The organism is Pseudarthrobacter sp. J1763, assembly GCF_050490295.1.
Taxonomy (GTDB): domain Bacteria; phylum Actinomycetota; class Actinomycetes; order Actinomycetales; family Micrococcaceae; genus JBNPEO01.
Genome location: NZ_JBNPEN010000014.1, coordinates 1,817 through 58,451 on the forward strand (window position 1 = coordinate 1,817; position 56,635 = coordinate 58,451).

General features: G+C 58.7%; 54 protein-coding genes (1 of these 54 only partly in view). 18 read left to right on the forward strand and 36 right to left on the reverse strand.

Annotated elements, in window-relative coordinates; genetic code table 11:
- Nucleotides 1-166: 166 nt before the first annotated feature.
- The 3 genes from rpsN to rpmB are packed head-to-tail and all read right to left on the reverse strand — an operon-like array spanning nt 167 to nt 881.
- Nucleotides 167-472, reverse strand: a complete 306-nt coding sequence (rpsN, locus tag ACQQCD_RS12130; RefSeq protein ID WP_430268639.1) for a 30S ribosomal protein S14 — start codon at nt 470-472, stop codon at nt 167-169.
- A 5-nt stretch (nt 473-477) separates the two neighbouring features.
- The gene (rpmG, locus tag ACQQCD_RS12135) at nt 478-645 is read right to left on the reverse strand and encodes a 50S ribosomal protein L33 (protein ID WP_003798558.1); all 168 of its coding nucleotides are present in this window, start codon (nt 643-645) and stop codon (nt 478-480) included.
- Nucleotides 645-881: a 50S ribosomal protein L28 gene (gene rpmB / locus ACQQCD_RS12140; RefSeq protein ID WP_026556179.1), complete on the reverse strand. Its 237-nt coding sequence runs from the start codon at nt 879-881 to the stop codon at nt 645-647. Before rpmB ends, rpmG begins: the two co-directional genes overlap by 1 nt.
- A gap of 448 nt (nt 882-1,329) precedes the next feature.
- Here rpmB and ACQQCD_RS12145 point away from each other — a divergent pair, with 448 nt between their 5' ends.
- Genes ACQQCD_RS12145 through ACQQCD_RS12155 form a run of 3 tightly spaced genes read left to right on the forward strand, consistent with a single transcriptional unit; the run spans nt 1,330 to nt 4,127 of the window.
- The gene (locus ACQQCD_RS12145; protein ID WP_430268640.1) at nt 1,330-2,736 is read left to right on the forward strand and encodes a ferredoxin reductase family protein; all 1,407 of its coding nucleotides are present in this window, start codon (nt 1,330-1,332) and stop codon (nt 2,734-2,736) included.
- The gene (locus ACQQCD_RS12150; protein WP_430268641.1) at nt 2,733-3,275 is read left to right on the forward strand and encodes an FMN-binding protein; all 543 of its coding nucleotides are present in this window, start codon (nt 2,733-2,735) and stop codon (nt 3,273-3,275) included. Before ACQQCD_RS12145 ends, ACQQCD_RS12150 begins: the two co-directional genes overlap by 4 nt.
- A 3-nt stretch (nt 3,276-3,278) precedes the next feature.
- Nucleotides 3,279-4,127, forward strand: a complete 849-nt coding sequence (locus tag ACQQCD_RS12155; protein WP_430268642.1) for an FAD:protein FMN transferase — start codon at nt 3,279-3,281, stop codon at nt 4,125-4,127.
- Nucleotides 4,128-4,155: 28 nt separating this feature from the next.
- On the opposite strand, the gene ACQQCD_RS12160 is transcribed toward ACQQCD_RS12155, so the two are convergent.
- The 9 genes from ACQQCD_RS12160 to ACQQCD_RS12200 all read right to left on the reverse strand — a co-directional run bounded on the left by ACQQCD_RS12160 (nt 4,156) and on the right by ACQQCD_RS12200 (nt 12,474).
- Nucleotides 4,156-4,977: an SGNH/GDSL hydrolase family protein gene (locus tag ACQQCD_RS12160; RefSeq protein WP_430268695.1), complete on the reverse strand. Its 822-nt coding sequence runs from the start codon at nt 4,975-4,977 to the stop codon at nt 4,156-4,158.
- A gap of 78 nt (nt 4,978-5,055) precedes the next feature.
- Nucleotides 5,056-5,544 carry a MarR family winged helix-turn-helix transcriptional regulator gene (locus tag ACQQCD_RS12165; RefSeq protein ID WP_430268643.1) on the reverse strand — a complete coding sequence of 163 codons (489 nt, stop codon included), beginning with the start codon at nt 5,542-5,544 and terminating at the stop codon, nt 5,056-5,058.
- 31 nt (nt 5,545-5,575) lie between these two features.
- On the reverse strand, nt 5,576-6,367 hold the full coding sequence (locus ACQQCD_RS12170; protein WP_430268696.1) for an SGNH/GDSL hydrolase family protein: 792 nt from the start codon (nt 6,365-6,367) through the stop codon (nt 5,576-5,578).
- A 35-nt stretch (nt 6,368-6,402) separates the two neighbouring features.
- A complete protein-coding gene (locus ACQQCD_RS12175; protein WP_430268644.1) occupies nt 6,403-7,278 on the reverse strand; it encodes an SGNH/GDSL hydrolase family protein in 876 nt (291 codons plus the stop codon).
- An 86-nt stretch (nt 7,279-7,364) separates the two neighbouring features.
- Nucleotides 7,365-8,429, reverse strand: a complete 1,065-nt coding sequence (locus ACQQCD_RS12180; protein ID WP_430268645.1) for a siderophore-interacting protein — start codon at nt 8,427-8,429, stop codon at nt 7,365-7,367.
- Nucleotides 8,426-9,268: an ABC transporter ATP-binding protein gene (locus ACQQCD_RS12185; RefSeq protein WP_430268646.1), complete on the reverse strand. Its 843-nt coding sequence runs from the start codon at nt 9,266-9,268 to the stop codon at nt 8,426-8,428. Before ACQQCD_RS12185 ends, ACQQCD_RS12180 begins: the two co-directional genes overlap by 4 nt.
- Complete coding sequence (locus ACQQCD_RS12190) at nt 9,268-10,305, reverse strand: FecCD family ABC transporter permease (protein WP_430268647.1); 1,038 nt, start codon at nt 10,303-10,305, stop codon at nt 9,268-9,270. Before ACQQCD_RS12190 ends, ACQQCD_RS12185 begins: the two co-directional genes overlap by 1 nt.
- Nucleotides 10,302-11,333 (reverse strand): FecCD family ABC transporter permease, encoded by a 1,032-nt coding sequence (locus ACQQCD_RS12195; protein ID WP_430268697.1) that lies wholly within the window; start codon nt 11,331-11,333, stop codon nt 10,302-10,304. Before ACQQCD_RS12195 ends, ACQQCD_RS12190 begins: the two co-directional genes overlap by 4 nt.
- Before the next feature lie 64 nt (nt 11,334-11,397).
- Nucleotides 11,398-12,474: an iron-siderophore ABC transporter substrate-binding protein gene (locus ACQQCD_RS12200; protein WP_430268648.1), complete on the reverse strand. Its 1,077-nt coding sequence runs from the start codon at nt 12,472-12,474 to the stop codon at nt 11,398-11,400.
- Between the two features lie 379 nt (nt 12,475-12,853).
- Between ACQQCD_RS12200 and ACQQCD_RS12205 the strand changes: the two genes are divergently transcribed.
- The gene (locus tag ACQQCD_RS12205) at nt 12,854-13,348 is read left to right on the forward strand and encodes an FBP domain-containing protein (protein WP_430268649.1); all 495 of its coding nucleotides are present in this window, start codon (nt 12,854-12,856) and stop codon (nt 13,346-13,348) included.
- A gap of 9 nt (nt 13,349-13,357) precedes the next feature.
- Here the strand turns inward: ACQQCD_RS12205 and ACQQCD_RS12210 are convergent, their stop codons facing one another.
- Genes ACQQCD_RS12210 through ACQQCD_RS12220 form a run of 3 tightly spaced genes read right to left on the reverse strand, consistent with a single transcriptional unit; the run spans nt 13,358 to nt 19,150 of the window.
- The gene (locus ACQQCD_RS12210; protein WP_430268650.1) at nt 13,358-16,795 is read right to left on the reverse strand and encodes an ATP-binding protein; all 3,438 of its coding nucleotides are present in this window, start codon (nt 16,793-16,795) and stop codon (nt 13,358-13,360) included.
- Entirely contained in the window at nt 16,792-17,673 is an 882-nt protein-coding gene (locus tag ACQQCD_RS12215; RefSeq protein ID WP_430268651.1) for a DUF4194 domain-containing protein, read from the reverse strand. Before ACQQCD_RS12215 ends, ACQQCD_RS12210 begins: the two co-directional genes overlap by 4 nt.
- The gene (locus ACQQCD_RS12220) at nt 17,666-19,150 is read right to left on the reverse strand and encodes a DUF3375 family protein (RefSeq protein ID WP_430268652.1); all 1,485 of its coding nucleotides are present in this window, start codon (nt 19,148-19,150) and stop codon (nt 17,666-17,668) included. Before ACQQCD_RS12220 ends, ACQQCD_RS12215 begins: the two co-directional genes overlap by 8 nt.
- Before the next feature lie 256 nt (nt 19,151-19,406).
- Between ACQQCD_RS12220 and ACQQCD_RS12225 the strand changes: the two genes are divergently transcribed.
- Nucleotides 19,407-20,099, forward strand: coding sequence for a hypothetical protein (locus ACQQCD_RS12225; RefSeq protein WP_430268653.1), 693 nt, complete (start codon nt 19,407-19,409; stop codon nt 20,097-20,099).
- Complete coding sequence (locus ACQQCD_RS12230; RefSeq protein ID WP_430268654.1) at nt 20,096-20,473, forward strand: RNA-binding S4 domain-containing protein; 378 nt, start codon at nt 20,096-20,098, stop codon at nt 20,471-20,473. The genes ACQQCD_RS12225 and ACQQCD_RS12230 overlap by 4 nt, the downstream gene beginning before the upstream one ends.
- A 260-nt stretch (nt 20,474-20,733) precedes the next feature.
- Here the strand turns inward: ACQQCD_RS12230 and ACQQCD_RS12235 are convergent, their stop codons facing one another.
- Genes ACQQCD_RS12235 through ACQQCD_RS12245 form a run of 3 tightly spaced genes read right to left on the reverse strand, consistent with a single transcriptional unit; the run spans nt 20,734 to nt 23,517 of the window.
- Entirely contained in the window at nt 20,734-21,681 is a 948-nt protein-coding gene (locus tag ACQQCD_RS12235) for a hypothetical protein (protein ID WP_430268655.1), read from the reverse strand.
- 42 nt (nt 21,682-21,723) lie between these two features.
- Nucleotides 21,724-22,224: a DUF456 domain-containing protein gene (locus tag ACQQCD_RS12240; RefSeq protein ID WP_430268656.1), complete on the reverse strand. Its 501-nt coding sequence runs from the start codon at nt 22,222-22,224 to the stop codon at nt 21,724-21,726.
- A 24-nt stretch (nt 22,225-22,248) separates the two neighbouring features.
- The gene (locus tag ACQQCD_RS12245) at nt 22,249-23,517 is read right to left on the reverse strand and encodes an MFS transporter (RefSeq protein WP_430268657.1); all 1,269 of its coding nucleotides are present in this window, start codon (nt 23,515-23,517) and stop codon (nt 22,249-22,251) included.
- A 167-nt stretch (nt 23,518-23,684) separates the two neighbouring features.
- Here ACQQCD_RS12245 and rraA point away from each other — a divergent pair, with 167 nt between their 5' ends.
- From rraA to ACQQCD_RS12260, 3 genes are all read left to right on the forward strand, one after another.
- Nucleotides 23,685-24,173 carry a ribonuclease E activity regulator RraA gene (gene rraA, locus ACQQCD_RS12250; RefSeq protein ID WP_430268658.1) on the forward strand — a complete coding sequence of 163 codons (489 nt, stop codon included), beginning with the start codon at nt 23,685-23,687 and terminating at the stop codon, nt 24,171-24,173.
- A 170-nt stretch (nt 24,174-24,343) separates the two neighbouring features.
- Nucleotides 24,344-26,020 carry an MDR family MFS transporter gene (locus ACQQCD_RS12255; RefSeq protein WP_430268659.1) on the forward strand — a complete coding sequence of 559 codons (1,677 nt, stop codon included), beginning with the start codon at nt 24,344-24,346 and terminating at the stop codon, nt 26,018-26,020.
- 205 nt (nt 26,021-26,225) lie between these two features.
- Nucleotides 26,226-27,692 carry a sugar porter family MFS transporter gene (locus ACQQCD_RS12260; protein WP_430268660.1) on the forward strand — a complete coding sequence of 489 codons (1,467 nt, stop codon included), beginning with the start codon at nt 26,226-26,228 and terminating at the stop codon, nt 27,690-27,692.
- A gap of 67 nt (nt 27,693-27,759) precedes the next feature.
- On the opposite strand, the gene ACQQCD_RS12265 is transcribed toward ACQQCD_RS12260, so the two are convergent.
- The 5 genes from ACQQCD_RS12265 to ACQQCD_RS12285 form a co-directional block, all read right to left on the reverse strand.
- Nucleotides 27,760-28,986: an MFS transporter gene (locus tag ACQQCD_RS12265; RefSeq protein ID WP_430268661.1), complete on the reverse strand. Its 1,227-nt coding sequence runs from the start codon at nt 28,984-28,986 to the stop codon at nt 27,760-27,762.
- Between the two features lie 42 nt (nt 28,987-29,028).
- Entirely contained in the window at nt 29,029-29,481 is a 453-nt protein-coding gene (locus ACQQCD_RS12270) for a MarR family winged helix-turn-helix transcriptional regulator (RefSeq protein ID WP_430268662.1), read from the reverse strand.
- Nucleotides 29,482-29,611: 130 nt separating this feature from the next.
- A complete protein-coding gene (locus ACQQCD_RS12275; RefSeq protein ID WP_430268663.1) occupies nt 29,612-30,775 on the reverse strand; it encodes a mannitol-1-phosphate 5-dehydrogenase in 1,164 nt (387 codons plus the stop codon).
- Complete coding sequence (locus tag ACQQCD_RS12280) at nt 30,775-32,838, reverse strand: PTS mannitol transporter subunit IICBA (protein WP_430268664.1); 2,064 nt, start codon at nt 32,836-32,838, stop codon at nt 30,775-30,777. The genes ACQQCD_RS12275 and ACQQCD_RS12280 overlap by 1 nt, the downstream gene beginning before the upstream one ends.
- A 62-nt stretch (nt 32,839-32,900) precedes the next feature.
- A complete protein-coding gene (locus ACQQCD_RS12285; protein ID WP_430268665.1) occupies nt 32,901-33,623 on the reverse strand; it encodes a TetR family transcriptional regulator in 723 nt (240 codons plus the stop codon).
- A 114-nt stretch (nt 33,624-33,737) separates the two neighbouring features.
- Here ACQQCD_RS12285 and ptsP point away from each other — a divergent pair, with 114 nt between their 5' ends.
- From ptsP to ACQQCD_RS12305, 4 genes are all read left to right on the forward strand, one after another.
- Nucleotides 33,738-35,423 carry a phosphoenolpyruvate--protein phosphotransferase gene (gene ptsP / locus ACQQCD_RS12290; protein WP_430268698.1) on the forward strand — a complete coding sequence of 562 codons (1,686 nt, stop codon included), beginning with the start codon at nt 33,738-33,740 and terminating at the stop codon, nt 35,421-35,423.
- A gap of 63 nt (nt 35,424-35,486) precedes the next feature.
- Nucleotides 35,487-35,765 carry an HPr family phosphocarrier protein gene (locus ACQQCD_RS12295; RefSeq protein ID WP_430268666.1) on the forward strand — a complete coding sequence of 93 codons (279 nt, stop codon included), beginning with the start codon at nt 35,487-35,489 and terminating at the stop codon, nt 35,763-35,765.
- A 4-nt stretch (nt 35,766-35,769) separates the two neighbouring features.
- Complete coding sequence (locus ACQQCD_RS12300; RefSeq protein WP_430268667.1) at nt 35,770-36,168, forward strand: helix-turn-helix domain-containing protein; 399 nt, start codon at nt 35,770-35,772, stop codon at nt 36,166-36,168.
- A gap of 9 nt (nt 36,169-36,177) precedes the next feature.
- On the forward strand, nt 36,178-36,453 hold the full coding sequence (locus tag ACQQCD_RS12305) for a hypothetical protein (RefSeq protein WP_430268668.1): 276 nt from the start codon (nt 36,178-36,180) through the stop codon (nt 36,451-36,453).
- 14 nt (nt 36,454-36,467) lie between these two features.
- On the opposite strand, the gene ACQQCD_RS12310 is transcribed toward ACQQCD_RS12305, so the two are convergent.
- On the reverse strand, nt 36,468-37,715 hold the full coding sequence (locus tag ACQQCD_RS12310) for a PucR family transcriptional regulator (RefSeq protein WP_430268699.1): 1,248 nt from the start codon (nt 37,713-37,715) through the stop codon (nt 36,468-36,470).
- A gap of 205 nt (nt 37,716-37,920) precedes the next feature.
- On the opposite strand from ACQQCD_RS12310, the gene ald reads away from it, so the two are divergent.
- Nucleotides 37,921-39,039 carry an alanine dehydrogenase gene (gene ald / locus ACQQCD_RS12315; protein ID WP_430268669.1) on the forward strand — a complete coding sequence of 373 codons (1,119 nt, stop codon included), beginning with the start codon at nt 37,921-37,923 and terminating at the stop codon, nt 39,037-39,039.
- 57 nt (nt 39,040-39,096) lie between these two features.
- On the opposite strand, the gene ACQQCD_RS12320 is transcribed toward ald, so the two are convergent.
- The 6 genes from ACQQCD_RS12320 to ACQQCD_RS12345 form a co-directional block, all read right to left on the reverse strand.
- Nucleotides 39,097-40,197: a Gfo/Idh/MocA family oxidoreductase gene (locus ACQQCD_RS12320; protein WP_430268670.1), complete on the reverse strand. Its 1,101-nt coding sequence runs from the start codon at nt 40,195-40,197 to the stop codon at nt 39,097-39,099.
- A gap of 138 nt (nt 40,198-40,335) precedes the next feature.
- On the reverse strand, nt 40,336-42,048 hold the full coding sequence (locus ACQQCD_RS12325; RefSeq protein ID WP_430268671.1) for an ABC transporter family substrate-binding protein: 1,713 nt from the start codon (nt 42,046-42,048) through the stop codon (nt 40,336-40,338).
- Between the two features lie 42 nt (nt 42,049-42,090).
- Nucleotides 42,091-44,280 carry a dipeptide ABC transporter ATP-binding protein gene (locus ACQQCD_RS12330; RefSeq protein WP_430268672.1) on the reverse strand — a complete coding sequence of 730 codons (2,190 nt, stop codon included), beginning with the start codon at nt 44,278-44,280 and terminating at the stop codon, nt 42,091-42,093.
- Nucleotides 44,277-45,236: an ABC transporter permease gene (locus ACQQCD_RS12335; protein ID WP_430268673.1), complete on the reverse strand. Its 960-nt coding sequence runs from the start codon at nt 45,234-45,236 to the stop codon at nt 44,277-44,279. Before ACQQCD_RS12335 ends, ACQQCD_RS12330 begins: the two co-directional genes overlap by 4 nt.
- 2 nt (nt 45,237-45,238) lie before the next feature.
- Nucleotides 45,239-46,222 carry an ABC transporter permease gene (locus tag ACQQCD_RS12340; RefSeq protein ID WP_430268674.1) on the reverse strand — a complete coding sequence of 328 codons (984 nt, stop codon included), beginning with the start codon at nt 46,220-46,222 and terminating at the stop codon, nt 45,239-45,241.
- Between the two features lie 289 nt (nt 46,223-46,511).
- Nucleotides 46,512-47,120, reverse strand: coding sequence for a TetR/AcrR family transcriptional regulator (locus tag ACQQCD_RS12345; RefSeq protein WP_430268675.1), 609 nt, complete (start codon nt 47,118-47,120; stop codon nt 46,512-46,514).
- A gap of 113 nt (nt 47,121-47,233) precedes the next feature.
- Between ACQQCD_RS12345 and ACQQCD_RS12350 the strand changes: the two genes are divergently transcribed.
- The 3 genes from ACQQCD_RS12350 (at nt 47,234) to ACQQCD_RS12360 (ending at nt 49,751) form a co-directional block, all read left to right on the forward strand.
- Complete coding sequence (locus ACQQCD_RS12350) at nt 47,234-47,806, forward strand: NAD(P)H-dependent oxidoreductase (RefSeq protein WP_430268676.1); 573 nt, start codon at nt 47,234-47,236, stop codon at nt 47,804-47,806.
- A gap of 148 nt (nt 47,807-47,954) precedes the next feature.
- Nucleotides 47,955-49,247, forward strand: a complete 1,293-nt coding sequence (locus tag ACQQCD_RS12355; protein ID WP_430268677.1) for a PLP-dependent aminotransferase family protein — start codon at nt 47,955-47,957, stop codon at nt 49,245-49,247.
- 75 nt (nt 49,248-49,322) lie between these two features.
- Nucleotides 49,323-49,751 carry a universal stress protein gene (locus tag ACQQCD_RS12360; RefSeq protein WP_430268678.1) on the forward strand — a complete coding sequence of 143 codons (429 nt, stop codon included), beginning with the start codon at nt 49,323-49,325 and terminating at the stop codon, nt 49,749-49,751.
- A gap of 109 nt (nt 49,752-49,860) precedes the next feature.
- Here the strand turns inward: ACQQCD_RS12360 and ACQQCD_RS12365 are convergent, their stop codons facing one another.
- From ACQQCD_RS12365 to hisC, 4 genes are all read right to left on the reverse strand, one after another.
- Nucleotides 49,861-51,369 carry a dihydrolipoamide acetyltransferase family protein gene (locus ACQQCD_RS12365; protein ID WP_430268679.1) on the reverse strand — a complete coding sequence of 503 codons (1,509 nt, stop codon included), beginning with the start codon at nt 51,367-51,369 and terminating at the stop codon, nt 49,861-49,863.
- A gap of 67 nt (nt 51,370-51,436) precedes the next feature.
- The gene (locus ACQQCD_RS12370; RefSeq protein WP_430268680.1) at nt 51,437-52,417 is read right to left on the reverse strand and encodes an alpha-ketoacid dehydrogenase subunit beta; all 981 of its coding nucleotides are present in this window, start codon (nt 52,415-52,417) and stop codon (nt 51,437-51,439) included.
- The gene (gene pdhA, locus ACQQCD_RS12375) at nt 52,414-53,643 is read right to left on the reverse strand and encodes a pyruvate dehydrogenase (acetyl-transferring) E1 component subunit alpha (RefSeq protein WP_430268681.1); all 1,230 of its coding nucleotides are present in this window, start codon (nt 53,641-53,643) and stop codon (nt 52,414-52,416) included. Before pdhA ends, ACQQCD_RS12370 begins: the two co-directional genes overlap by 4 nt.
- A 141-nt stretch (nt 53,644-53,784) precedes the next feature.
- Entirely contained in the window at nt 53,785-54,921 is a 1,137-nt protein-coding gene (gene hisC, locus ACQQCD_RS12380) for a histidinol-phosphate transaminase (RefSeq protein WP_430268682.1), read from the reverse strand.
- A 72-nt stretch (nt 54,922-54,993) separates the two neighbouring features.
- Here hisC and ACQQCD_RS12385 point away from each other — a divergent pair, with 72 nt between their 5' ends.
- Entirely contained in the window at nt 54,994-55,428 is a 435-nt protein-coding gene (locus ACQQCD_RS12385) for a phage holin family protein (protein ID WP_430268683.1), read from the forward strand.
- A 3-nt stretch (nt 55,429-55,431) separates the two neighbouring features.
- Here ACQQCD_RS12385 and map read toward each other — a convergent pair whose 3' ends face one another.
- Both map and ACQQCD_RS12395 read right to left on the reverse strand, forming a co-directional pair.
- Nucleotides 55,432-56,202 carry a type I methionyl aminopeptidase gene (gene map / locus ACQQCD_RS12390; protein WP_430268684.1) on the reverse strand — a complete coding sequence of 257 codons (771 nt, stop codon included), beginning with the start codon at nt 56,200-56,202 and terminating at the stop codon, nt 55,432-55,434.
- Nucleotides 56,203-56,275: 73 nt separating this feature from the next.
- On the reverse strand, nt 56,276-56,635 hold the 3' portion of the coding sequence (locus tag ACQQCD_RS12395) for a hypothetical protein (protein ID WP_430268685.1). 1,194 nt of this gene lie beyond the right edge of the window; 360 of the gene's 1,554 nt are visible here — the last part of the coding sequence; the start codon falls outside the window, past its right edge; the stop codon is at nt 56,276-56,278.

Genomic DNA, 56,635 nt, shown 5'->3' on the forward strand with positions numbered 1-56,635 from the left:
CCAAAAGCGCGTTAGCTACATCACAATGGCATTTGGCCCCGCAAACGCTGGGAACTAGCAATATTTTCCAGCGAAATGATGAATCTGAACGATGAATATCAATACAACAGTGGGTACAAAAAAGGCCGGCAACCAATTGGTTGCCGGCCTTTTCTAAACTACGGAATTACCAAGAGGACTTGGTGATACCCGGAAGTTCGCCACGGTGAGCCATGTCGCGGAAGCGAACACGGGAGATACCGAACTTCTGGAAGGTACCGCGCGGGCGGCCATCGATGATGTCGCGGTTACGCAGACGTACCGGTGACGCGTTGCGAGGCAGCTTCTGCAGGCCCAAGCGAGCCTCTTCGCGTGCCTCGTCGGTAGCGTTCGGGTTAACCAGGGTCTTCTTCAGTTCGAGGCGCTTTGCAGCGTAGCGCTCGACAATGACTTTGCGCTGCTCGTTACGAGCAATCTTGGACTTCTTAGCCATGTGGTTTAGCGCTCCTCTCGGAATTCAACGTGCTGGCGGATCTTGGGATCGTACTTCTTCAGAACCAAACGGTCTGGGTCGTTACGACGGTTTTTGCGGGTTACGTAGGTGTAACCGGTGCCCGCGGTGGACTTCAGCTTAATGATGGGACGTACGTCCTTATCCTTTGCCATTAGAGCTTTACACCTCGAGCCAGGATCTGAGCAACGACAGCGTCAATACCGCGTACGTCGATGGTCTTGATGCCGCGTGCAGAAACCTGCAGCGTCACGTTGCGGCGCAGGGAAGGAACCCAGTAGCGCTTCTTCTGAATGTTCGGATCGAACCGACGCTTGTTACGTCGGTGCGAGTGCGAAATGCTGTGTCCAAAGCCCGGCTCGGCTCCGGTCACTTGGCAATGTGCTGCCATTTGACTCTCCTCGAAAAAATAATGGGTAACGGAGAACAGGCTGCTGCCCTCCGCGCGCTTGCTAGCGTTCACCAACGGCCCCAGAGTCATTCCGATGTTTTCCGCAAACTTTTTGAGAACCGATAGAACGGTCAAAGCTCCTCGTTGCGGCGGAGACTATGGGCCACAGATTTCTAGAACCTTGGGAGATTTAAGAGGTCTGGGATGCCGGGCAAATACGGGAATGTGCTCAACTTGAGCCCCTAACTACCGGCTTCTTGATGCCGCAGGAAACCTGCAAACTCCAATAACCGGAGCAATCAAACACACTCCGCGCCACCTTGCGCCTGTCAAGTCTACCGATACACGCGGATTAAGACCAATCACCCCTAGCACACCCGCTGAACTTCACACGCGAGCCCAAGCCGTTTCACAGCTGAATGATAGCTGGGCGTCCGATCCTTATTTCATGACCACACACTCACTAGATGCCATCACGGCGCCAGCACCCGCACTTCAGTCCAGACTCCGGCGTCGTCTCTTAAGCCGCGACGCGATCATCGTGGCCGGCTGGGCCTCTATCGCGTTCTCAGTGGCGCTGTGGCTGGCCGACGGCGGACTGTCCAAGGTGAATTCCGTGGCCAACGCCCTGACGGCTGCTGGAATTGTGACAGGCCTCATCGGCACCGATCTAGTAGTGCTGATGCTGATTTTGGCGGCCCGAATCCCCGTCCTGGACCGGACCATGGGCCACGACAAAGCCATGGCGTTACACCGCAAACTCGGCAAGCCTGCGCTCTACCTCTTACTAGGTCACGGACTTCTTTTGTCCACTTCCTATGGAATGGCAGAAGGCATCAACCCGATTAGCGAAGCAGTCTCCCTCTGGGTGCAAGTGCCGGATATGTGGCTGGCCTTCTTGTCCGTAGCACTGTTCATTCTGGTGGTGGTTACGTCCCTCGTTGCCGTGCGGAAACGTTTCCCTTACGAGTTTTGGCACGCTATCCACCTCCTAAGCTACGCAGCAGTTGCCACCGCTATCCCCCACGAATTCAGTGTTGGCGCCGTGTTCGCCGAAGGCACTTGGCAGCGCTGGTACTGGGTTTTCCTCTACGTAGCTACTGCCGTGGCACTCCTGATTTTCCGGGTGATCATCCCCATCCGCGCCAGCTTGCGTCACCAACTCACAGTGGTAGCCGTAGAGCCCCAAGGCTTGGACGCTGTCAACGTCATCCTGGGCGGACAGCACCTCAACGAACTCGCCGGCAATGGTGGCAGGTTCTTTATCTGGCGCTTTTTGACCCCTGGAATGTTTTTGCAAGCCCACCCGTACAGCCTCTCCGCGGAGCCAGCCGCTAACCACTTGCGGATCACAGTACGCAACCTAGGTGCCGGCAGTGCCCGCCTTGCCTCACTAAAACCCGGGACGAAAGTTGCGGTGGAAGGACCCTACGGAATGTTTGGAACAGCAGCACGGACCCAAGAAAGAGTTGTACTGATCGGCGCTGGTATTGGAATCACACCGCTCCGCGCACTCCTGGAATCAACACCATTCCCACGCGGTGGGGCCACCGTTCTGCTGCGTGCCACAGACCAGTCCGGCCTGTACCTCAGCGACGAAATCCTCGAACTAGCCCGACGCCGGGACGCCAGAGTGTTCCACCTGACCGGTAAGCGTTCCCACGCACCGGGCAAAGAATGGCTGCCGGCCGAAGCTGCCAACGCCGGCTACGGGCTGTCCGATTACGCCCCCGACCTAGCCGATTCGGACGTCTACATTTGCGGGCCCAACCGCTGGGCCGAAGCAGTGATCGCCGAGGCAACTGCCGCTGGCGTTTCAGAAGACCAAATTCACTTTGAAAGGTTCGACTGGTGAATACCCGAGCGAAAGTCTCTTCCGCCATCGCTTCGGCGATCGTACTCTTCGGTGGCTGGCAACTGGGCAATCAAGCCGTTGCCGCCCAACACACCACATCCCTCGCTACAGGGCTTAGCCCCAATGCCACGGGAGTAACAACACCTGAATCCACCACTGAAACCACCCCCAGTACGGGATCCACCAGCAGTGGATCGAGCACGGCCACCACCCCGTCAGACACAGCAACAACACCATCAGCAACAGCCAGCGCATCAAGTACTGACGGCACCTTCCAAGGCACAGCCGTTCAGACGCGCTTTGGCACAGTTCAGGTTCAGGTCACGGTGGCCTCCGGGAAAATCACCGATGTCACTGCCCTGCAATTGACCGACGCCGAGATGCGCTCAGTCCAAATCAGCAACCAGGCCGCTCCGATGCTGCGCAGCGAAGTCCTCCAAGCCCAGTCAGCGAACGTTCAGACAATCGGCGGAGCCACGATCACCTCCGACGCCTACCTAACGTCCCTGCAGGCCGCCCTCGACGAAGCCCACTTCTAGGCCATGAACTACACCCCAGCCAAAACTGCTGATTCCTTCCGCAGCCGGACCTTCCAATGCATGGGCACGGTGATCAGTCTCAGCGCACCACCGCGTCCCCACATCAGTGCCGAGCAAGCCGCCGATGAACTCGAAGCCGCAACCGCCGTCGTCGAACAGGTTTTTGACGAGATTGACGAACGCTTTAGTCTCTACCGTCCTGATTCCGAGGCGTCGCAGCTGGCTCGCGGAGAACTGCACCTGACCAACGCTTCCGCGGTGATGCGCGAGCAGTATGCTGCGGCTATCGACTGGCGAAACCGCACCAATGGCGCGTTTGACCCGGTAAGGAACGACGGCGTTGTGGACCTCAGTGGGGTGGTGAAGGCTTATGCGATTAGCAGCGCAGCCCAGAGCCTGCATGCGCTAGGGGTGGTGGATTGGTGCCTCAATGCCGGTGGTGATGTGCTGGTGTCCGGTTCTCCTGAACCGCGTAGAAACGAGGTGTGGCAGGCAGGGATTGTTGATCCTGCCAATCCCGGCGCCCTGATCGCCGCCCATCCGCTGAGCCCGGGACGGACAGCCGCCCTGGCAACTTCTGGTTCGGCCGAACGCGGCGACCATATCTGGCAGCGCTGGGACTACTCGCAAGTCCACGACCATTGGGAAGCGCCGAAACCGCGGGAGGGTTCTCAAGAGTTTGTTCAGGTTTCCGTTGCGGCTGCGGACATCATCACCGCAGACGTGCTGGCCACGGCGGTGGTTGCCGGCGGGCATGCGTCTCTCCGGCACGCAGCTGACACGTGGGACGTAGACATTTTGGCGATTCAGCGCGACGGCCAAATCCTTGCGACTCCGGGTTTCAGAGCCTAATCAGGGCCATCGCCAGCTCTTTGGTGCCCTAGAGAGAGCCGAGCTCAAGCGGCGAGACAAGATCCGCATACTTAGGGCTCAACCCATCGCCTGAAGAACGGCCGGTCACACGTCTAACCACCCACGGGGCCGCGAATTCTTTGGCCCACTTAGCGTTAGCACGCAATTGCTCGGCCACACTCAGCTGAGGTAGTTCAGGTAGCTCAGGAACCTCAACACCGGAGTCCTCGGGCAGATCGTGACCCATGACGGACAACACCCGGCGAGCCATGTTGATGTGGCCGGGAGTGGACATGTGCATCCGGTCTTCGCCCCACAAACGCCAGTCCTGGTATTCGGCAAAACGCCAGTAGTCAACCACCGTTGCGCCGTGATCAGCAGCGATTCCACGCACAAATTCGTTATAAATTGCGGTGCGTCCGCGGGTGGCACCAAAAACTTTGGAGGCACCGGAGTCAAAGCCGGTAAACACCAAAACTGAGGCACCTTGGCTACGCAATGCGGCAACAGCCTTGTTGTATTCGAGCATCAAAGCGTCGATGTCCACGCTGGGCCGGAGAATGTCATTGGCACCGGCATAGAGTGTTACAACAGTGGGCTCAAGGCCAAGCGCAACATCCAACTGCTCGGCTAAAACTTGGCGCAGCTTTTTGCCACGGATGGCCAAGTTCGCGTAACCGAGGCATGAATCTGCGAGCGCCAGCTGCTCTGCCACCCGATCCGCCCAGCCGCGTACGCCATTGGGGCGCTGCTCATCTGGGTCCCCCAAGCCTTCGGTGAACGAATCCCCTAGAGCTACATATCGCGTGCTGAACTGCTCTACTGACTCAGGTGTCACTTGGTACTCCATACTGATTTCGACGTCCACTGCTGTGTATTAGTGCGGTCCGGTGTTCCTGCAGCAGCTTGGCCGCTGCCGCGGCGAGGACTACGCCGAGCTAGGGTCGCGCAGAATCCAATGATCCGCATCCAGTGCGGCCACAATTTTGTCCCCAATACGGGCTAGATCGGACACGTCATCCGCGTCCAAGCCGTCCAACAACAGGCCCCGCACCGTAGCAACGTGCCCCGGAGCAAGCTCCACCAGCGTGGCAAAGCCTTCTTCAGTGAGATGTGCTGTGGTCACGCGTGCATCGCTGGGGTGCGGTTGGCGCTCTACCCAGCCACGAGTCTGCAACTTGGTAACAACGTGGGAGAGCCGGGACAACGATGCGCTAGTTCTGGCGGCCAACTCGCTCATGGGCAAGTACTGCCCGGGAGCTTCAGAGAGCATCGCAAGAACGTTGTAGTCAAAAAGGGAAAGTTTCCGAGCGTTCTGGAGTTGTGTATCCAGCGTGGCAGGGAGCAATGTGGTGATGCTCAACACCGCCAACCAGGCCCGGCGTTCGTCAGCATTCAACCAGCGCGGTTCAGTCATAGCTACATCTTAAGCCGAACCACCCTTAGTATTACGCCAATTGCTCCTCCCGCCGAGCCGCCCGATTCGCTCCCAACAGTTCAGGAAGAACCACGGGCAACAACTCGGGCCAACGTGCGCTGAACCCGTCACCGCTACTGGCCCCGCGGAACCTTCGCCCCAACCATGGTGTGAAGTCGCGCCGGAGCCAAGTGACGTCGTCGTTCACTATTTCCCTCGCCGTGCGCGCAGCCAATGGCGGAAGGTGGGGAGACGGAATCGAATGCGGGGCCCCCAAAACCTCGAGGACCTTTTTGGCCATATATACGTGCCCCAGAGTGGCCATGTGCAGCCGGTCGCTTGACCACATCCGGCGGTCTTGGAACTTTTCAAAACACCAATAATCCACCAACTCGGCGCCGTATTCCTTGGCAACATGGCGGATTCGGCGGTTGTAAATCGCGTTGCGGAACGTGAGCGGTTCAAGCAGCGGCGACAGCGGAACGTTGTATCCGGTAAACAGCAACACCCGCGCGCCAGTGGCACTGATTCGTGCCACTGCGGACTCAAAACGGTCCAGCAAACGCGGCAAATCCAAACGCGTCATCAACAAGTCATTGCCACCGGCGTAAAAGCTCACCAGATTCGGCTCCATGGCCAGGGCGGGCTCCAGCTGCTCCTGAATAATGGGGTCCAACCGCCGGCCACGGATGGCCAAATTAGCGTAGCGCGTAGCCGGATCATGGCGGGCCAGCTCCTCAGCCACTCGGTCCGCCCATCCGCGCACGTTGTTAGGTAAGCGCAGGTCCCGGTCCCCCAAACCTTCCGTGAAGGAATCACCCATGGCCACAAATCGGATGGGTACTTGGCTGCCTACTGTCACGATCGCTGACCTTCTCTCACGGTGCCGGACAAAGTGTCCTCTTGAGCTAATCGGTCTTCAACAAGCCGGCGCAGTCCACCTTTGCGAGGTACCTTTACCGGCTCAGGCCATCGTGGGGCGAGTGAGTCCCCCAGCGTGACGCCCTGAATTTTGCGGCGGAACAAGGGCAGCACCCAGTCGTGAACCCAACGACGCTGAGCAACTTCCCACTCGCGCAGGGTTCGGCGTGGGGCCGGATCCCAATCCTTGAGTTTGATCTTGTGCTTAACACCCAAATGGTTCAGCACCTGCGCGGCAAGATATTTGTGCCCGGCCTTGGACATGTGGAGCCGGTCCGTGTCCCACATTCGGCGATCGTAATAGGCATCGAAGCACCAATAGTCCACCAGCGTGGCCTTGTACTTGTAGGCCAGATCGCGGACCCGCTGGTTGTAAAGAGTGTTGCGCTTTTTGAGCGGTTCAAGGACCGGGGAAACCTTCACGTCATAGCCGGTGAACAACACCAGATGAGCCCCGGAAGCTGCCAATTTGGCAATCATGGACTCGTAATCAGCCAGCAAGTCTTCCATGTCCGTGCCGAAATCCAGGATGTCATTCCCACCGGCGTACAGCGTGATAAGCGTGGGGTTCATGGCGAGCGCTGGCTCAAGTTGCTCATCAATGATGTGGCGCAAACGTTTGCTCCGGACCGCAAGGTTGGCGTACTCCCAGCCCGGTTCCGCCTTGGCCAAACGTTCAGCAACGCGATCCGCCCAACCACGCACCCCGTTGGGCAAAATCGGGCTATGGTCCCCCACACCCTCCGTGAACGAATCACCGATGGCGACATACCGCCGTCGTCCCTGCTGGTCGCCACTCAAAACTTCCCGCACACGGCCACGCTAACCCGCCCACACAACGGGTAGGAAAAGGCGAGATTAACAGGCGGTGCCCGCCGCCCGGGGCCGGAGGGCCGGAACTACAGTTCGGCTTTACCCGCCCGCCAGTAGCCCATAAACGCCACTTGCTTCCTATCTATACCAACGTCACGCACCAAGTACCGCCGCAGTTCCTTGATGACCCCGGCCTCTCCAGCGAGCCATGCGTAAAACGGAAGCGCACCGGAGGGAACGTTCGGGTTGCGTGAGCTCTGAACTGTGGCGGCGTTGAGTCGTTGAGGTGTTTCCCACAGAATGTCTTGATCTACGTTGACGTCCTCGGGCTCCGGGCCGGCTGCGTGGGCTTCCTTGAGCGCCACCCAGCCTGGCAACTGAATTGCCGAGCGCACAGCTTCTTGGAGTAGTTCTCCGTGCGGGCGCGAACGGCCAAGCGCCGCACCACGGGCCAGCCATGTGATCTGAACAGCCGCCTGAGTACTGATGTCTTGGAAATCTGCGGCTTCGGGAACTTCAAGGAACGCTTCGCCCTGAATGTGAACAGGGAGGGATTCGAGGATGGCACTGATGGCTGGCACGGCTGTTTCATCCCCGGCAAGAAGAACGCGCTGGGCCATTCCGGGGCGGAATTCGATGCCGCTATACGTCTCGGCAGTAATACAGTGCCCTGCGTGATTGTTGGGACCAATAATGACCATCCGATCACCCGGTTGGGCCTCGAGCGCCCACGCTGCTGCCGGCCCGGAATGCCCTTCGGCGTCAACGTGAATCACAAAGTCCACATCAATTTCCGGGTACACGCCGTCTAGCCGGGCTTCGCGGACCGTGTAGGTGCGCATATCCCCACGTATTTCCGGGTCCATGGCCAACCATTGTTGATACCAGCTGGCGTTCGCAGTGTTGAGTTCGGCGGTATTAAAGGACGGCAGCGGCGCCCGGCCACCGCTGGGCGTTTTGCTGGGAATCATCAACTTGATCCGCAGATCAAGGCACGGTCCGTGAACGCCAAAGTCGCGGAGTTCGTAGCCACCAAAAGTGATGCGCAGGAAGTTTGCCCCCACCTTTTGAATGGCTGAGACTGTGACATTAAAGGCCAGGACCATAGGTTCGACGGCGGCGATGGTGGTTTTCTGCGTATCGGTGCTCATGCTGTGTACTCCAGTTCCGCGACGTTCAAGGAATCGGCTGCCAGGCGCGGGCCAACATTGTGGCGGCCAATCGGGATGATCAACGGTGTTCCAGAAACCGGGTCCGGGATCACGCGCGATTGCAGGCCAAAAACGTTCGAAACCATGTGCTCAGTCACCACGTCATTTGGCCGCCCCTCGGCAACAATCGCGCCTCCTTTGAGCGCAATCATGTGGTCCGCGTATCGCGCGGCAAGGTTCAGATCGTGAAGCACAATCACCACCGTGGTGCCGCGGCTCTGGTTCAGTTCAGTCACAAGATCCAAAACCTCCACTTGATGCGCCAAATCCAAGTAGGTAGTGGGCTCATCAAGTAACAGCACCTCAGTTTCTTGAGCCAAGGCCATGGCAATCCAGACGCGTTGACGCTGACCGCCGGAGAGTTCATCAACATTCCGCTCAGCCAGCTCTAACGAATCCGTCAGTTCCAACGCCCGGCGCACCGCAGCGTCGTCGTACTCTGAGGCGTTGCGGAAGAAACCTTGGTGCGGGTAACGGCCCCGGCTGACCAACTCCCGAACCGTGATTCCCTCAGGCGCCAAGGGGTGCTGCGGGAGAAGACCTAGAGTCCGCGCCACTTCTTTGGCCGGGCGCGAGTGGATGCTTTTCCCATCCAAAGTCACGGCCCCACCGGCGGGCCTCAGCAGCCGTGAAAGTCCACGCAAAAGGGTCGATTTTCCGCAAGCATTGGCGCCGACGATCATGGTGACTTTGCCGTCCGGGATCTGCAGTGAAAGCGAGTCCACCACCTTCCGCGCGTCGTATTGAAGGGTGATGTTGGAGGCCGAAAGCTGAGCCATCATGCGTCCTTTCGTTTCAGCTGCGGGGCGGCTAGGAGCCACAGGAGGAAGGGTGCACCGAGCGCGCCGGTCACTACGCCTACTGGTAATGCGGTGCCGTGAAGCAGTAACGGGGCAATGTTGTAGGCAAAGAAATCTGCCGCCAGAACTAGCAGCGCGCCGGTCAGGGCCGCGGCTGCTAGGGAGTTACTCCCGGTGATGCGCCGCGCGATAGGCCCGGCGAGGAACGCTACAAAGGACACCGGTCCGGTGGCGGCGGTGGCCACAGCGGCAAGTCCGACGGCGGTAATCACCACAGCGAATCGGCTCGCCGGAACCCGGACGCCCAGTGCCGCGGCGGCGTCATCGCCAAGTTCCAACATACGCAGCGGTTTAGCAAGGATGGCGGCAGCGGGAAGCAGAATAATCAGGGCCATTCCCAAGATGCTAATCCGCTCCCACGAGGAAGAATTAAGCGAACCGTTGAGCCAAATCAGTACTTCGGAGGCGGTGCGGACGTCAGCTCTGGTCATCAGGAAATTGACCACAGCTTGCATTGCCGCCGCCACACCCACACCGCCCAGAATGAACTTGGTGCTCACGCCGCTGGCACTGCTGCTTCCACTGCGCTTGCCGCGCTTGCCGCCGGCGATCGAGTAAATCAAAACCGCGACGGCTAGGGCACCCAGCAGAGCGAAGAGAGCAACCCCGGCGCCGGAGAGCCCAAAGATCACGATTGCCACCACTGCCGCAGCGCTTGCACCGCTGCTGATGCCTATAACGTCGGGGCTCGCGAGCGGGTTGCGGAGCATGGTTTGGAAGAGCGCGCCGGAGAGTCCGAATGCCAAACCAACCATGGCGCCCAGCACGGCGCGCGGGAGTTTGTTTTCCATCACGATGAAGCTTGCGCCCGGGATGGGGTCTCCTCCGGTGAGCCGTGCTGCAACAATTTTGACGAAGTCTGGGATGGTCACGGTGTAGCTTCCCAGCAGGACGTACACGGCAAAAAGAACCAGCAACAGCCCCGCGAGAACAGCTACCGAGGCACGGGTTTTCACAGCCCGGTTCCTTTACTCCGGCGAACCAGGGCCACAAACACTGGCGCCCCGATGATCGCCGTGAGAATACCGGCCGGAACTTCTGCGGGCAATAAAACCACCCGGCCAATAATGTCCGCACCCACCAAAAGCACCGGCGCCAAAACCATAGAAAACGGCAGAATCCAGCGGTAATCCGGGCCGGTAACGCTCCGGACAGCATGCGGAATCACCAAACCCACAAAACCAATAGGGCCAGCAATCGCCGTGGCTCCACCGCACAAAAGGACAACACCCAAGGCGGCCACCCCGCGAACTAGACCAACACGCTGACCCAAACCACGGGAAACATCATCCCCGAGGGCCAGGCTGTTGAGAATCCGGCCGGTGCACAGAAGAATCACGGCACCCAAAATAAGGAAGGGGACGGCAGGCAAAATCACTGCCCAGTCACGCCCCGCAACGCTACCCACTTGCCAGAAGCGGAAGCGGTCCAAAGTGTCTTGACTTGAGACCAATATGACATTCATCAACGAATACAGCCCTGCACTGAGAGCAGCACCAGCCAGCGCGAGTTTGACCGGCGTTGGACCGTCTTGCCCGATTGATGCCACGAGATACACCACGGTGGCGGCCACTGCAGCGCCGATGAACGCGAACCAGATGTACCCATTCAGCGCCGTGATCCCGAACAGATAAATGCCACTCACCACGGCGATCGCAGCGCCAGCATTGACCCCCATGATGCCCGGATCAGCCAAGGGGTTCCGTGCCACACCTTGCATCGCAGCACCAGACAGGCCCAGCGCCGCACCGGCCAGCAGCCCCAGAACTGTCCGTGGAATGCGGGCAATAACCACCGCGTGATCACCATTGGAAGGGTCAAAACGCGTCAGCGCCGCAACAACTGTCTCAAAACTCAGAGCACGGGCGCCCACTGCAAGTGAGGCGAGGGAAATCAGAAAAAGCAGTACGACGGCGGTAGCCAGCCACGCGGGCCGGTTACCAAAAGCGCGAGAACCTGAAGCACGCGTCTCTGGCACCCCAATGGCGGGTGCACTGAGCTGCGTATTCGCGAGTACCGCCGTCGTACTGTTTTTCACTGTGGCGAATCTACTTTACTGCGTCGGCTGCCTTGCCCAACTGCGGCAAGAAAGTATCCAGGGCCCACGGCAGGCTCAGAGGTGAGGAGGCAGAGATTGCCAAGGTGAGCGTGTTGGACGTGTCTGCAACGAGCGCGCCGCTGGCTACGGCCGGGATCTGGCTCAAAAGGGGATCTTTTGTGATGGCCTCAGCAGTGGTGGTGTCCGGAACCCAGGTCACAAAGACGTCTGAGTCGAGCTCATTGGCTTTTTCAGCGGACCAGGGGAAAAAGAACTCCTTGGAACCCTTGGATTTCTGAGCCACCACGGGGGCGAGCGTCATTCCGATTGAACTGAGGAAGCGCGGGCGGTTGTCATTAGCGCTGTAGACGTTGACGCCGTCGCCCTTGGCTGGCTCGAGGTTGCCGTAGATGAAGGTTTTGTCCTTGATCTGGGGGTACTTGGCGGCCTGTTCAGCCACAAGTGCTTCGGTTTCTTTGACCAGTTGGGTGGCTTCAGCGTCCTTACCAAGGGCCTTGCCGATCATGGCCGTAGCGTCTTGCCACGGGGTGCCGTAGGCGATCTCCGGGTAAGCAACTACGGGGGCGATCTGGCTGAGCTTGGTGTAGTCCTCTTTGCTCAGGCCCGAGTAGGCGGCGAGGATAACGTCCGGGGTGAGCTTGGCAATCTCGGTGAAGTTGATGCCGTCCGCTTCGGAGTACTGAACGGGCGCCTTGTCAGTGCCAAGGGCCGCGCCGGCTTTTTCGAGGGCAGCGTCCTTCCACGGGGTGGAGCCCTTGGCATTGTTGCCCCACTCGTTTTTGGGCATACCCACGGGGATCACACCGAGCGCTATGGCGATGTCGTCATTAACCCAGGACACCGTGGCGACGCGTGTGGGCTGAGCTTTGATGGTGGTCTCGCCAAAAGCGTGCTTGATGGTCACCGGGAAGGCAGCTGATTTTTCGGTTGTTCCGGCAGTGGCTGAGGCTGCGGGTCCGGTTGAGCAGGCGCTCAGAGAAAGGACGACGGCGGCAAGGGCTGCGGTTGCTCCGCCAGCGGATTTGAGGACTGACCTGCGAGAAGGCTCTGAAATGCGGGAAGCCACGGGACTCCTTGAGAGTGATCGATGGGAACTTAGGTAAGGCTACGCTATGTTCCCATAAATTACGCAATGTTTTACTTGCGTAATGCATTTGGGGCGGGTGAGAGGAGTGTCACCCGGGTGAGAATGCCTGCAGAGGTAGACACTTGAAGAAGATCTTTGACACCATAGAGGGTGGCCTGACTTCAACAGGACCATCAACAAACAGGCTTTGGATAAGACGGAAGAAACGAGGCGAGCATGACGCGCAAGGCGCAGCTCTTGGCCTCCGCAGGAAGCGGGGCGGCCATTGCGGCCTGCCCGGCGAACGGCTGAAACACCGTTCCATCGCACTAAAAGCCTCCGGCAACAGTGCATTTTCTTCTGTCAAAGGTCCATTGTTATGCAGCCACTAACGGCACCCCAAATACGCTCATCCCTGCTCAACGCGAGCCGCTCAGAAGCGAGCAAACTCAACCTGCCCAAGAATCTGGAAACCCTCGACTGGGAAAACATGGACTTCCTGGGCTGGCGCGATCCAAAAATGCCCCTGCGAGGGTACTTGATCCTGCCAAGCCCCAAAGGCCTACACGGAATTATGCTCCGTGCCCCCGAAGGTGGAGCCAAGAAAAACCGGCGCGTGCTGTGCGAACTCTGCCGCGACGTTGCCTCCAAGGAAGAAGTCCTTCTCTGGGTAGCCAAGCGTGCAGGTCAATCCGGGCGCAACGGTAATACGATCGGCACACTCATTTGCGCCGACTTCCAGTGCAGCTCAAACGTCCGCAAACCACCGGCCGTGAGCGCGATCAATCCGGACCCGGACGCTGTGGTACTGGAAAGAACCGCTGCGCTGATCCAACGCACCGAACTGTTTTTGGAACGCGTCCAAAACCGGTAACTTGGACCGCTAGCGCAGCACAATGTCCACCGGGTTGGCCTCACTTTGAGGCTGACCCGGTGCGGCACGGCCGCCAGCAGGCAAGGTCAAGACGCCTGAACGGTTGGTGCGCTTATCCCGCAAAATCTCCGTCACCGAACCCAAATGGCGGGACAAATCGATCACGTTCTCCGGGGCGGCTAGCAACAGCTGGAACCCAAACTCGTGCAGGGCCTTGATACCGGCGCCGGCGAATTCCTCCGAGGCCAACACAAACGCCTCATCCATCATCACAGTGCCGTAGCTAGTGAATCCTTGATCGGCAATGCCCAATTGGTAGCTCAGAGCCGCGGCCATAATAAAAGCCGTGAACCGTTGACGCTCACCACCTGACATGGAGCCGGTGTCAGCGTGAACGTAGACTTCATCTCGCACACCACCATCCGGGCCGGTGACACTACGGTGTTCTTTGCACTGAATAAACAAGTGCCCGCGGACATCTAGCACTTCGGCCCGCCAGCGCCGGTCCTCGGGGGCAGCAGAACCCAGACGCTTAACAATCGCCTCAAGGGACTTGTACCGCGCAGTTAGTTCCGCTTCTTCAGGCTCCGCATTTTCAGTACTAGCGGCCCGCGCATGGCGAGGCTTCAGCGCATTGGTGATGGCTTCTTTAAACTGCCGTGCAGCTACCGGCAGGGTTGGTTTAATGTCCAGCTCAAGGTGGCTTCCCTCATGGAAATTCACTTCGGAGAGGATGCCGTTGAGCGGCAAAATGCGGCTGCTGATACTGCGTCGTTCCTCATCTAGAAGGTGCAACAGGGTGCTGAAAGACTCGTGAGTGCGCTGATTAAAGAATTCGCGGAACTCGGCCTCTTGCGCTGGCAGCCCATCCCGAACAATCGAGTGGTAGCGGGCCTCAAAATCCGCTGCCGCCCCAATCGAGGTACCGTAGTCCGCCGAGATTCCACTGCCCCACTCGCGGACAAAAGACTCAAAAATGCGGGTCAGCGAGTCAGCCGTGGCTTGGGCGCGCGCTTGCACTTCGTAAAGTTCGTTGAGCAGCCGGGTTTTGACCTTGTTAGCCAAGTTATCCAGTTCGTGAATCTCGGTGACGTCGCCGAAGTCGGTGAAGTACGGTTCCAAGGCGGCAACCGTAACTTCCGACGGCGGAGCTTGGTTCAGGCGCTGACGTGCAGCTTCCAGGAGGGAATCGGTTGCGCTGAGCTGGTGGTCCAGCGTTTTGTACTCGCTCTGCAGAACTGCCGCAGCCTCGGTGCTGGCCTGGTGCTTGGTGCGGAATTGTTCGATGGCCGTCCGCAATGGTTCAAGGTTTTCTTGGGCAGCCAGAGCGTCCGTGAGCCGTTGTTGAATCCTGGCGAGTTCGCTTTGGGCAGCCTCTGTGGAAACTTGTTCCCAGGGCCGGGAGTCTTGCGCGATCTTTTTGAGCGCATCGAGCTGACGGGCCATACCTTGATGCGAATCTTCGCGGCTTTGGGCCAGTGTTGCTGCAGCGGCGAGCTCGGTTTCGAGTTCCTTGACCCGTTCTTCAAGTAGTTGCACCTTAATGCTGTTATCAAAGCCCAGAACGTAGTCCTGGCGGGAGGCGAAACGGTCGTCTTTCTCTACAGTGTGGCGGTTGCGTTTGACCACACCTCCTAGGGAAAGTCCCTTGTCCAGCTGCGCTAGTTCTTTAGGGTCCTCCACGCAGGGGTAGGCGAAGTCCACAGCAATACGTTCCCGCAGCCACCTTCCGGCCTCCTCGGGGTGCACGCCGCCTTCAACAATGTCCAGCTTCGCCAGCAGATCATTCTCGCGGACGTCCTCCAATGCCAAGGCAGCGCCGGCGAGTGGCTTTGAGGTGTCAACCGCGCGGAGAGCCCCACGAATGGTGTGGTTGTTCAGGAAGGTGGTAACGGCGTCAAACTTGTCACCGGGCACCAGCAAGGTGGTGGCGAGCGAACGCAAGGCCCGCTCCGCGGCGGGGCGCCATTTCTCCTCCCCAGGCGCCAAGTCCATCAGCTCACCGCCAAAGGGCAAGTCATTGGCGTCAATGTCTAGGGCTTCGGCTAGTGCTGCACGGTTTTGCAGGCTGGCCGTGGGGAGCAGTGATTTGGCCCCACGGAGGGTGGCAAGTTCTTGTTGCGCCTCAGCGAGTTCACGCTTTTTGGTGGCGTGCGAATCGAAGGCCTCAAAACGCAGCTCGCGCAACGACTCCGAGTTGCCTTCAAGCTGGGCAGCCGTCTCCGCAGCCTCGCGGTGAGCCTGTGCCCAAGCTTCGGCGTTCCACTCCAGCTCAAGGGCAGCGTCGCGCAAGGATTGCTGTGCGGACTGCTCCACTTGCTCGCGAAGGCGCAGACCAACGCGAGCATTTTCTACCGATGCTTCAATTGCCGAGATCGCGTTACCGCCCCGGTTGTTGTAGTCCGATTCCTGTTCGCGCAACTCCTTGGCGAGGGCGTCGCGGCGCTGACGCTCCGCGCTCAACTCCTTGGCCTTGGCTGCAGCCAGCTCCTTGAACTTTGCGAGGGTACCTTCGTGGACTTTCACCGCAAGAGACTGCTTATAAGCATCAAATTCGGTGTCTGAAAGTTCACGGAGCCGGTGAGCATCCAGCAAAAGTTTGGCGTATTCAACGTTCAGCTCAGGCACCGGAGCCAACTGATCGCGCTGCTGACGTACGTCCTCAAGCCGTTGCCGGATGGACATCAAGTTGCTGAACTCTTCCACCACGTCATCGGCAGCTGTCAGTGTGGCCGGGGCGTCCAGCACCTGATCGCGGAAAAAGGTATTAACGCTTCCACCCAAGCCCTTTCCGGCCTGGATCACCCGCAGCAAAGGCAAAGCTTGATCTGAGCTGATACCCAAGAGGCGCCGGAAGCGCTCCGCGAAGGTTTTGTGGACGTCAAAAACCTGCGCGTTGGGGAAAATCTGCTCCAATGCAGAGCGGGTAAAGCGCTTCTCGGCGATGGATTCGATCGCGTCCAGATCCAGCGGGTGGTTATCAATCAGATAAAAACGTCCGACGGCGGATTCAGTACCGTTTTTGGGTAGGTCAAAGAGTGCCGAGATGGTCACACTCGTTCCCGCGGCGTTGTCGAAACTCAGCCCGATCGCAGACCATGTGGCCCCCGGCCGCTGATAAGCACTCGCCGAGCCCTCCCCCACAGCACGGTCGCCCACCTTGCCACGCATGTACGTGAATGTGGTGCGCTTGTCTTCAACCACGCCGCCGGAGCGTTGCGCTGCCGCCTCGTTTGAGCGGGGACGGGCATCAAAAACGCGGAGCATAGCGTCAAAAAGCGTGGACTTACCCACACCGGAGTTGCCGGTCAGCAGGGTTCCGTTGCGGTCCACGTGCATGGTGTGGGCACCGTGGAACGTGCCCCAGTTGACCACCTGAACCAGAGCCAAACGCATCTGGCCGGGATTCGTCAGGTCGCCGAGGGGCAACATGGTGGCGATGCTCATGACTCGTCCTCTGCTGTCGCGTCTTCGGTTACTGCGGTACCGGCCACATGCTCTGCATGCTCGCTCGTTTCTCGCTTAGACGCAGGCTGTCGCATGTCCCCGGTTCCGCTTCTCGGTTCCGCTTCGCCGTCGTCAGAGTCGTCGTCGCTGGCCCCTTCCCCGTCGAGGTCCAGGAGCGGTTCGGTGCCGGTGGGGTCGGCGGTGGCGTTGGCCAGGGATTGGATTTGTGCGGGGATGTCGCCGATGTTCTCGAAAGGCAGGGCCAGCGGGAGCGCGTTGCTGATGGCGTAGACGCCGTCGATCGCCGTGGGAAGCAGTAGCTGACGGGCTTGCAATTTGGTGATGGCGCGGTTCACAGCATCGTGATCGCGGAGTGCGTCTTGTTGGCCGGCAGGTTGGAAGTGCGCCACGATCTCAGCAATTTCCTCGAGCGTGATGGTGGGTTCCGTCTGGGCCTGAACATGCCGGTCCAACAGGAGACGAAGGCGCAAAAGCACAATGGTTTCCACTCGGCTAAGGGCACGTTGTTGGCGCAGAATACTTGACCGACTGCTGCCACCAATGAGTTCCGGATCAACCGGGCGCAGCACTGCAATCTTGCGCTCATGGTCTAACTGCAGGGTCAAGAACAGCTCCGAGAGGCGGCTACGCAAGATGATCTGGTTGTCCAAGAGCGTGGTCCACAGCTTCTCGTCCCGGCCACCGTCAATGTACGGGCCTTTGAGTAGACGGACCAGAGCTTGGCGCACCTTCATTGGCAGAACACCCGTGTCCGCCGGGAACAGGGCAGCCCCGTCCACAAACGTGTCCCGTGGCCGCACCGCAAACGGATCCCGCTGGGTGTGCCCACTGGGGGATGGTGCGTTTTCCTCAGTCATCAACGTCCTCACTCAGGGATACCAGGGGCAAATATGCTTCACGCGTGCTGCCGTCAATCTGTTCAAATTCAATGCGCTCCCATTGACTCCTATCAAAGCCAGCCCCGGAGTGCAGTGCCGCGGACAACAGGGCACGAATCGTGTTGATGTGGCGCTCCCCCGCAGGAAGTTCGGCCCACGCGCCACCAAGTGTCTGCGCCCCCGCCAAAACTGAACGGACGACGTCGTCCTTTGCCTTGGCGGTTCTCGGCGAGCGGGTGCGGTCCCCCTCGCTAAACGAAATCGGCTCAGCGAGGCGTGGCGGCGGAACAAAGTCGTCCGGATCAAAGAGTTTAACCATGGCCAAGGACTCAAAGTCGGGGGTAAAAAGCTCAGGTGCGCGGGTAAAAGCTGGGCTCTCGCGCTCGTAGGGCACCGAACGGATGGCACGCTCGGCTTCACGCAACACTTCACGCAAGCGCACGGACTGCCGGAAGTCCTCGCTCTGCACATAGGTGTTCAGGCTCTCGGAAAGTTTGCCGTAGATCCGCTGGATTTGCCGGTGTTGGTGACGCAGTTCTGCCACAAGGTTTTTGAGAGTCTCGCGGTCTTCAATACTGAGGTCATCGGCAAATTCTCGGCTGAGAACTTCGCCAATGGCTGAGCGGAATCGCAGTTGCTGGTTGGGGTCCTCGAGGAAGGCTGCGAAGGAGCGGAAGGTGCGGCCTTCGGGGCTTTGCCGCAGCCGTTTGTCTGCCTCAAGGACTTGGGCCATGGTGGCGCCCTTGCTCAATGATTCTTCGATGATTTGGTTGCGCAAATCCCCAACGAGCTTTTCGATCCGGTCACGCATTTTTTTGAAGTCGGCGGGCAGACTTGCGGCTAGGTCCAGAATGTTTCCGGCAGCCTCAACTGCCTCGTCCTCATCGAGGAGGCCGTCGAACTCGCCGGAGGTGATGTCGTCGATCAGTTGGCGGCGCTCAAGAATTTCTTCCTCGAGTGCTTCTAGACGCGCGCTTTGATCGGGGTTGGTCTCGTTCGCGAGCTTTTCAACGTCGCCTAGGAGCGTGCCCAAGCGGGAACCGTTGAGGGTGGAGCGCTCGGAGGAGAGGCTGTCCAAAAATGCCAACACACGCGCCGCCGATTCGGTTGCCTCGTAAACAATCTGCCCGGAATGGTTCCGGCGGGTCAGGAAGCGTTTGCGAGTCCACTCATCAGCGAAGGTTTTGCCGGTAGCCGAGCCGCCTAGGCTGGGGTCATCGCGGCGAAGCTGTTCCAAAAACGCGTCAACGTCTGCGTGAAATTGCTCCAGGGGCAGTTGCGGCCGGGTGCGAGTAAATGAAGCTTGAAGCACGGCGATCACCCAGGGCGCCGAACGGGTCAATGCCCAGGCTGGGCCCTTGGTAAGAACTTCAAGCTCGCGCAGCCGGGCACCAATAGCTTCGGACGAAGATTGCGCGGAGGCAAAAACTGGACGCGGGCGTACTGACTCGCTCATCCGGCCCTCCTGTTGTGCCTCGCTATTGTGCCTCGGCGCGGCCGGATACGTATCCGCACCACAATTTCGTCTCAACCAAGGTTAACGCAGTGCCACAAACCAGTTCTGTGTCCGCCGAGTTCTCCCAGCAATTGACAAGGTAATAACGGCTCAGCCACGGTTTCCCACTCGAACGCCGTGGCTGACATTCTTCCAAGGCTCATTCGCTAGGGTGGATGGAGATATTGGACTGGCAATGGCGGACAGGAGGCATCGCGTGACGGACGTAACGGCGATACTCAATCTGACCTTTTTTGGGACTCTCGGCGTCGCTCTCCTTCTCTTACTTGGCATCGCTTTGTTCGGATTCTTGGCCATGGTGGTGGTAGGGCTGGGGCGCGGACTTTACAGCGTGGCTACGCTCGGGAAACGTCGCAGAATGCACCGTGACGAATCTTTCACCGAGCCCGCCGAGGCACCGGACGCTGGCGAAGCCGCACCGTCCACTCTCTGGGTTGAGGAAGAGCCTCCCCGGTTGCATATGCCGGCCATTAGTCTTCCCAAAGCCCTCAAGCTGCCGGCTCGAAAACCCAAAGAGCCAAAAGAACCCAGAGCTCTAAAGCCGGCATCTGAAAAACCCCAGCTCAACCCGCGTTGGTCCAAAGCCGTGTGGGAAGCTGACGCTCGTGCACTGGCCAAAGCTGTAGATTCAGGTGTAATTCCCCGCTTGGCCCGAGTTGAGAATCCGCGCGCCAAGCTGGGCCCCGAGCCCACCGATGCAATCCAAAAGATTGTTAAGGGAACCGGTACCGCAGCGGCTAAAAATATCTCAGCTTTGGAGACCGGCTCCCGCGTTTCCATTGCCGATTCTTTGCCTACCCTGCCTAACCGGGCCAACAAGCCAGGGATCGCACGCCGTGCAGTGGCCGGATACGTCACGCCAGCCGCAGAACAGGACTCGAAGCCGTGAGTGCTAGCCAGTCAGCGGCAGTCCGAATTGATGCTTGGTTGTGGGGAGTCCGTGCCTATAAAACCCGATCGGCAGCAACCACAGCATGCCGTGCCGGGCACGTGCGTATTAACAACAACCCTGTCAAAGCCTCACAAATTGTGATTGTTGGGGACACTGTGCGAATTCGTCAGTCTGGATTCGAACGCATTTTGGAGGTCCGTCAGCTTATTTCCAAACGCGTAGGTGCTGAGGCGGCTTCGCATTGCTTCACAGATCACACTCCGGCACGTCCGGCTATACCGTCTCTGGGTATCCCCCAGCGCGATCGCGGCACAGGCCGGCCCACAAAGAAGGACCGCCGCGACATGGAACGAGCTCTGCGAAGGGACTAAGAGTTCTTAGACAAACGACGGCGGTCACCTCCACTCCCAAGGGGTGACCGCCGTCGTTTTTCGGATCTGTAGTTCTGGTGGCCGTTCGCACCCCCACACCACAGTGGCTCTGGTCTCTACACCGGAACTTAATGCCCCACACTCCACCGTGCATGACATTTGATTCAACCATGTGACAACCTGTGTAAAATATTAGCGTCCTGCAATGAACCCCGCTAGCGTTTTGTTAATTATTCTTTCGCGCCGCACCAGCCGGGGCTTCACTTGCCGGATTTGTTCCGGTACGCGCGCATCCACTCTTGCTGCTCAGCTTTACCGCCAGGCCGCAGTTTTCGGTCAATGGGACGGGGACGACGGCGGGGCAACGCCTTCCAGCCAGCGTCCAGCACCAGTAGGGCCCGCTCCGTCATGGCAGCGTTCCGAAGCAACAAAGAGGTGCGCTTGCGGCGAAGGATCTCGGCAATTGCGGCTTCAGTGTCCTTCAAACGACCCACTGCGCGCAGGGAACGTGCCCGTAACAACAAGATGGCCGCAGCAAGATCGTCCACATTGCGTAGACCGTCGCTGAGGCCAATCACTAAATCATGCCGTTCTAGGCTCGCAGCGATTTGGCTTATGGCGAGAACCTTCGCTAAGGATGCGGGCAGAGGTTCAAGCACCTCTAGCGCCGCTTCGGGTTCACCAATTTCGTCCAAGCTGTGCGCCAAGGCAAGCATCACGGCTTCTTCGGAGAACAAGACCCGCACACTCACGCCATCGCCTAATTCAACCTGGGTGAGCAGCTGCAGCAGGTTCTCTGCGATGTAACGGCCCGCGTCGTCGTCGTTCACCGTATTAATGCCCCGGCGCAATAGCTCCGCTGCCTGCGGAAATTGCCGCATTTGGTAGGCCTGCAGGCCTGCCATCACGTAGCAAAGGCCCGCCCAGCCGGGGTAGGTGCGCGCCAAAGTGATAAGCCGTTCGGGCTCGGCGCCGGAGAAGATTGCGGCATGGATATGTTTCACCGGCCGGGGCGTTAGCGGTTTCAGGCGCGGTGCAACTCCGGGCGATAGCGGACGGATCCGGTAGCGGCGTGAAGCGTTGGCAATCCGCTCGCCCAAGGCGCCCGGCACACTCAGTAAGGGGACATGGATCTGGACTCCACGGAAAGGGGTCAGATCGCGGGGATCGTGGAATGCCGAGGCTTCCCGGCTCTGATCTGAACTCATCTCACGATGCTATCTGGGACGCGGCCGGGCTGAGCAAACACTTCAGTTCAGTGCGTGAATCCACACACCAACCACCCATGCGCTGGCCGCGAGGGAAGCGCACGCAAACTCCACCAACATGCCTACGCCGGTGGCCTTCAGCGTCGCCCAGCTGGAGCGCCAGGCCACTGCAAAGTCGCGTGTTCTGGCGAGCTCACTCAACAACAACCCCGCCGCGAACCCCACAAAGAGGCCCACCACAGGGATCACAAACATGCCAATAATTCCGGCGACAAGCCCAGCGACTATCGAACGGCTGGGCACTGAGTGTTGTTTGAGTTTCCGCCCTGTGAGCACCGCGCTTGCAGTCATTCCGGCAATCACAAAAAACAGTCCGATCCCAAAAATCACCCAACCCAGGGTTCCTGCCCCGGCGAAGAGTGCCCAAGCCAGCAAGCTCAAACCGATCAGAATGCTTCCCGGCAACACGGGGATGATTACCCCCGCCACTCCAACCAGAATGGCCGCGCCGCACAGGATGGTGGTGATGAGATAAGCGTCCATTTCGTCAGTCTAATCTGGTCGGCGCTACCGGGCGCCCTTGATTTTGACCACAAACACGGCGCCCAACAGCCCAATCACTGCGGCGGCAATGTACAGGGAAACGTACCCACCCCAGAAAGTCACAAAGGGCCATGCGAGTGCCGGGGCAATAACCTGCGGCAAGGAGTTGGCAATGTTGATAACGCCTAGGTCCTTTCCCCGAGCTGAAGCGTCCGGGAGGATCTGGGTGATCAGGGCAAAATCCACCGCCAAGTACGCACCGAATCCGATCCCCAAAACGCTCGCACCAATAATCGCGCCAATCCAGGTTGGTGCAAACGCCAAGATCAACGAGGCCAAAGCAATAATGGCCGACGACGCGATCACCAAAGGCTTCCGGCGGCCAAGCCTGTCACTGATCGGCCCGGCAAGCACGCTAGTGATGATCACAAACACCGCGTACAGGCCGGTCAGAACCAGCACCCCAAATTCCGGGGTGAGGCCTGTGTGATCCTGGACTTTGACCCCGTCCTTGAGGAAAAACAGCAAGTATAGGGTGATCATGTGGTTACCGACGTTTACCAGGAGCCGGGTAATCCACGCCCAGGTGAAATCCGCGTGGCGGAATGGCCGCACAAATCCCGCAAAAAAAGCACCCCAATCCTGCGGTTCCAGAGCAGCGGGATCTAGAGCGGCGTCGTCGCTCTTAAAGAGGTAAAGAACCACGCCGGCGAGCAGCGCAATGGCACAGAAAATGTAACCCATAGCGATGTTTCCACTAACGACGGCGGCAATCACCGCGCCGAGCAGGATACCTACCGTCTGACCCATCGCCGCAAGACCGCCGACTTTGCCTCGTTGCGGCACGGGGACGCGATCCGGGATGGCGGCGGTGATGGCCGCATACATTGCGTTGCAACCGGCTTGGACCAGGCACCACAGGATGGTCATCACTGCAACATTGGGAGCTCCGGCGAGCGCAAACAACGCTGCAGCTCCAAGAACAGCACCGAGCACAACCCACGGGACTCGCCTGCCAAACCGGGATGTAGTGCGGTCAGAAAAGGCACCAAAAATGGGGTTTGCCACCAGTGAAACCGCTGCACCACAACCGGTGACCAGGGCGAGGATGGCTTCCTTCTGGCCGGGGTCAAAATGCTCAGCCTGAAGGCCCATGAGGACCTGAAGCGGCCCATAGAACGCTGCATTAATTCCAAGATTGACTAGGATCACGCCAGTGATCCACGCCGGGCGTACCCTGATCTGAGGCTCTTCGAAAGCGGCGCCTGCGCTGGGCAGGTTGGGCTGCATCATGGGGTCCACTGTTCCTTTGCGGCGCTACTGGCTGGTCTGGGGCACAGCATACCTTTCACCGCCGTGGATGGCTTGTCATGCGGAGCCGTGAGGCAACCGCATGCTCGCAAACAGCTATTCTGGCTCCAGGCGCACAGCCAGCCAGAAGTTCGGATCAAAGGAGACCCATGAGCGAGACCACCGCAGAGAACCGCATCAACACAGCCGACCTCTTTGACGAGCGCGGTGACGAACTGGACTCTGTTGCCTTGCAGTTCCAGTCCATCGGCGGCCATTCTCATTTCAGCGGGCCCGTTCGCACGGTTCGCTGCTTCGAGGACAACGCCTTAGTGAAGTCCGTTTTGGCTAGCCCCGGGCGCGGAGCCGTACTGGTGGTGGACGGCGGCGGTTCGCTACGCACGGCTTTGATGGGGGACATGATCGCGGCGAGCGCCGTGGAGAACGGGTGGGCCGGCGTCGTTATTAACGGTGCGGTCCGTGACCGTGAAGCGATTGGCGAGTTGCCACTGGGCGTTAAGGCGCTGGGCAGCAATCCGCGTAAGAGCAGCAAAACCGGCGCTGGCGAGGCTGATGTCGAGATAGAGATCGACGGCGTGACCTTCCGTCCCGGAGCCATGATCTTCTGCGACCCCGACGGCATCCTCACCGACCTCTAACTTCCTCCCCTTTCGCCGAGTGGGTAGATAACGTCGCTTTGAGGCCCTTCAAAGGGACGTTATCTACCCACTCGGCGAAAATATTTAACACTCCGGGAACAAAGTCCGGGATAAGATAGTTACTGAAAGCAACTATTAATGCTTAGCCCCCCACTTCCTGGAGAAATTCCATGTCTACCACCCTGCCCAAACGCCGCGGCACCGTCGCGGCCGGCGAGACTCTGAGCCAGCGGCAAACCGTACTGGTCATGATCGGCCTGATGCTCGGAATGTTCTTGTCCTCCTTGGACCAGACCATCGTCTCGACCTCGATTTACACCATCGCCAACGACCTTGACGGCCTTTCATTGCAGGCATGGGCCACCACGGCGTACCTCATTACCTCCACGGTCAGCACCCCGTTGTACGGCAAGCTCAGCGACATCTTCGGACGCCGCCCGCTCTACCTGATCGCCATCATCATCTTCTTGGCCGGCTCCCTCTACGCGGGTTCTGTGCACTCGATGACGGAACTCGCTATCGCCCGCGGCATCCAAGGCCTCGGTGCAGGTGGTCTGATGGCCTTGGCCCTGACCATCATCGGCGACATCGTTGCTCTGAAGGACCGCGCCAAATTCCAGGGCTACTTTATGTCCGTCTTCGGCATCTCCTCCGTACTGGGCCCCGTGATCGGTGGCGCCTTCGCCGGAAGCTCGAACATTCTTGGCTTTGACGGCTGGCGCTGGGTGTTTTTTGTGAACCTCCCCATCGGTCTCGCAGCGCTGACTGTTGTGTTTATGTTCTTGCACTTGCCCACACGGCACGTCAAACAAAAGATCGACTACTGGGGCGCCGCGGCCATCACCTTGGCGATCGTCCCCTTGCTCCTCGTCGCCGAACAGGGCCGCTCATGGGGTTGGACTTCAGGGAACTCGTGGCTCTGCTACGGCCTCGGAGTCATCGGTATCATCGCGTTCCTATTCGCCGAACGTCGTGCCGGTGACTATGCGCTGATCCCCCTGCGACTCTTCAGCAACATCACCTTTGGCTTGTCCTCACTACTGAACTTCATCATCGGTGTGGGTATGTTCGGTGCCATCGCCATGCTGCCAATGTATCTCCAGCTGGTTAAGGGGCTCACCCCCACAGAAGCTGGCCTGATGATGATCACTTTCACCGTGGGTATCCTGTTTGGCTCGATCACGGCAGGCCGGACCATCTCCGCCTCCGGCACGTACCGCGTTTTCCCGATCGTTGGAACGGCCATTCTCACGGCCGCGGCGCTTGTGATGAGCTTCTCGCTGCACTGGGACACGGAGCTGTGGGTCCCCGGCCTCATCGCCGTATTCTTTGGTGTTGGACTGGGCTTCTGCATGCAGCCGCTGACCTTGGCTATGCAGGTATCCGTACCGGCCAAGGACATGGGCGTTGGAACCTCCACCGCCGCGTTCTTCCGTTCTATGGGTGGCGCAGTGGGCACCGCAGTGTTCATCTCAATGCTCTTTAGCCTCGCGGCAGACAAAGTTGCCAGCGGCCTCAAAAATGCCATGGCCAATCCGGATTACCTCAAGCTCCTCAAGGATCCGGCGATCGCCTCTGACCCGGCCAATGCCAAGCTCTTTGAGTTCTTCAAAAAGGGCGCTTCCAACGATTCGCTCAACGACACAAGTTGGCTGCATGGCGCTAACGCGCAGCTGACCCAGCCCATCACGGATGGCTTCGCCCAAGCGATCGACGGCGTGATGCTCACCGCAGCAATTCTCACCGGCATTGCGTTCTTGATCAGCTTCGCTTTGCCCAACCGCAAACTCACTGATCCGAGTAGCGGAGCCGCACCAGCAGACGCGGACGCCCTGCCTGTCCACTAGAAGAGCCCCCGCATAAGCGGAGCCAAGCAACCAAGCCGGGAACGCGCCGTCGTAATGTCGCCTTAAGCACATTTAGGGCCCAGAACGACGGCGCGTTCCCTGCTTAACTGGCACCGCACCGGTCCCGGTGCAAGACTGGATGGAAATGTGCCGGGAAGCCAAGGATGCCAACTCGACGCCCTTAATAATCCGAGTAGGAGCAAAGATGTCCACGGAAAAGCAGCACCAAGGCCCGGGTAGCGATGCCCCGCAGGCCAACACTAAGATCCCACCGAGGGTCATTTGGCTTGCAGTAGCAGGAGCCGTGGGAGGATTCCTCTTCGGTTTCGATTCTTCCGTGGTTAATGGCGCGGTTGACGCCATCAAGGATCAGTTCGCGCTCTCCGAGGCCGTCACCGGGTTCGCTGTGGCTGTGGCTCTCTTAGGTTGCGCCGTGGGTGCGTACTTGGCCGGTCGAATCGCTGACAAGTACGGCCGAATTCCTGCGATGAAGCTTGGCGCAGCACTATTTTTGATCAGCGCCCTCGGTGCCGGTTTTGCCTTCGGTGTGTGGGATCTGATTATCTGGCGCTTGGTGGGTGGCTTGGGTATTGGCTTGGCTTCGGTGATTGCCCCCGCGTATATTTCCGAGATTTCCCCGCGCCAGGTGCGCGGCCGTTTGGCCTCCCTGCAGCAGTTGGCCATCACCACCGGTATTTTCGCAGCGCTGCTCTCCGATGCACTTTTTGCCACCTCTGCTGGTGGTGCTCACAATCCGCTCTGGTTCGGCATTGAAGCGTGGCGTTGGATGTTCATTGCTGGCGCGGTTCCCGCAGTGGTTTACGGCTGGATCGCCTTTACGCTGCCTGAATCTCCGCGTTTCCTGGTTTTCCAGGGGAAGGAAGACAAGGCCCGTGAGGTCTTTGAATCCATTGCTCCTAACGAGGATACGGACCGCCACATCCGCGAAATCAAAGCGGCCATTTCCGAGGACAAACTTTCGGAGAAGAAGGGTGCTCTGCGCGGTTCCGCATGGGGTTTGCAGCCTGTGGTGTGGATCGGCATCATCCTCTCAGTCCTCCAGCAATTTGTGGGCATCAACGTGATTTTCTACTACTCCACCACTTTGTGGAAGGCAGTTGGATTCCAAGAAAAGGATTCGCTCACCATCTCCGTGGTCACGGCAATTGTGAACATTTTGGTGACCCTCGTGGCGATCGCCTTGGTGGACCGGGTTGGCCGCCGCCCGATTTTGCTGACCGGTTCGATTGGTATGGCAGTTTCCTTGGCAACCATGGCGATAGCTTTTTCCTCAGCCGTGGGCACGTCCCCGGACATTACTTTGCCGGGTGCGTGGGGGCCAGTGGCGTTGGTTGCCGCGAACGTTTTTGTGGTGAGTTTCGGCGCTTCGTGGGGCCCGTTGGTGTGGGTGTTGTTGGGCGAAATTTTCCCGTCCAAGATCCGTGCACGCGCTTTGGGCTTAGCCGCCGCAGCCCAGTGGGTGGCTAACTTTGCCATTACGCTCAGCTTCCCCGTGATGGCGGCAGGTTCTCTCCCGCTGACGTACGGAATGTACGCGTTGTTCGCTGCTGCGTCCTTCTTCTTTGTGATGTTCAAGGTGCCGGAGACCAACGGTATGTCTCTTGAGCAAGCCGAGACGTTGTTTGTAAAGAAGGGTTCCGCGAAGGTCTGAACGGCTCATTAAGAACGTGTGGCACCTACCTCGTTGAGGTAGGTGCCACACCTTGTTTGAAGCTGATTTACACGGCTTCTGGTTCGTGTTCTTTCAGGTAACGGCGTCCGCCAATAACTACCAAGGCTGAGATGGCCAGGGTGAGGGCAGCAACAAAGAACGGAACTTGAGCGCCAAAGTTTTCGCCCAATTTTGCGGCGAAGAACGGAGCCAGGGCACCACCTGCCCACCGAACAAAGTTGTAGCCGGCTGAGGCTACCGGGCGCGGGGAGTCAGAAACGCCCATGGCAAGCTCGGTGTAGATGGTGTTGTTGATACCCAGCAGTGCGCCAGCCACAATCACCAGTACGACGACGGCGGTCACCGAGTGCCCAGCGGCCAGTCCCAGTCCCACTAGGTCCAGCATCAGCAGTCCCAGCGTAAAGGCCAGCACCGTCACTGAGCCGAATCGACGCTGGAGGACCGGAGCTGCGAACACGGAAAACACCGCCAGGGCGACTCCCCAGCCAAAAAACACAGCTCCAATGCCGTAGGCGTCCATACCCAGGATGAAGGGGGTGAAAGCCAAAATGGTGAAGAAGCCGTAGTTGTAGAAGAGCCCGGACGCCGCAGTGGTCCGCAGTCCCTTGTGCCCCAGTGCAAGGAGGGGATCACGCAGGCGAACCTTTTTAGCTGGCAGCGCCGTTTTGGGGAGCATCACGAGGAGGGCGATAAACGCAGCGGCCATCAGTACTGCAGTCCCAAAGAATGGTGCGCGCCACTGCCAGCCGCCCAACAGTGCTCCAAGGAGTGGACCGAGCGAGATTCCTAAGCCAAGTGCGGCCTCATAAAGGATGATGGCGGTAGCTGCGCCGCCGCTTGCCACACCAACAATCACGGCGAGCGCCGTGGCCACAAAGAGGGCGTTTCCTAGGCCCCAACCGGCACGGAATCCAACGAGTTCACCAACGCTTCCGGAAGTTCCAGAGAGGGATGCGAACACCACAATGATGGCTAGGCCAGTGAGCAGTGTTTTTTTGCCGCCGATCCGGGAGGAGACAAAACCGCTGATCAGCATGGCGACTGCCGTGACGGCAAAGTAGCTGGTGAAGAGCAAGGAAACCTGGCTGGGACTGGCCTGCAGGTTTTTGGCGATTGCGGGCAGGATGGGGTCAACCAATCCGATGCCCATAAATGCAAAGACGGCTGCGAGCGCGGTGGCCCACACGGCCTTGGGTTGTTTGAGAAACGAGGCTTTTTCAGCTTCGAGCGTTTCTTCGCTTGCCTGCAGGGTTTCTGCGAGCTGGCCTTCCATCGAGGATTCTCCTAGTGCTTGGATGGCCAGGGCTGAGGCGGTTCAGTCCTGGTGGATGTTGTTATTGATTTTCGAGATCACCGGCAGTGCTTTGCTGAGCGCTTCCCGGTCTTGGGCGGTGAGGGCCGCTAAGACGCCGGCCATGGAGTGGTTGCGGCGTTCGTTGGAGCTAGCTGCTGTCTGTTTGCCGGCCTCAGTGAGCGCTACGCGCACGGCCCGGGAGTCCTCGGGATCGGGTTGGCGTAGGACGAGGCCGGCTTTTTCGAGCCGGATGATTTGCTCGGTGGCGCTGGGAACTTTAACTCCGAGGTTGCGTGCAATTTCGCCCACGCGGACGGGGCCGCTGGCCACCATGTTGAGCATGCTCAGTTGTGCGACGCTGAGTTCCCCGTCGGAGTCAAAACGCCGGGCGAAAAACACACTATGCCTGAGGGCTTCCCGAAATTCCGCGCTAAGGGCGAGCAGCTCGGGGCTGTGCTTCTGTTCAACGTTCATAGTTAGGTATCCTAACAGTTAGGGCACCTAACAACAAGTGTTGCTGGATCTGGTTAACGCGAAACCCCCTCTCAGCCTTCTATTCAAAGGTGAGAGGGGGTTCGTTAGAAACGGTGTTTAGCTCAGGGCCTTAGGCTTTTGCCGCGTCCCGTTCCTTGATTGCAGCGTCAATGAGTTCAACCACTGCACCAAAGAGCGGGTGATCCGCCTCCAGCCCCGTGATCTTCTCGGCAGCTTCCGCCGCTGAGCTCGAAGCCAAGATTCCACCAAGCTCAACGGCTTCAGCGTCAGCTGGATCGTCAAAGCGCAGTGCCGCACCCATCGCCTCAAGCAAGGCCGACGGCGTGGTCCCACGTTCGGCTAGTTCAGCCGCCGGGGAGATAAACCGTTCGTTGCGGCTCAGTTTACGCATCGGCGCACGGCCCACACGGTTCACAGTGTCCGGCAAGTACGGGTTGGTGAAACGGCCAAGAATCTTTTGAACGTAGGCCTCTTGTGCCGCCTCATCAAAACCATGTTTTGCCACCAACAATGCCTTAGTTTCCTCAAGCACTGCCCGCACCTTGGCACCAACAGTCGGATCTGCCATGGCAGCGGATATTTTCTCGATCCCAGCTGCATAACCAAAGTAGGCGGCCGAGGCGTGCCCGGTGTTCACCGTAAAGAGTTTGCGCTCGATGTACGGGCCCAGCGCGTCCACAAAAGTGGCTCCCGGAATGACCGGCGGAGCGCCCTTAAACGGGGTGGCATCAATAACCCACTCGTAAAAGGTTTCCACCGTCACGTCCATCCCCTGCCCTGCGGCCTGGTTGGGAACAATCCGGTCCACAGCGGTATTGGCAAAGACTGCCACCGAATCCAAAGAACCGGCTGCGTCATCCCAGTTAGCCACAATGGCGTCGCGGAGGATGTCCGTTGCGTTAATGGCGTTCTCACAAGCCATCACGTGCAGCGGCGCAAGTCCGGCGGGCCGGGCTGCCAGGCCGCGGGCGATGACAGGTGCCACGAACTTGAGGATGTGCGGCCCCACAGCTGTGGTGACCACATCCGCCGTCGCAATTTCTTCCACAACGGCGGCCTCTTGGCTGCCAGAGTTCAGCGCACGAAAGCCCGTGACAGTTTTGTCTGCCGGGTTCTCCCCCACTTCGTGAACCGTGTAGGAATCAGCTGCGGCAAGTTGGCTAATCAGCGCGTCTGCAACATCAGCGAACACCACCTCGTACCCGGCTTCGTGGAGCAAGAGCCCCACAAAACCGCGTCCGATGTTTCCAGCACCAAAATGAACTGCTTTCACTATGAATTCACCTTTTCAAAGAGGTCCAAGATCTCTTCAACGCTGGTGGCTGCTTCAAGCTGAGCCACCTGCGCCTTGTTAGTGAAGATCTTGGCGATGGAGGAGAGGATGTGCAGGTGCTCGTTGTTGACACCGGCAACACCCACCACAAACTTCACTTCCTTGCCGTTCCAGTCGATGCCCTCCGGGTAACGGATGAAGGACACGGCCGAGTGCAGGATGTGATCCTTGGCGTCGTTGGTGCCGTGCGGAATTGCGAGGAAACTGCCCATGTAAGTGGAGACGGATTCTTCGCGCTCATGCATGGCCTGAACGTAGCCCACATCCACAGCACCACGGTCCAGCAAGAGCTTTCCAGCCTCGTCAATGGCGCCATCACGGTCACGCGCAGTGCCATTAAGGATCACACTGGAGGACCGGAGGATGTCCTTGGACGCGGCACTTTGAGCCGCTTCCTCAGATACTGCCCCGGCAGAAGGCGCGACGTCGGCGCTAGCCACAGCGGCACCGCCACCTACCGCAGTACCCGCCGCAGCGGCGGCTGGTGCTGTTGTAGCCGTATCGGCGGGAGCAGTCTGGGAGCTGCGCACCAAATCAACAATCTCGTCGTAGCGCGGGCTGCCCATAAAGTTATCCACCGAGAAGTGCTGTGCGCTCTCGGTCCGGGGCTTGGCGCGCTCGGTGAGGTCTTGGTGGGTGACCACAACGTCGTACGTGTCAGTCAGGTTGGCGATGGCCGCGTTGGTGACCTTGACGTCGGTCAAGCCGGCCGCCTTGATCTTGTTGCGCAATACCGAGGCGCCCATGGCGCTCGAGCCCATACCGGCGTCGCACGCAAAAACGATATTTTTGATAGGACCAGCCAAAACAGCCGTTCCAACTCCTGCACCAGCTGCGCCCCCGTTGAGGGTGGAAGCAACCGAGCTCTTTTTGCCCTTCATGGCTTCCATCTTCGACGTAGCGGCACCCAAGTCGTCCTCGCCCTTGTCCTTAGAGGTACGAAGAATGACCGAAGCCACCAAGAAGGAAACGGCAGTAGCGAGGAGTACCGAGAGGATCACGCCAAAGTAACTATCGCGTGAGGTCTGCGCCAGGACCGCAATGATCGAGCCGGGTGCTGCCGGAGCCACAAGGCCCGAGTGAGTAATAGCAAGGGTTGCAATGCCCGTCATACCGCCAGCAATTGCGGCCAGAATCAGAAGCGGACGCATCAGCACGTACGGGAAGTAGATCTCGTGAATACCGCCGAGGAAGTGGATGATGGCAGCACCAGGAGCGGAAGCCTTGGCTGCTCCGCGGCCAAAGAAGCTAAACGCCAGCAGGATTCCCAAGCCTGGGCCAGGGTTGGCTTCGAGGAGGAAGAGGATCGACTTGCCCTGATCCAAGGACTGCTGGACACCCAGCGGGGTCAGTACGCCGTGGTTGATGGCGTTATTGAGGAAGAGCACCTTGGCGGGCTCGATGAAAATGCTGGTCAGTGGCAAGAGGCCATTGTTGACCAAGAACTGCACCACCTGGCCCGCACCGGCACTGAACCCGGAGACCACCGGTGCAACACCAAAGAACCCGAGCATGGCCAGAACGGCGCCCCAGATACCGGCTGAGAAGTTGTTGATCAGCATCTCGAAGCCGGGGCGGATTTTGCCGTCCCACAAGCGGTCAAGCTGCTTCATGGTCCAGCCGCCAAGCGGGCCCATAATCATGGCACCGATGAACATCGGGATACCAGCGCCCACAATCACGCCCATGGTGCCAATGGCGCCCACCACACCACCGCGGACGTCGTAGACCATCTTGCCGCCGGTGTAAGCAATAAGGAGTGGCAACAAGTAGGTGATCATCGGGCCAACGAGACCGATGTTGGCCACACCGGCAGAGTTTTCTCCGAATCCACCAAGGGCAGGTACCGGAATCCAGCCCTTCTCAATAAACAGGGCTGTAATTAGTCCCCAGGCTATGAACGCACCAATGTTGGGCATGATCATTCCGGAGAGGAACGTCCCAAATTTTTGTACGCCAACCCGCAGGCTGGTCCGGGGCTTATCCACGGCTTGTGTAGCCATCAGTCTTCCTCACGTCCGTCCCGCAACTCTGCGGAATCAGGTTGATAAATAACGTTGCAGTCCTAAGAACTGCCGGAAATTCGGTGCAGCCACTCTAAGAAGAGTTTTAGCTCCGAACTAGACAATTGATCCGAACGCGAAGCCTGCAGGGCCGCGTTTAGTGCTATTGCCGCAACCACCACGGGGGACTTCCCGAGATCCTCTGCTACGGCGTCACGGGCTTTCTCCGTGGAGATGGCGAAGATCATCGAATCCCGGGTCATCGTTGAGAGTTCCAGGTTTCGCTCCTCCGCCGGCTCGGCGATCAACATCAGGGTTGTCCCAACATTGGCCGCCAGCATGCTTCGAGCCGCCTCGCGCGGAGGCACGTTGATTAGTCCGGAGATTGCCGCTTTGCTGAGCATCTCTTCGAGGAGCGATTCCGCGTCTGAGACGATCGAGGGGCGGCTTTCAGGACGAATATTTCCAAACATCACCAAGTAGAGGTGTGGCTGCGTGAGCCCGAATTGAACGTGGTTGTCCCACATCCGGCGGACGTCCACAAGGGGTTCGCCGGAGGGTTCAAAGTCCCGCTCGCCCGCAACATATTCTTCAAAGCCGGCCGTAACAACTGCGTCAAAAAGGCCTTCTTTGTCCCCGAAGTGGTGGTACAGCGTGGGTGCAGTTACGCCTGCAAGTTTGGTGATTTGGCGCGTAGAAATGGATGAACCTTCCGAATTTGCCAGCAATTCGGCCGCTGCACGAAGCAGCCGAATCTTCGGCGGAAGCTGGTCATCCAAACTCATAAGCGCTACCCTATCACCTATAGCATTGCTATATGAAGTAGCTCACAAGCGATGAACCAGAGCCGTTTCCGTACCGAGCAGCACCACAAGCACCGAGCAGGAACAGAGGATTCAGTGTTGAACTTCCAAGGCGTAGGCGTCAGTCCGGGACGCATCGTGGCAGCCATTCGCCAGATGCCCAAACCCGTCAGCGAACCTCCCGTCGGCGAACAACTATCCGCCGGAACAACACCGGAAGAAGCCACTGCAGCTCTCAAGGCGGCAGCGCAAAACGTTCATGACCAGCTCAGGGAACGCTCCGAGAAAGCTACCGGAGACGGTAAGGCAGTCCTCGAAGCCACCGCCTTGATGGCCAAAGACACCATGCTCATCAAGGGTGCGGCCAAGCTCATCAACAACGGAACTTCGCCTGAACGCGCCGTGTGGGAAGCAGCCGCGTCCGTCTCCGAGATGCTCCACAACCTAGGCGGCTACATGGCCGAGCGAGCTACCGACGTGTTGGACGTTCGCGCCCGCATTGTGGCTGAACTTCGGGGAGTTCCCGCGCCTGGCATTCCCGCTTCAGATACCCCGTTTATTTTGCTCGCCGAGGATCTGGCCCCGGCGGACACGGCAACCCTGGACCCGGCGCTTGTCCTAGCGCTGGTGACTTCTGGCGGCGGCCCGCAGTCCCACACCGCCATCATCGCCCGCTCCCTAGGTCTGCCCGCTGTTGTGGCAGCACACGGTGTTGAAGCCCTCGCAGACGGCACCGAGGTTTATGTTGACGGCGCCGCGGGAACGCTCAATGACCAGCCCAGCGACGATAACCGCGCCGCTGCTCAAGCGTGGACAACCACTGCGGCCACGTTGAGTGAATTCGATTCAAACGGTACGACGGCGGACGGCCACTTGGTCCCGCTGCTCGCCAATGTGGGTGGAGCAAAAGACGCCGTGGCCGCCGCGGCTATGGGTGCCCAAGGTGTGGGACTGTTCCGCACCGAATTCTGCTTTTTGGAACGCGATTCTGAGCCCACCGTTGAAGAGCAAGCTGCAGCCTACAAGGCCGTCTTTGATGCTTTCCCGGGCAAAAAAGTTGTTTTGCGTACCCTTGACGCTGGCGCCGATAAGCCGTTGCCGTTCCTCACGGACGCCACCGAGCCCAATCCGGCACTTGGTGTCCGCGGCTACCGCACGGACTTCACCAGCCCTGGTGTTCTAGACCGTCAGCTGCAGGCGATTGCTATTGCCGCACAGGACTCAGAAGCAGACGTGTGGGTCATGGCACCGATGATCTCAACAGCTGCTGAGGCCGCGCACTTTGCCTCCATGTGTGCCACAGCTGGCATCAAAACCCCAGGCGTGATGGTTGAGGTTCCCTCAGCTGCTCTCACCTCAGCGAGTGTTCTCAGCGAGGTCAATTTCGCTTCCCTGGGCACCAATGACCTCACCCAGTACGCCATGGCAGCAGACCGCCAGCTGGCCCCACTAGCCGAGCTCAACACACCTTGGCAACCGGCCGTTCTACGGTTGGTCAAACTGACGGTTGATGGCGCCACAGAAGAAGGCAACGGCAAAACTGTTGGAGTCTGTGGTGAGGCTGCCGCTGACCCAGCCCTCGCCGTCGTACTCACCGGACTGGGTGTTAACACCCTGTCCATGACGGCCCGAGCATTGGCGTCCGTGGGTGCCGTACTAAAAACCGTGACGTTGGCCCAGGCGCAAGAATTGGCTCAACTGGCTTTGCAGGCGCGGACAGCCACTGAGGCTCGTGAAGCAGTCCGCGCTAAACTGCCGGTACTTGCCGAACTGGGACTCTAGGTTTTATAGCCCCGTCAAGCAACACATAAGCTGAATGCAAAAGCTGATTTCAAGGAGAACGTTATGTCCGAACGCACAGCCACCATCGCCAGCCGCTCCGGCCTCCACGCACGCCCGGCGGCCATCTTCGCCGAGGCTGCAGGTGAGCAGCCCGTTGAGGTGACCATCGCCAAGCAAGGTGACCCGGTTGAGGACGCCATGGACGCCTCGAGCATCCTGTCCTTGATGACTCTGGGCGCAGCCAACGGTGACGTTGTGGTTCTCCGTGCCGAGGGTGACGGCGCTGACGCCGCCCTCGATGCACTCGTAACCTTGCTCGAAACGGACCTCGACGCCGAGTAATTTCGTGGCATTGATCACTCCGCGCGTCAGCGCCCCACTACCGCTCGAGGACGCAGCGAAACTTCGCCGCGTCCTCGACGGCGGCACTGACATCACTGTCTTCGTTGACGGCACTGTGCACCGCCTCCCCGCAGCCGCACGCGACTCGGTGGTGGACCTTTTAGGCCGCCTGAGCCGCGGAGAATCAGTGACTGTCAGCAGTGTTGCGGAATTACTGACCACTTCTCAGGCCGCTGAGTTGGCCGGAATTTCCCACACCTATTTGCGTAATATGACTGACCGCGGTGAGATCCCGGTGGAGTACCGCGGCACTCATCGCCGCATCCGGAGTGAGCACATTATGGCGTGGCTGGCTGCGCAAAAAACCAATGAGGCACCGGAAGCCACACCGCCCGCGGGATAAGATAAATCCGTGGCGAATATTCTGGGATGGCATACGGTGGCGGGCATTCTTGCTGCGATCGTTGCCGCCGTTCTGGGAACGGTTATGGGATTCGAAGGTCCCGCTCAAGCCATGTTTGTGGCAGTTGCCTACGTGGGGGTCACAATGTTTGTTGACCACCGCCGCCGCAAAAACCGTGCCGCAGTGGATGCACAATTGCGCGAACTTCAGGCTAAAGCCGAAGACTCTGAGCCGCGCTTCCCCCAAATGCTAGACAGGCGCCAACTTCAACGGCCCAAACTCTAAGGTCACCCCGACTTTTATAGACGTGGCCGCCCACTCCACCGGAGTGACTTGATCCCCGCGTGAAGTTCCAGCCGTAAAGCACCAGAGAGCGGATCGGCCCCCAGAATCTGCCGGACTCTAGATAAGCGGTTGTAGATGCTACTGCGGTGCAAGTGCAGCGCAGAGGCCACCTCCTGAACCGAGCCGTTGCTGTCATACAGAAGCTCCAGAACCGGCAGCAGCTCTTTATTCCTGTCCTCCACTTGCAGCTTGCGAAGGTTAGAGGTGCCCTCCTCGGGCCAATGAGCAGCCCCGTGCGCGTGAGCAAAAAATTGGTAAATGCCGGTGCTGCGGCTATCTACGAGCTCACCCAGTTGAGGGTCGACGGCGGCAGCTTGAGCTGCTGCTTTTGACTCCCGGTACGCTGCGGGCAACTCCCGGATAGTGCCAAAAGGTTCGCTGATTCCCAAAATCACCCGGGCCACCGGTATCCCAGCCCGCTTGGCCAGTTCAAGTTGATAGTGGACCATCACTTGAGCGTGATCGGCCCGTCCTGGGGACGCTTTAAAGAGCACTACGGCATGGCTTTGAGTTCCTGCGGAGAAGAGTGCCGCATCCACGCCAATCGTCGCTTGCAGGGCCGCGTTGCGGTGGATCAGGGTTGCCGCATGTGGGTCAGCGTCGCCCGGGCTAGCTGCGCCAGAAGGATCTTGCGCGTGTTCATGGGCGCGGCCCAGTACCGTGACTATCTGCCAGGGTCCCCTGCCGTGGACTTCGCGCCAACCACTAACAGTCCCCAGAGCGTTTACGTCCCCTTCACACGAGGCGAGGAACTCTTTTTCACGTAGCCGGCGAGTCTGGGATTCTGCAGTGTTGGAGTCCAATAACAGCGTGGCCAGCAACTCTAGTTCCCGGTGAACGGCCGGTAGCTCCGTCAGGATGCCGGTGGCGCTAGCCTCTTGAACATCCTGCTGGACCCACAAGTACCCCACTCGGAAACCACGGACCAGCAGTGGCACACAAACACGGCCCAACATACCCAATTCCTCGTTGGCTGGAACCACCACGGGCCGCACGGCTGTGGCAATTCCGTGGGATAACTGCCACGCATTAACGTCCATAGGAACGCGCTTGCTCAGTAGGAAGTTCACCCGTACCCGGTCTGCGTGGGACTGGTTGGCACTGTAGGCGAGGAGCACGCCGTCGAGGTCTTCAAGGGACAGTCCGCGGCCCAAGCGGTCTGCAAGTTGTTCCACGATTTGTTCAACGTCGGGTTGGGGCATAAAAACCATAGATTCAGAGTACGTTCCACTCACAACACTAGGCGACAATTGACGCTACTCAGTTCAACAAATGTCGAGTGATTGATTTCAAAAATCCCTAGAAATCAAGGATGTTATTTCGCCTCCTTTGCGGACCCCTGTCTGGTAGCTCACAAACGGTCATAAGCTGAAACCGCAACAGTCGCACACCATAACGGAGCAAAAAATGATCATCGGCGTCCCCAAGGAAATCAAAAACAACGAATTCCGCGTCGCCATTACCGCCGCTGGTGTGCACGAGTTCCGCACTCACGGCCACAGTGTGCTGGTGGAGCGTGGCGCAGGCCTAGGCTCTGGCATCACCGATGAGGAATACTCCATTGCCGGCGCAGAGATCGTCGCCGAGGCTGATGATGTGTGGGCCCGCGCCGACATGGTTATGAAGGTCAAGGAGCCCATCAAGTCCGAGTACCACCGATTCCGCAAGGGCCTAATCCTCTTCACCTACCTGCACCTCGCAGCAGAGCCTGAGCTGACCCAGGAACTGATCAACTCCGGCGTGACGGCTATTGCCTATGAGACAGTCCAGGACGGCCGTGCCTTGCCGCTCCTGGCCCCGATGTCCGAGGTTGCTGGCCGCTTGTCCGTTCAGGTGGGCGCTACCTCTTTGATGGCTCCGGCCGGTGGCAAGGGTGTTTTGCTAGGCGGCGTTCCGGGTGTTCGCCCGGCCAAGGTGGTTGTTCTGGGTGCCGGTGTGGCTGGTACCAACGCCGCAGCCATGGCTTTGGGCCTAGGCGCCGACGTGACCATCCTGGACATCAACATCAACCGCTTGCGTGAACTGGATGCGCAGTACCAAGGCCGTCTGAAGACCGTGGCATCCAACGCGTACGAGATTGAAAAGTCAGTGGTCGATGCGGACTTGGTAATCGGCTCCGTGCTAATCCCCGGGGCCAAGGCCCCCAAGCTGGTGACCAATGATCTGGTGGCCCGCATGAAGGCCGGTTCGGTCCTTGTAGACATCGCCGTGGACCAAGGCGGTTGCTTCGAGGACACCCACCCCACCACACATCAGGAACCCACCTACAAAGTGCACAACACCATCTTCTACTGCGTGGCCAACATGCCTGGTGCCGTGCCGAACACCTCCACCTACGCGCTGACCAACGTCACGCTTCGCTACGGCGTAGCCCTGGCGAACTTCGGCGTGCGGACCGCTTTTGAGAAGGACGCAGCCCTGGCTGCTGGCCTGAACATCGCCGCTGGCCGGGTGGCTCACCACTCGGTGTCCGAGGCACACAACCTCCCGCTCGCCGCCGATTGGCACGAACTGGTCACCGTATAAGCGAAACGCTCCACGTGGTTGTGGCTTAGCTGGTTTTCTGACTAGCCGGTTTCCTGACTAGCTGAGTTCCTGCTCGGCGATTCGCCGCGCAGCCTCCATGAGCCGCAGCACCTCAATGGGCCCTTCCGGATCTACCGGGACGGGCCCATTGGCGTTAATGGCCTTCGCGAGCAGGCGGTAAAACTCGGGGTAGTTCCCGCGTTCGGTTTGGACGCGGCCCAACGACCCCGGAAAACCCAACCAGCCGTGCGCTTGGGCCGGTTCAATCCCATAGCCTGGGTCGCTTGGCAGCATTCCACCCTGCAACTGGGCCTCTTGAGGGTCAATGCCACTCTTGAGATACGTGCCCTGAGTGCCCAAGACACGGAAGCCCGGGCCCGGCTGTCCGGAGAGCTGATTCATGGTCAAGTGGCTCATCACCGGGGCAGCATCCCCCACTGGGTTGTGCCGAAGAACCACAAAAACGTCATCATCGGCGTGCTCTTGTGGCCGCCGAACTTGGATCTCTGCGTGCACCACGGCGGCCGGGCCAAAGAGCTGTACGGCGATGTCTAGGAGGTGGGTGCCCAGGTCATAAAACACTCCCCCACCATCGGCCACTGTGGCTGCAGCCTTCCACGATTTTGTGATCTCCGGCTGCCAGCGTTCCATGCCCGATTCGAACCGAGTCACAGTCCCTAGCTCGCCGCGTTCAAGCAGGCCTTTGACCGTGAGGAAGCCGTTGTCCCAGCGCCGGTTTTGGTAGACGGTCAGTTTCCGGCCCAGGCGCTGGGCGAGTGCCACGAGTTCCTCACCCTGCGCACTCGTGACCACAAACGGTTTATCCACCACCACATCTAGGCCCGCCTCCAGTGCTGCTTTCGCGAGCGGATAGTGGGTGGCTGGCGGTGTGCCGAGCACCACCAAATCCAACTCGTCAGCCTTTTCCAGTACCTCAGCGGCCCCACGCACGACGACGGTGCCCGGGTAACGCCGTCGGGCATCAGCTGCGCGCTGTACGTCCGAGGTTGCGATGATGTCCAGCGAAAAGTCTGGGTTAGCAGCGATGAGTGGGGCGTGAAAAACGCTCCCGGAGAGCCCAAACCCAATCACCGCTGTCCTGATGTGGCCTGTATGAAATTGCTCTGCGGGCGTGGAAGCTTCGCTGCTGCGTGTCATGTTCCCAGCCTATTGGCACACAAAACTTGTGGGCACACAAAAGGCCGGCATATCCCCGAAGGAACATGCCGGCCTTTTAGTTCATCAAACTAGATCAGTTCAAGCTAGCGGCTCACACCTGACCAGCTCAAGGTCGATCTACTTGTGGGTAGAACCCTTTTCCCAACCAACTGTTGACCAGTCGGTGGTCTTGAAGAGGTCTGCGCCGTAGTTGGCGAGCCCCTTGTGTACAAAGAAGATCTCCGGACCGTTCATCACAACGCCCATGGAGTAGTACTTAGCCATGTGCTTCTTTTCAACCTCCATGGCTGCCTTGTTGCGCTCAGTGTTGTCAGCGATGGAAGCAACCTTTGCAATCTCGGCATCCAGCTCAGCGTCGCCAAGCTTGTTGTCGTTGATAGCAGAGGAGTAGAACTGCTTGACACCATCAGTAGCGTCAGCACCCACGGTGTAACCGGAGATGGTCAGATCGAACTCACGCTCGCCGACAACCTTGCCGAAGTCAGCGTCACCGCGCTGGTCAATTCCAACATCCATACCGGCGGCCTGGAGCTGCTTCTGCAGGGTCTGAACCGTTGCCAAACCAGTGGGGTCATCACCGAAGTTGGTGATCTTGAAGGAGACAGTCTTGCCGTCCTTAGCCATTACGCCCTTGTCGTTGGCTTTGTAGCCAGCGTCTTCAAGAACCTTCTTGGCCTGATCAGCACCGAATTCCGTTACCGGGTAGTTGTCCTGGTAGTACGGGGAGAACGGCATCAACATCATGGAGCCGGAGCTCTTCTCTTCCCAGTTCAATCCGTTGAAGCGAACCTTGCGGAGAGCTTCGCGGTCAACAGCTGTGAAGATTGCCTTGCGAACTGCAACGTCCTTGAGAGCGGGGCGGAGTGCGTTGATGTTCAAACCACCGGCGAAGAGGCGCTGACCGCGACGAATGTCAGCGTCCTTTGCACCTTCAAGAGCCTTGTACTTGGTCAACGTACGGCCATCAGCCATATCAACTTCGCCGTTCTTGAACGCAGCGGAGGTTGCAGCGGCCTCAAGCTGGCGGAAGATCACACGATCCAGTACCGGCTTGGCACCCCACCACTTGTCGTTAGGCACCATGGTGACGGTCTTTGCAGCGGAGTCGTACTTCTCGAGCTTGAACGGGCCAGCCATCCACTCGGGGTGCAGTTCACCGGTGAAGCCGTCATTGAAGACTGCCGGGGTGTTGACCTTGGGGTTAACAAAGCCGGTGAAGAGAGCGTCCAGGGGGTACACGGGCTGCGTGGTGGTGACAACAACTTCCTTGTCACTGGCTCCAGCCTTGACCGAGTCAACAAACTCGTAGGCACCCGGGGTCACAATGAGGACGTCCTTATTTTTGCCGTTGAGCATGTTCCAGGTGTTCTGGAAAGTCTTTACATCGATCGGAGTTCCGTCGTTGTAAGCGGCTTTGTCATTGATCTTGATGGTGATGGTCTGCTTGCCATCTTTGACCTCTGACTTGAAATCGGTGCAGAAGTCCTTGTTCAAGGTCACGGTGCCGTCGTAGTCCGAGGACCAGCAACCGGTGTTGCCGGCAACGTCCATCGGGCTGTGCAGCGTGGTGTTGTCTGCGTTGTTGCCTTCATCGGAGAAGCCGTTGAAAGCCGGACCGATGTTACCCAAGGGCAGAGTTACGGTGCCGCCCTGATCCAGCTTGTCAACGGGCTGCGCGTTGACGCTGACGAGTTTGCCGAGGTCGCCAGTAGCGTCGGCGCCCTTACCAGCTTCGGGGCCGGAATTGCCACCGTTGCCTCCGCCACAGCCCGTGAGGGCAAGCGCTGTGGCAATAACTACCGCACCGCCAATGCTTAGGTTCTTCTTCATGGTGTTCCCTTCAAGTGGAGCGAGTTGTAGAGCCCTTGCTCGTTAGTTGGTACTGCTTGTTTCGACGTCATGGACCACGATCATCTCGGAATCCAATTCGCCATCGGGGTAGAAGCATGCAAACTCTTGGTCCGCCCCCGCGCTTTCTAGGACCGGCTCCACCTCTAGGCACTTTTTGCGCTTAGCCTCGGGAAGTGCCGCGAAAATCGGGCATCTCGAGGAGAAGTTGCATCCCTTTGGTGCATCCAGCGGGGTGGGGAGATCTCCCTGCAGGATGATGCGTTCCCTGGTGCGCTCTACCTCGGGGTCCGGAACCGGAATGGCCGATAGTAGGGCGCGGGTGTAGGGGTGGCGTGGATTGTCGAAGACGCTGTCCACGTCACCGATTTCCACGATTTTCCCTAGATACATCACAGCTACGCGGTTGGAGATGTGACGGACCACTGATAGATCGTGAGCCACCATCAGGTAGCTCAGACCAAGTTCTGCACGCAGTTTGTCCAAGAGGTTAATAACCCCAGCTTGGACAGAGACGTCCAGTGCGGACACTGGCTCGTCGAGGACCACCAGCTTGGGGTTCACCGCGAGCGCACGGGCAATACCCACGCGCTGCCGCTGGCCGCCGGAGAACTGGTTGGGGAATCGGTTCACGTGATCAGGCTGCAACCCAACCAAGCGCATTAGTTCCATAATGCGGGTACGGATTTCAGCCTTAGGGGTTCCGAGGTTCTCCAGCGGTTCCGCGAGGACCTCGTACACGGTAAAGCGCGGGTCAAGGGCGCCGGTGGGATCCTGGAAAACCATCTGGAGTTCCTTGCGCATGGCGGTACGTGCCTTGCCGGTGGAATCTTCTTTGTTGCTGATGCCGGAGATAACTACTTCGCCGTCACCGTCCTTGTTGAACTCCATAATTTCCAGCAAGGTGGTGGTTTTTCCGCAACCGGATTCTCCAACTATGGAGAAGCACTCGCCCTCACGGATATCAAAGGTCAGCCCGTCAACGGCTTTGACGGTACCGATCCGCTTTTTGAGCAGCGCCCCTTTGAGGAGCGGGAAGTGTTTTTTGACGTCCTTGAGTTCAAGAACCTTTTTGCGTTCGGTGCGTTCGATCAAATCAAAACGTGACTCCGGCACGGGCGGTGCTTTGAAGATCTCGTGAACGTCCACACCGGCACCGAGCTTGTTGCTGCGGATGCAAGCAGCGCGGTGACCATCGCCGTCGTCCACAATCTCCAGCGGCGGTTCAGCGGTGAGGCACTCATCCGTGACCAAGGGACAGCGGGGTGCAAAGGAGCAGCCCGTAGGGGCGTTTAGAAGGTTTGGTGGGGTGCCGTTGATGGGCACCAGGGAGGTCTTTTGGGAGACGTCCACGCGGGGAACAGCACCCAACAACCCCATGGTGTAGGGCATCCGAGGGTTGTAGTAGATGTCATCCACGGACCCAGTTTCTACCGGCTTGCCCGCGTACATGACCATGATGTCGTCAGCCATGCCGGCCACCACACCGAGGTCGTGGGTAATCATCACCACTGCGGCCCCGGTCTCTTCTTGAGCCGTGTGGAGGACTTCAAGGACCTGCGCCTGGATGGTGACGTCCAAAGCGGTAGTGGGTTCGTCAGCGATCAAAACCCGCGGGTTGTTGGCAATAGCGATGGCAATCATCACGCGCTGGCGCATACCGCCGGAGAACTCGTGCGGGAAAGACTTGAGCCGGGCCGCCGGGCTGGGGATTCCCACCATGCCCAAAAGTTCGACGGCGCGGGCTTCTTTAGCCTTTTTGCTCACCTTGGGGTTGTGAACGGTAAGTGCCTCAATGATCTGTGTACCCACCGTGTACACCGGCGTTAAGGATGAAAGCGGGTCCTGGAAGACCATGGCAATGTCGCTTCCGCGGTACTTGCACATGGCTTTGTCGCTCAAACCGAGAAGTTCATTGCCGTGCAAGCGGACGGAGCCGGTGATCTGCGCGGTTTCCGGCAGCAGTCCCATAATCGCCATAGACGTGACGGATTTTCCTGATCCGGATTCGCCCACAATGCCCAAAGTTTTGCCAGCACGGAGGTCAAAATCAACGCCACGAACAGCGTGAACAGTTCCGTTCTCAGTGTTAAAGCGGACGTTGAGATCCCGAACCGAAAGAACCGTGTCACTCGGTGCGCTCAGGCCCGCTTGGTGCAAGCGTTCAACGGGGGTGGCCTCTTCGACGGAATTTGGCATGCTGTTGGCGCTCATTTTTTCTTCTTCTTTGCTTTGCCAATTGAGCTAGAGCTCGGGTCGAATGCGTCACGAAGGCCATCATTCATCATGGCCAAGGAACCGGTCAGCAGGAACATCACCAGCAAGGGGAACCAGAACATCCACGGGAAGGTTTGCACTTGCGAGGTGGCCTGACCAATCAGAACGCCGAGGCTGACGTCCGGAACCTTGATGCCAATGCCAATAAAGGAGTAGGCAACCTCCGCCAGAATCGCGTACGTAACACCACGAGTGATTTCTAAAACCAAGAGTGAACCAATGTTGGGAACTAGGTGGTTCCAGACAATCTTCATGGGCGGAACACCCATGTAGCGGGCTGCTTTGACGTAATCGCGTTCCATCAAGGACATGGACAGCGAGCGGATCAAACGAGCCGTTCCCATCCAGCTGAAAACAAGCAACACAATAATCAACAGCAGCCAGCTAGGAAGAGTGTCCTTGAGTGCGCCTGAACCGCCGCCGGTGGCAACAGCCACTACCAGTAGGGCCGGCATCATAATGAGCGCTTCGAGGATAAAGAGCATGACTTTGTCTACTTTGCCGCCAAAGTAGGCCATAGAGGTGCCATAAACGGCCGCGATAAGTACAGATACCAGACCGACGATCAACCCGATCAGGATCGAGATGCGGGTACCTTCTACCAACAAGGCATAGAGGTCAATACCGGCCTGTGAGGTGCCCAAGTAGTGCTCGCTGGAGGGCTCCATACCAATGTTGAACGCGTCAATGGTTTCTTTGTCCCAGCTGGTGAAGAACCCACCAATCCAGGAAAAAATGGTGAGCGCCACAAAAATGGCCAAGCCTGCTACGGCCGTTTTATTGCGCATAAAGCGCCGGAAGATGATCCGCCCTTTGGCGATGACCACTTCCTCGTTCTCAAGTTTTGTCTCTGCGTGCTCCGCAGCGGTGTTGAGCGAATCTACCGTGGACATAATTACGACACCCTTACTCGCGGGTCAACAAGGGTGGTTGCAAAGTCAGCCAATATGGCACCGATTGCGAAGATCACGGATCCGTAGGCCAAGGTAGCCGTGGCGCCGTTGACGTCTTGAAGACCAATGGCGTCAATGCTCCAGGATCCAACACCGGGCCAAGCGAAGATCTTCTCGGCGAAGAAACCGCCAGCAAAAATAGCCGGAATGGTGAACGCAATGCTCTGTGCCACGGGGATAAAGGAGACTCGCAGTGCATGCCGGGAAATGGCTTGGTTGCGGGTGAGTCCTTTAGCCCGGGCAGTGCGAACAAAGTCCGCGTTGACGTTATCGAGCAAATACTGCCGTTGAGCAATCTGGTACCCGCCCCAACCAATCACCGTGATGGCGAAGGTTGGCACAGCATAGTGGGCCATCAAATCTACAAAGCCTGCCCAGCCTCCGGGGGCGTCCGGGCTGGATATACCAGTGACAAAGAAAATTCGGTCACCCGAGTTTTCGTTGATGTTGATCGCTGCCAGCTGGACCAAGAAGTAGGCAATTGGCGCCGGGATGATGTGGACTAAGTAGCTGTAAGAGGTCACCACACGGTCTGAGATTTTGTATTGCCGCGCTGCCGAGTAAACACCCAGCGCCACACCGATGATCAGCGTCAGGATAATTGAGGCGATGAACAGGCGGGTAGAAATCCACACGCGGTCACCGAACTCGGCGTTAACAAAGGAGCCATTAGGGCTCCGGCCCCAGTCCCAGCGGGTCACGATGCCGGTGAGCCACTGAACATAGCGGTCCCATGCGCTCATGTTCGGATCAAGCCCCTTAAGCGCAAAGCTGTGCTGGACCTGCTCGGGGGTGGGCTTGGGGATCTTCTCTTGCTCCAAGAGGGCTGGCCTCATGGTGGTCACTGCAAGGAAGTATCCGGCGGTGGTGGTCAGGAAGATCATCACCACGTAGGTGGCGGAACGCTTCAGAAGGTACTTGAGCATCGTTTTACTAGAACCTCGTCGAGTCTGCGACGAAGCAAGCCGCGGAGGGCAGGAAGCTGCCTCCGGGGGTTCGCTCGCAATAGATCAGTGCGCTCAATGTATGTCCTTCCCTGGGTCCGTCCACCAACTTTTGATCAGTGTGTGACGGGTCACATTCCAGAGGAAAGTATCACAGGATTCCCAGCCAATTTGAGGGCGCGCAGCGTAAACCGCGGAGTTAGCGCCCATATTGTTATGAAAATACGCTTTCACGTTATTTGACTGGACGAATCGCCGGCGGCAGGTTACCTTACCCCGCCATGACCAAACGCGTCACGAGTTCTTTCCAGCCGTCAATGAGGCGCTGAACAGGCATTTTGTGCCGCTCCACAGCATTGAGAATTCGCTCTGCTTCAAGCGTGGCGGCCAAGTTTGCTGCCATCACCCACGCATCTGCGGTGACCCCGGCTTCGGTGAGCAGCAACTCAAGGTGGCGGCGGGAAAGGATGGCCGGCGCGGCGTCGTGCCTATTTGTCACACCGTTCTCCGCTTCCACCACAATCTGTCCAAGTTTCAGGATGAGATGGATCCGCTCTACGCCGTAAGAGATCAGCCGCTCTAGAGCGGGGGCGCCAGGGCCCAGTGGCGGTGGGCCAAACATAAAGGCACGTTGGAAGTCGGCCTCGGCCTCACTGATCAACGTCATCATTAGCCCACCGCGGCTACCAAAATGCCGGAACGCCGTTCCCTTTCCAACCTTGGCCCGGGACGCCAAGTTGTCCATGGTCAGCGCGTGGGCGCCACACGATTCAATTAATTCGTGAGCGGCGTCTAAGAGTGCTTGGCGATTCCTGCTGGCATCACTGCGCGCAGAAGGCCTTGGTTGGGGCCCATGGAGTTGTAGCGGCAGTTTGCTCACAAAATAAAGTCTAAGCCCGGGAATAGAAAGCGGACTGCAGTCCGTTTAGCCCTCTGAACGACTTCTAGTCTTCACCCCAGACCGCCCTCCGGCGGCCCAATCAAGGAGTACATATGTCTAAGAGCACCGTTCTCACTCTCGTGGGAAGCCTTCGCACCGAATCCATCAACCGCAAGCTCGCCGAGACGGTCAAGGCCTTGGCCCCCGAAAACGTTGAGGTTACCATCGCCGACACCCTGGGTGACATTCCGTTCTTTAACGAAGACATCGACGTGGAAGGCAAGGTCCCCGCAGCCGCTCAGGCACTTCGCGACGCCGCTGCTGCAGCAGATTCGCTTTTGCTGATCACCCCGGAGCACAACGGAACCATGACCGCCCCGCTTAAAAACGCTATCGACTGGCTATCCCGCCCGCACGGTACTAGCGCCCTGTCCGGCAAGCCAGTTGCCGTGATCGGCACAGCTTACGGTCAGTTCGGCGGCGTGTGGGCCCACGATGACGCCCGCAAGTCCGTTGGAATCGCCGGCGCAAAGGTTCTTGAAGACGTGAAGCTCGCCATCCCGGGATCCATGATCCGCTTTGCTGAAATCCACCCCAAAGATGACGCTGAGGTTGTAGAGCAGGTCAAGGCACTATTTGCACCTATCACTGCCGCGGTTGATACCACCAAAGAGGCAGCCGCTTAGGCCCCTCCCCCCGCTCCCGCCCCGGACGCCGACCACCGAGCTCTTTTATGGTCAACGTCCGGGGCGGCGCTGTTTAAGTGCAAGCGTTCGAGAACTTTTTGGCAACAACTGTTGCCTAACTGACAACCTCGGGTTGTATCCTGAACTTGTGACCCATCAAACATTGAACGAGGACGCTCAGAAGCTGCCCGCCGAAGCCCTAGATGCCTTGGAGCGTGCCGCGGATTCCGCGAAACGCCACGAATTGCTCTTCTCTGAACGGGCCGCCAACATTAAGCAGTCCGCCGTCCGGGATGTATTTGATATCTCCATGCGCCCCGGACTGGTGTCTCTTGCTGGCGGAAACCCCTACTTGCAATCCCTCCCGCTTGAACGCCTAGGTCAGGCCGCCGCCAAGATTATTTCCGAGCAAGGTATGGAGGCCCTGCAGTACGGTGGCGGTCAGGGTACCGAAGAGCTCCGTACGCAGATCTGCGAAGTGATGGCAGCCGAAGGTATCACCGACGCTGGTCCCGAAAATGTGGTGATCACCGCCGGCTCACAGTCTGCACAAGACGTGGCCACCAAGGTCTTTTGCAACCCGGGCGATGTGGTTCTGGTGGAAAACCCCACCTACGTGGGCGCGCTGAACACCTTTGAGGCCTATGAGGTTGAAGTTGAAGCGATCGAAATGGATCAGGATGGCCTTATCCCTGAAGTCCTAGAAGAGCGCATTGCCGCATTGGTCGCCCAGGGCAAAAACATCAAGTTCCTCTACACCATCCCCAACTTCAACAACCCTTCCGGCATCACCCTGGCCCAAGAGCGCCGCCAGCGGATCGTAGATATATGCCGTGCGGCGAATATCTTGGTTTTGGAGGATAACCCTTACGGGCTTTTGCGCTTTGACGGTCACCCCTACGCCCCCATGCGAGCAGCGAACCCACACGACGTGATCTACATGGGATCCTTCTCCAAAATCTTCGCTCCGGGCTTGCGCGTTGGCTGGGCGCTGGTCCCAGCCCATCTCCAGCGCCGCTTTTACCTCGCATCCGAGGCCGTCACTCTGTGCCCACCCACACTCAACCAAATGCTGATCTCCGCCTACCTGCGTGACTTTGACTGGCGCGGGCAGATCGAAACCTACCGGGCACTTTATGAGGAACGCTGCACCGCTTTACTGGCAGCCCTCGAAGAGCACATGCCCCAAGGTGTTTCGTGGACCAAGCCAGAAGGTGGATTCTTTGTGTGGGTCACACTCCCAGAAGGGGTTGACACGTACCCCTTGTTGCAAAAGGCGATCGAAGCCGGCGTCGTATTTATTCCTGGGGCCGCATTTACGCACGGTGACGAACCGTCCAACAAGCTTCGCTTGGCATTTAGTGTGGTCCCGCCAGAGACCATCGCAGAAGGCGTCCGCAGGCTGGCACCTGTTCTTAAAGACGCCATCACTGCGCTCTGAGACGCGCCGCTGTAGTCTAAGCAATAACGTGTGCGGCTTGCGTGCCGAATTTCAGTACAACAAAGGAGTCAAACCATGTCCGGTGTAGTTCTTGTCGGTGTAGATGGCAGCGAAACTGCCAAGCGAGCTGCTCAAAAAGCATTGACCATGGCCACTGGCCTCGGTGCCACACTTCACGTTGTAAGCGCCTTTGACAGCGATCGCACTGAGGTTTTTGGCAGTGGCAGCGATACTTGGATTGTTTCTGACGCGGACGACGCCGAGAAGGTCGCCAAGTCTGTTGCGAACGACCTAGGCGGCGCACCTGCCGTGACGTATTCCTCGGCGCGGGGCAAGCCGGCAGAAGCTTTGGTCAAGGAAGCCGAGCGTCTCAACGCTCAGCTGATCGTGGTGGGAAACCGCCGTATGCAGGGACTCGGCCGAGTGCTGGGTAGCGTTGCCAACACGGTAGCTCACACCGCTCCGTGTGACGTTTTCATCGCCAAGACGGACATTGAAGAGTAATCAGCCTCACTGAACGCACAAAAGAGCCCCCTAAATCTCGGCGGATTTAGGGGGCTCTTTCTGCTTAGTTGACCAGCTACTCGAACACCTGCTTAATTGAGCACCTCCCCTAATCGAGCAACAGGGCTGGCTCTTCAAGGATGGCTGCAACGTCTGCCATAAAGCGAGCCGAGAGGTCTCCGTCCACCACACGGTGATCGAAGGAGCCGCCGAGTGTGGTGATCCAGCGCGGGATCACCTCACCGTCGAGGACCCATGGCTTTTGCTTGATGGTTCCGAAGGCCACAATCGCCACTTCACCCGGGTTGATGATGGGCGTTCCGGTGTCGATACCCAGCGCACCAATGTTGGTGATGGTCAGGGAACCTCCCTGCATATCTGCGGGTTTGGTTTTGCCGGCCCGGGCAGTGGTGGCTAGTTCATTCAGAGCAGTGGCCAGTTCCTTCAGCGAAAGGTCCTGGGCGTTTTTGATGTTGGGAACCATCAGGCCGCGCGGGGTGGCGGCTGCGATTCCCAGGTTCATAAAGTGCTTTACGTGGATCTCTGCACCGCTTCCGTCCTCGGTGTCAGACCAGGTGGCGTTCACGCTGGGGTTGCGCGCTGCCGCCCAAATGACTGCCTTCGCAAGGATCAGCAAGGGCGAAACTTTGATTCCTTCAAAATCGCGAGAGACCTTGAGGCGCTTCACAAACTCCATGGTTCGGCTGGCATCAACGTCAACAAAAATGCTCACGTGCGGGGCAGAGAAGGCCGAATTCACCATGGCCGTGGCTGTTGCCTTGCGGACACCCTTGACCGGAACGCGTTCAATTCGCTGTTCTTGAGTGCCCGTATTCGACCGCCAGAAACCTTCAGCCTGATCTACCTCGGCGTCACGTTGCGCCTGGTAGCTGACCAAGTCATCACGGGTGACTTCGCCGCGTGCACCGGTGGGAACAACGTCGGCGAGGTCGATTCCAAGATCACGAGCGATCTTACGGACTGGCGGTTTGGCCAAAACGCGGTTAACCAAACCGGAGAGTGCGACGCCGATCCCCGGCTTTTCAGCCGACCGCACCCTGGGGCTGGGGCTTGGCGCAGCTGGGGCTGCGGCTGGGGCTGCGGCGGGGGCGGGGGCGGGTGCAATAGTGCCGGGTACAGGCGGTGCTGACGCAACCGAGCCTGTCTGTGAAGCTGCTGGCGCTGCGGTTCCCGCAGCGGATGCTGCAGCTGCGCGGGGGCGGCGCTTAACGGCGTCGGCCTTGGGACCTGAACCCACCAAGGGACCCGGCGCTGCGTCCTCGGAATCTGCAGCGGGAAGTGTTCCGTACATGGGTTGCTCCACCGGCTCAGCAGCAGATCCCGTCGCTGGGGATGCAATGGCCGCGGGTGCCTCGGTGGCGTCACCCACGGAAATGATGGGCGTCCCCACCTCAATGGTTACGCCCTCCTCAGCCAGAAGCTCTAGAACGGTCCCAGCAAAGGGGGAAGGCAATTCCACAAGGGACTTAGCCGTCTCAATCTCGCACAGGACATCGTTGATCGCCACAACGTCGCCGGGCTTTACCTTCCAAGCCACAATCTCGGCTTCGGTGAGGCCTTCGCCGACGTCTGGCAGGTTGAACTTGTTCACGCTCATGGAATCCGCCCTTTAGGGAAAAGTCGAGTTCGGAAATATGGTGGGAGTAGCGGGGTGAACCGCTGGCTCAGTAGCTGAAGGACCGGTCAAGAGCTTCCAAGATCCTGTCGATGTCCGGTACGTAATGTTCTTCAACCTTGGCCACGGGATACGGCAGGTGGAATGCGCCAACGCGGATCACCGGAGCTTCGAGGTGCAAAAATGCACGCTCGCTAATGCGGGAGGCAATTTCTCCGCCAATACCACCAAAGGTGGGAGCCTCATGGGCAACCACTAGCCGGCCGGTCTTTTTGACCGAGGCTTCCACAGTGTCAAAGTCGATCGGGGAAATGGATCGCAAATCGATCACCTCCACACTGTGGCCGTCCTCCTGAGCCGCCTCGGCTGCAGCGAGCGCAACGGGAACCAGCGGACCATAGGCAACCACTGTGGCGTCGGTGCCTTCGCGCAGCACGTGGGCCTTGTGAGGATCAGCTGAAGCACCGGGGCTTTCAAGATCCACTTCCCCCTTGAGCCAATAACGGCGTTTGGGTTCAAAGACAATAACCGGATCCTGAGAGTCGATGGCTTGCTGGATCATCCAGTAGGCGTCATGCGGGTTGGAAGGGGTGATGATGCGCAGCCCTGCCGTGTGAGCGAAGAGCGCTTCTGGAGACTCTGAGTGGTGTTCTACTGAACCAATACCGCCACCGTAAGGGATACGAATCACCACGGGAACCGTGAGGTTGCCGTTGCTGCGTGCGTGCAGTTTTGCCAGCTGGGTGGTGATTTGGTTGAAGCCGGGGAATACAAAACCGTCGAACTGAATCTCGCATACGGGCCGGTAGCCGCGCAGCGCCAGCCCAATGGCCGTTCCGATGATTCCGGACTCTGCCAGCGGGGAATCCACTACACGGTCCGGGCCGAATTCTTTGAGCAGGCCTTCAGTGACGCGGTAAACACCACCAAGTGCTCCGATGTCTTCACCCATCAAGAGGGTGGTTTCGTCCTTGGTCAGGGCCTCACGCAATCCCGCCGTAATGGCCTTGGCAATGGTCATGGTGGTCACTGGGCCACTCCTTCGGCGGTGTCAGTGGCTGTTGCCTCGTCTGCGCCGGCGAACCCGGCTTCGTATTGCTGGAACCACGCGAGTTCTTCAGCCACCAGAGAGTGCTGCTCGGCATAGGCGTTGGCGAAGGACTCGCGGAAGTCCGGGCCTTCGAGGGCCAGAGTGGTTTTGCGGACATAATCGGCCAGCTCCACACCGTCTGCTGCTACGGATTCAAAGAAGGCGTCGTCTGCGAAGTCTTGAGCACGCAAATACTTTTCTAGACGCTCCAGCGGATCTTTGGCCCGCCACTGCTGCTCTTCGGAGGATTCGCGGTACTTGGTAGGGTCATCGGCCGTGGTGTGCGCGCCAACCCGGTAGGTAAAGGCTTCGATCAGTACCGGACCCTTGCCCTGGCGAGCATGCTCAAGTGCCCACTCGGTCACAGCATGCACGGCAATGACATCGTTTCCGTCCACCCGGATTCCCGGGAACCCGTAGCCATTGGCACGCTGGCTCAACGGCACCTTAGTTTGCACGGCGGTGGGAACGGAAATAGCCCAGTGGTTGTTCTGGCAGAAGAAAACCACTGGCGCGTTAAAGCTCGCTGCAAAGACCATAGATTCGTGAACGTCGCCTTCAGAGCTGGCTCCGTCACCAAAATAAGCGACGACGGCGCCTGGCCCGGTCTGGCTGGTGATCCCACGTTTCTGGTCGCGTTGGATGCCCATGGCATAACCAACTGCATGCAGGGTTTGTGCCGCGAGGACCAAAGTGTAGAGGTGGAAATTGTTTTCGCGAGGGTCCCAACCGCCATTGGAAATTCCACGGAATTGCTTGAGCAGTTCGGCCATGTCAACGTCACGCGTGAGAGCCACACCGTGTTCGCGGTACGTGGGGAACAGATAGTCCTGCGGTTGTGTGGCGCGGCCGGAACCGATTTGAGCAGCCTCTTGTCCCGTGAGCGGAACCCAGAGGGCTAACTGGCCTTGGCGCTGGAGGGCAGTGGCTTCTTGGTCGAAGCGGCGAACCTTGGCCATGTCCCGGTAGAAACCTTTAAGCTTCTCCGGATCCAGTTTTTGGGCATAGCTAGAGAAGAACGCGTCCTCTTTCAGCACACCGTCTTGATCCAAAAGCTGGATCATTCCGGCTCCCGGGCCACCCTGGACTTGCTGGGCCCACGCTTCTTGGACGTTGTCTTGCTCCACACCATCGAACTCGGTGGTGGGTAACGTAGCTTCACCCATGCCGTCTCCTTGCCTGCCGCTTCAACCAGCATTTTCACCGGATATATTCCCCAAATGGCATGCATTCCATTTGGGGAATATGTATTACTTCCGCAGTTCACTTTAGCGGGGAAAGGCCACGTTTACAGCGGTTGTTAAGCGCTAGGATCCTCGCGGCGCTTTTGTATACCCGGCACACATCGCCAAAAAGCGGGTGTTTGCTTCGGGCTCACCAATGCTCACACGCACACCTTCGCCAGCAAAGGCACGCACGCTCAGTGCGTGTTCAGCAGCGAGCGCGGCAAACTCAGCACTATTGTCCCCAACGTTGAGCCAAACGAAGTTCCCTTCGGCTTGTGGAATGTCCCAACCAAGGTCTTTGAGCCCGTCCACTACACGCTCCCGCTCGTCAACAATGCTCTGAACCCGACATTCAACGTCAGCGTAGTTTTCCAGGGAGGTAATAGCTGCCCGTTCGGCAATTTGAGACACGGCAAAAGGTGTGGCTGCCTTGCGCAATTGAGCGGTGATTCCTGCTTGGGACACCGAGTAACCCACGCGCAAACCAGCCAAGCCGTGGGCTTTGGAGAAGGTCCGCAGCACAATGACGTTGGGGTACTTCTTGTACATTTCTAGGCCATCAACGGCTTCCGGGTCACGAACGAATTCTTGGTACGCCTCATCAATCACCACAACCACGTTCGAGGGAACCCGCTTAATAAAAACTTCGGTCTCCTCGGCACGCAACACCGGGCCGGTGGGGTTATTTGGGGTGCATAGCAGAATCACGCGGGTGTGCGCGCCAATTGCCTCTGCCATTGCCTCGAGGTTGTGCCGGCCGTCTGAAGTTAGCGGCACTTGAACACTTTGGGCACCAGCAAGACTCACCGAGATGGGGTAGGCCTCGAAGGAGCGCCAAGCGTAAATCACTTCGTCTGGTTTGCCGTCGTCGTTGGAACCGGCAAAAGCCGCCAAAATCTGGTTCAACGCCCCTAGGCTTCCGGATCCGGTGACAATATCCTCGGCCGGGACCGCGGAGAAACTGCTCAGTGCTTCACGCAGCGCCGTGCTGAGCGGGTCCGGGTACCGGTTGAAGTCTTGGAAATCAGCGATTGCAGCCGATACTGCCGGGATGGGCGGTAATGGGTTCTCGTTGGAAGAGAGCTTGTAGCTGGTCAGACCGTCAACAGGTGCGGGAGGTTTTCCTGCGGCGTAGGCGGGAAGGGTCTTCAGTACTGGGCGGGGATGCGGAGCGGCGGCAGCTGCAGCGCCTTCCGTGGTGGTGTGCTCGGAAGTCATTCCCTTAGCCTAGTCCGAACGCTGGCCCGAACTCCCTGACTTATCTGCAGCTTTGTGTGCCAGCATTGAGGCATGCTCTCCTTTATCCTCAAAGTCTTGATCAATTCCTTGGCGCTGTGGGTTGCAAGTTTCCTGTTGCCAGGCCTGACAATAGCTTCCACTGCAACGGCCAACGCTGCGGCGAACGCGGGTGCCGGGGACAACTCAGCCACCGTTGGTGTAGTGCTGGCCTATTTGTTCATCGGGCTCATTTTTGCTTTGGTGAACACCCTGATTCGGCCTTTGATCAAGCTTCTGGCGTTGCCGATCACGGTCCTTACGCTGGGTTTGTTCAGCATTATTATCAACGCGGGCATGCTTTACCTGACGGCTTGGCTCAGCGGCTATACCCCTGTTCATTTGCAGATCGACGCGTTCTTTTGGACGGCAATTTTGGCTTCCCTGATCATCAGCGTGATCTCACTGGTGGTAGGGGGAATGACCAAGCCACTCACCAAACGGAGCTAGTGGCTAGTTTGCGAGCGTCATAATTTCTGCACCCGTTTCGGTGATCGCTACGGTGTGTTCACTATGGGCGGTGCGGCACCCAGTGGAGCTTCGGAGCGTCCAGCCGTCGGGGTCTGTAACGAGCTTGTCTGTGTCTACCATCACCCACGGTTCGAGGGCGATCATCAGCCCTGGGCGGAGGACGAATCCCCGGCCTGGGCGGCCCATGTTGGGAACGTGAGGATCTTGGTGCATGGTGGAGCCAATGCCGTGACCACCGAATTCAAGGTTGATCGGATAACAGGCTGCTTTCAGAACAGCGCCCATGGCGTAGGCGAGGTCGCCAATTTTGGCTCCAGGCTTGGCAGCGGCAATTCCGGCTGCGAGCGCCCGCTCGGTGGTTTCAATGAGTGCAACATCTTCTGGCTTGTGGTTGGCCCCAACCACAAAGCTGATGGCTGAATCCGCGGCGATACCGTCTTTCAGAACTGCGAGATCAAGGGTGAGGAGATCCCCGTCAGCGAGCGCGTAGTCGTGCGGTAGTCCATGAAGCACTGCATCGTTGACGGAGGTGCAGATATAGTGACCGAACGGTCCTGAACCGAAGGCCGGCGCGTAATCCACGTAGCAAGACTCAGCCCCGGCTTCGAGGATCATCTCTTTGGTCCAGCGATCGATTTCAAGGAGGTTGGTGCCTACTTGGCACTTGCTTTTAATGGTCTGCAAAATGGTGCCAACCAGAGCACCTGTGACTCGTGCCCGGCCAACTTCTTGCTCATTAAGGATCTCGATCATTGCGCGCCTTTCACGGTTCGGTTCACCGGTCAGCGTACTCGCGCCATGCGATAGTTGCCATGAGCGGGGCTGGCTACCCCATATGTCCGCGATCTCTCCCCGTGTAGATAGTTCGGGTTCGACGCCGCGCAACCGGACCTCGACCGTCCACATCGGGGCCATTACCGCGACCATACGTCCCACCCACAGTCGCACCCGCAGCCGCACCCGCAATGAGTGCCCCGCCTGCCACCAACCCGCCCGCGGCCACTCCGGTTCTCTCATTTTCTGCGTCTGCATTGTCCGGGGCTGCAAGCACATCCGGGCCCAAGATTGAGTTCATCACTTTGCGGTGCTCAACGATGGCCGGATCCGTGCTGGTATCTAGCACTTTTGCACCGCTTACGTAATTATCTAGATTATGAGCATTTTGGATGGTTTTGAGCCTAGCCCC

Coding starts and splice junctions, on each gene's coding strand:
- ACQQCD_RS12280 (WP_430268664.1), bottom strand. CDS start 32,838: ATGGCTACACAAGCCGTGGATAAGCCCCGGACCAGCCTGCGGGTTGGC.
- ACQQCD_RS12350 (WP_430268676.1), top strand. CDS start 47,234: ATGTCTAAGAGCACCGTTCTCACTCTCGTGGGAAGCCTTCGCACCGAA.
- ACQQCD_RS12205 (WP_430268649.1), top strand. CDS start 12,854: ATGCAGCCACTAACGGCACCCCAAATACGCTCATCCCTGCTCAACGCG.
- ACQQCD_RS12245 (WP_430268657.1), bottom strand. CDS start 23,517: ATGATGCAGCCCAACCTGCCCAGCGCAGGCGCCGCTTTCGAAGAGCCT.
- ACQQCD_RS12235 (WP_430268655.1), bottom strand. CDS start 21,681: ATGAGTTCAGATCAGAGCCGGGAAGCCTCGGCATTCCACGATCCCCGC.
- ACQQCD_RS12160 (WP_430268695.1), bottom strand. CDS start 4,977: ATGGAGTACCAAGTGACACCTGAGTCAGTAGAGCAGTTCAGCACGCGA.
- ACQQCD_RS12255 (WP_430268659.1), top strand. CDS start 24,344: ATGTCTACCACCCTGCCCAAACGCCGCGGCACCGTCGCGGCCGGCGAG.
- ACQQCD_RS12285 (WP_430268665.1), bottom strand. CDS start 33,623: ATGAGTTTGGATGACCAGCTTCCGCCGAAGATTCGGCTGCTTCGTGCA.
- rpsN (WP_430268639.1), bottom strand. CDS start 472: ATGGCTAAGAAGTCCAAGATTGCTCGTAACGAGCAGCGCAAAGTCATT.
- pdhA (WP_430268681.1), bottom strand. CDS start 53,643: ATGGGTGAAGCTACGTTACCCACCACCGAGTTCGATGGTGTGGAGCAA.
- ACQQCD_RS12170 (WP_430268696.1), bottom strand. CDS start 6,367: ATGGGTGATTCCTTCACGGAAGGTTTGGGGGACCGGGACCTGCGCTTA.
- rraA (WP_430268658.1), top strand. CDS start 23,685: ATGAGCGAGACCACCGCAGAGAACCGCATCAACACAGCCGACCTCTTT.
- map (WP_430268684.1), bottom strand. CDS start 56,202: ATGATCGAGATCCTTAATGAGCAAGAAGTTGGCCGGGCACGAGTCACA.
- ACQQCD_RS12260 (WP_430268660.1), top strand. CDS start 26,226: ATGTCCACGGAAAAGCAGCACCAAGGCCCGGGTAGCGATGCCCCGCAG.
- ACQQCD_RS12155 (WP_430268642.1), top strand. CDS start 3,279: ATGAACTACACCCCAGCCAAAACTGCTGATTCCTTCCGCAGCCGGACC.
- ACQQCD_RS12210 (WP_430268650.1), bottom strand. CDS start 16,795: ATGAGCATCGCCACCATGTTGCCCCTCGGCGACCTGACGAATCCCGGC.
- ACQQCD_RS12330 (WP_430268672.1), bottom strand. CDS start 44,280: ATGAGCGCCAACAGCATGCCAAATTCCGTCGAAGAGGCCACCCCCGTT.
- hisC (WP_430268682.1), bottom strand. CDS start 54,921: ATGACTTCCGAGCACACCACCACGGAAGGCGCTGCAGCTGCCGCCGCT.
- ACQQCD_RS12335 (WP_430268673.1), bottom strand. CDS start 45,236: ATGTCCACGGTAGATTCGCTCAACACCGCTGCGGAGCACGCAGAGACA.
- ACQQCD_RS12145 (WP_430268640.1), top strand. CDS start 1,330: ATGACCACACACTCACTAGATGCCATCACGGCGCCAGCACCCGCACTT.
- ACQQCD_RS12265 (WP_430268661.1), bottom strand. CDS start 28,986: ATGGAAGGCCAGCTCGCAGAAACCCTGCAGGCAAGCGAAGAAACGCTC.
- ACQQCD_RS12340 (WP_430268674.1), bottom strand. CDS start 46,222: ATGCTCAAGTACCTTCTGAAGCGTTCCGCCACCTACGTGGTGATGATC.
- ACQQCD_RS12220 (WP_430268652.1), bottom strand. CDS start 19,150: ATGAGCGAGTCAGTACGCCCGCGTCCAGTTTTTGCCTCCGCGCAATCT.
- ACQQCD_RS12320 (WP_430268670.1), bottom strand. CDS start 40,197: ATGACACGCAGCAGCGAAGCTTCCACGCCCGCAGAGCAATTTCATACA.
- ACQQCD_RS12240 (WP_430268656.1), bottom strand. CDS start 22,224: ATGGACGCTTATCTCATCACCACCATCCTGTGCGGCGCGGCCATTCTG.
- ACQQCD_RS12310 (WP_430268699.1), bottom strand. CDS start 37,715: ATGCCCCAACCCGACGTTGAACAAATCGTGGAACAACTTGCAGACCGC.
- ACQQCD_RS12360 (WP_430268678.1), top strand. CDS start 49,323: ATGTCCGGTGTAGTTCTTGTCGGTGTAGATGGCAGCGAAACTGCCAAG.
- ACQQCD_RS12180 (WP_430268645.1), bottom strand. CDS start 8,429: ATGAGCACCGATACGCAGAAAACCACCATCGCCGCCGTCGAACCTATG.
- ald (WP_430268669.1), top strand. CDS start 37,921: ATGATCATCGGCGTCCCCAAGGAAATCAAAAACAACGAATTCCGCGTC.
- ACQQCD_RS12215 (WP_430268651.1), bottom strand. CDS start 17,673: ATGACTGAGGAAAACGCACCATCCCCCAGTGGGCACACCCAGCGGGAT.
- ACQQCD_RS12185 (WP_430268646.1), bottom strand. CDS start 9,268: ATGGCTCAGCTTTCGGCCTCCAACATCACCCTTCAATACGACGCGCGG.
- ACQQCD_RS12325 (WP_430268671.1), bottom strand. CDS start 42,048: ATGAAGAAGAACCTAAGCATTGGCGGTGCGGTAGTTATTGCCACAGCG.
- rpmG (WP_003798558.1), bottom strand. CDS start 645: ATGGCAAAGGATAAGGACGTACGTCCCATCATTAAGCTGAAGTCCACC.
- rpmB (WP_026556179.1), bottom strand. CDS start 881: ATGGCAGCACATTGCCAAGTGACCGGAGCCGAGCCGGGCTTTGGACAC.
- ACQQCD_RS12165 (WP_430268643.1), bottom strand. CDS start 5,544: ATGACTGAACCGCGCTGGTTGAATGCTGACGAACGCCGGGCCTGGTTG.
- ACQQCD_RS12270 (WP_430268662.1), bottom strand. CDS start 29,481: ATGAACGTTGAACAGAAGCACAGCCCCGAGCTGCTCGCCCTTAGCGCG.
- ACQQCD_RS12385 (WP_430268683.1), top strand. CDS start 54,994: ATGCTCTCCTTTATCCTCAAAGTCTTGATCAATTCCTTGGCGCTGTGG.
- ACQQCD_RS12365 (WP_430268679.1), bottom strand. CDS start 51,369: ATGAGCGTGAACAAGTTCAACCTGCCAGACGTCGGCGAAGGCCTCACC.
- ACQQCD_RS12295 (WP_430268666.1), top strand. CDS start 35,487: ATGTCCGAACGCACAGCCACCATCGCCAGCCGCTCCGGCCTCCACGCA.